This window comes from Limnohabitans sp. (assembly GCF_040401135.1).
In the GTDB taxonomy this organism is placed as follows: domain Bacteria; phylum Pseudomonadota; class Gammaproteobacteria; order Burkholderiales; family Burkholderiaceae_C; genus Limnohabitans.
Genome location: NZ_JBBAOV010000014.1, coordinates 1 through 49,213, shown reverse-complemented (window position 1 = coordinate 49,213; position 49,213 = coordinate 1). Strand labels below are relative to the sequence as shown.

At 56.1% G+C, this 49,213-nt stretch carries 51 protein-coding genes and 1 tRNA gene; 29 read left to right on the top strand and 23 right to left on the bottom strand.

All coding sequences use genetic code 11. From position 1 onward, the window contains the following. The 7 genes from ABWP81_RS05865 to lexA all read right to left on the bottom strand — a co-directional run. A partial coding sequence (locus tag ABWP81_RS05865; protein ID WP_353140238.1) for a glutathione binding-like protein occupies window positions 1-684 on the bottom strand: 684 nt, incomplete at its 3' end. 9 nt (window positions 685-693) lie between these two features. Continuing rightward, window positions 694-1,956 (bottom strand): acyl-CoA dehydrogenase family protein, encoded by a 1,263-nt coding sequence (locus ABWP81_RS05860; protein ID WP_353140236.1) that lies wholly within the window; start codon window positions 1,954-1,956, stop codon window positions 694-696. 23 nt (window positions 1,957-1,979) lie between these two features. Beyond that, window positions 1,980-3,062, bottom strand: coding sequence for a phosphotransferase (locus ABWP81_RS05855; protein ID WP_502905514.1), 1,083 nt, complete (start codon window positions 3,060-3,062; stop codon window positions 1,980-1,982). A 13-nt stretch (window positions 3,063-3,075) separates the two neighbouring features. Next, window positions 3,076-3,795, bottom strand: coding sequence for a Crp/Fnr family transcriptional regulator (locus ABWP81_RS05850; protein ID WP_353133546.1), 720 nt, complete (start codon window positions 3,793-3,795; stop codon window positions 3,076-3,078). 101 nt (window positions 3,796-3,896) lie between these two features. Beyond that, window positions 3,897-4,904 (bottom strand): D-2-hydroxyacid dehydrogenase family protein, encoded by a 1,008-nt coding sequence (locus ABWP81_RS05845; protein WP_353140234.1) that lies wholly within the window; start codon window positions 4,902-4,904, stop codon window positions 3,897-3,899. A 28-nt stretch (window positions 4,905-4,932) separates the two neighbouring features. Continuing rightward, window positions 4,933-5,169 carry a hypothetical protein gene (locus ABWP81_RS05840; RefSeq protein WP_353133552.1) on the bottom strand — a complete coding sequence of 79 codons (237 nt, stop codon included), beginning with the start codon at window positions 5,167-5,169 and terminating at the stop codon, window positions 4,933-4,935. Between the two features lie 14 nt (window positions 5,170-5,183). Next, window positions 5,184-5,840, bottom strand: coding sequence for a transcriptional repressor LexA (gene lexA / locus ABWP81_RS05835; RefSeq protein ID WP_353140232.1), 657 nt, complete (start codon window positions 5,838-5,840; stop codon window positions 5,184-5,186). 93 nt (window positions 5,841-5,933) lie between these two features. Between lexA and ABWP81_RS05830 the strand changes: the two genes are divergently transcribed. Beyond that, complete coding sequence (locus ABWP81_RS05830; RefSeq protein ID WP_353140230.1) at window positions 5,934-6,839, top strand: asparaginase; 906 nt, start codon at window positions 5,934-5,936, stop codon at window positions 6,837-6,839. Between the two features lie 81 nt (window positions 6,840-6,920). Here ABWP81_RS05830 and adk read toward each other — a convergent pair whose 3' ends face one another. The 6 genes from adk to ABWP81_RS05800 all read right to left on the bottom strand — a co-directional run bounded on the left by adk (window position 6,921) and on the right by ABWP81_RS05800 (window position 10,813). After that, window positions 6,921-7,577 (bottom strand): adenylate kinase, encoded by a 657-nt coding sequence (adk, locus tag ABWP81_RS05825; RefSeq protein ID WP_353133561.1) that lies wholly within the window; start codon window positions 7,575-7,577, stop codon window positions 6,921-6,923. 79 nt (window positions 7,578-7,656) lie between these two features. After that, entirely contained in the window at window positions 7,657-8,400 is a 744-nt protein-coding gene (gene kdsB / locus ABWP81_RS05820) for a 3-deoxy-manno-octulosonate cytidylyltransferase (protein ID WP_353140228.1), read from the bottom strand. Then, complete coding sequence (locus ABWP81_RS05815; RefSeq protein WP_353133567.1) at window positions 8,401-8,583, bottom strand: Trm112 family protein; 183 nt, start codon at window positions 8,581-8,583, stop codon at window positions 8,401-8,403. After that, window positions 8,564-9,736: a tetraacyldisaccharide 4'-kinase gene (gene lpxK, locus ABWP81_RS05810; protein ID WP_353140226.1), complete on the bottom strand. Its 1,173-nt coding sequence runs from the start codon at window positions 9,734-9,736 to the stop codon at window positions 8,564-8,566. The genes ABWP81_RS05815 and lpxK overlap by 20 nt, the downstream gene beginning before the upstream one ends. A gap of 5 nt (window positions 9,737-9,741) precedes the next feature. Continuing rightward, the gene (locus tag ABWP81_RS05805) at window positions 9,742-10,167 is read right to left on the bottom strand and encodes an ExbD/TolR family protein (protein WP_353140240.1); all 426 of its coding nucleotides are present in this window, start codon (window positions 10,165-10,167) and stop codon (window positions 9,742-9,744) included. Window positions 10,168-10,186: 19 nt separating this feature from the next. Next, window positions 10,187-10,813 (bottom strand): MotA/TolQ/ExbB proton channel family protein, encoded by a 627-nt coding sequence (locus tag ABWP81_RS05800; protein WP_353140224.1) that lies wholly within the window; start codon window positions 10,811-10,813, stop codon window positions 10,187-10,189. Between the two features lie 251 nt (window positions 10,814-11,064). Here ABWP81_RS05800 and xseA point away from each other — a divergent pair, with 251 nt between their 5' ends. Together xseA and ABWP81_RS05790 are read left to right on the top strand one after the other, a co-directional pair. Beyond that, window positions 11,065-12,348, top strand: coding sequence for an exodeoxyribonuclease VII large subunit (gene xseA, locus ABWP81_RS05795; RefSeq protein ID WP_353140222.1), 1,284 nt, complete (start codon window positions 11,065-11,067; stop codon window positions 12,346-12,348). A 35-nt stretch (window positions 12,349-12,383) separates the two neighbouring features. Then, complete coding sequence (locus ABWP81_RS05790) at window positions 12,384-12,965, top strand: superoxide dismutase (RefSeq protein WP_353133579.1); 582 nt, start codon at window positions 12,384-12,386, stop codon at window positions 12,963-12,965. Between the two features lie 82 nt (window positions 12,966-13,047). Here ABWP81_RS05790 and ABWP81_RS05785 read toward each other — a convergent pair whose 3' ends face one another. After that, on the bottom strand, window positions 13,048-13,491 hold the full coding sequence (locus ABWP81_RS05785) for a DUF192 domain-containing protein (protein ID WP_353140220.1): 444 nt from the start codon (window positions 13,489-13,491) through the stop codon (window positions 13,048-13,050). 60 nt (window positions 13,492-13,551) lie between these two features. Between ABWP81_RS05785 and clpS the strand changes: the two genes are divergently transcribed. Both clpS and clpA read left to right on the top strand, forming a co-directional pair. Beyond that, window positions 13,552-13,899, top strand: a complete 348-nt coding sequence (gene clpS / locus ABWP81_RS05780) for an ATP-dependent Clp protease adapter ClpS (protein WP_353133585.1) — start codon at window positions 13,552-13,554, stop codon at window positions 13,897-13,899. Between the two features lie 112 nt (window positions 13,900-14,011). Next, window positions 14,012-16,342, top strand: coding sequence for an ATP-dependent Clp protease ATP-binding subunit ClpA (clpA, locus tag ABWP81_RS05775; protein WP_353140218.1), 2,331 nt, complete (start codon window positions 14,012-14,014; stop codon window positions 16,340-16,342). 21 nt (window positions 16,343-16,363) lie between these two features. Here clpA and ABWP81_RS05770 read toward each other — a convergent pair whose 3' ends face one another. Continuing rightward, a complete protein-coding gene (locus ABWP81_RS05770; protein WP_353140216.1) occupies window positions 16,364-17,920 on the bottom strand; it encodes a helicase HerA-like domain-containing protein in 1,557 nt (518 codons plus the stop codon). Window positions 17,921-17,989: 69 nt separating this feature from the next. On the opposite strand from ABWP81_RS05770, the gene ABWP81_RS05765 reads away from it, so the two are divergent. The 9 genes from ABWP81_RS05765 to rng are packed head-to-tail and all read left to right on the top strand — an operon-like array spanning window position 17,990 to window position 25,661. Further along, a complete protein-coding gene (locus ABWP81_RS05765; RefSeq protein WP_353133594.1) occupies window positions 17,990-18,709 on the top strand; it encodes a YebC/PmpR family DNA-binding transcriptional regulator in 720 nt (239 codons plus the stop codon). Beyond that, window positions 18,706-20,013 (top strand): phosphoribosylamine--glycine ligase, encoded by a 1,308-nt coding sequence (gene purD, locus ABWP81_RS05760; RefSeq protein WP_353140214.1) that lies wholly within the window; start codon window positions 18,706-18,708, stop codon window positions 20,011-20,013. Before ABWP81_RS05765 ends, purD begins: the two co-directional genes overlap by 4 nt. Then, on the top strand, window positions 19,982-20,677 hold the full coding sequence (locus ABWP81_RS05755) for a 1-acyl-sn-glycerol-3-phosphate acyltransferase (protein ID WP_353140212.1): 696 nt from the start codon (window positions 19,982-19,984) through the stop codon (window positions 20,675-20,677). Before purD ends, ABWP81_RS05755 begins: the two co-directional genes overlap by 32 nt. A gap of 10 nt (window positions 20,678-20,687) precedes the next feature. Continuing rightward, a complete protein-coding gene (hemF, locus tag ABWP81_RS05750; RefSeq protein WP_353133603.1) occupies window positions 20,688-21,635 on the top strand; it encodes an oxygen-dependent coproporphyrinogen oxidase in 948 nt (315 codons plus the stop codon). A 10-nt stretch (window positions 21,636-21,645) separates the two neighbouring features. Then, complete coding sequence (gene nadD, locus ABWP81_RS05745) at window positions 21,646-22,257, top strand: nicotinate (nicotinamide) nucleotide adenylyltransferase (protein ID WP_353133606.1); 612 nt, start codon at window positions 21,646-21,648, stop codon at window positions 22,255-22,257. 5 nt (window positions 22,258-22,262) lie between these two features. Further along, window positions 22,263-23,060 (top strand): ribosome silencing factor, encoded by a 798-nt coding sequence (rsfS, locus tag ABWP81_RS05740; protein WP_353140210.1) that lies wholly within the window; start codon window positions 22,263-22,265, stop codon window positions 23,058-23,060. Continuing rightward, complete coding sequence (gene rlmH / locus ABWP81_RS05735; RefSeq protein WP_353133612.1) at window positions 23,057-23,524, top strand: 23S rRNA (pseudouridine(1915)-N(3))-methyltransferase RlmH; 468 nt, start codon at window positions 23,057-23,059, stop codon at window positions 23,522-23,524. Before rsfS ends, rlmH begins: the two co-directional genes overlap by 4 nt. 3 nt (window positions 23,525-23,527) lie before the next feature. After that, window positions 23,528-24,145, top strand: a complete 618-nt coding sequence (locus tag ABWP81_RS05730; protein WP_353140208.1) for a Maf family protein — start codon at window positions 23,528-23,530, stop codon at window positions 24,143-24,145. 13 nt (window positions 24,146-24,158) lie between these two features. Beyond that, window positions 24,159-25,661 carry a ribonuclease G gene (gene rng / locus ABWP81_RS05725; RefSeq protein WP_353140206.1) on the top strand — a complete coding sequence of 501 codons (1,503 nt, stop codon included), beginning with the start codon at window positions 24,159-24,161 and terminating at the stop codon, window positions 25,659-25,661. On the opposite strand, the gene ABWP81_RS05720 is transcribed toward rng, so the two are convergent. Next, window positions 25,662-26,534, bottom strand: a complete 873-nt coding sequence (locus ABWP81_RS05720) for a glycosyltransferase family protein (protein ID WP_353133621.1) — start codon at window positions 26,532-26,534, stop codon at window positions 25,662-25,664. It lies immediately after the preceding gene. Window positions 26,535-26,546: 12 nt separating this feature from the next. After that, a complete protein-coding gene (msbA, locus tag ABWP81_RS05715; protein WP_353140204.1) occupies window positions 26,547-28,343 on the bottom strand; it encodes a lipid A export permease/ATP-binding protein MsbA in 1,797 nt (598 codons plus the stop codon). 92 nt (window positions 28,344-28,435) lie between these two features. Between msbA and tolB the strand changes: the two genes are divergently transcribed. The 6 genes from tolB to ABWP81_RS05685 all read left to right on the top strand — a co-directional run bounded on the left by tolB (window position 28,436) and on the right by ABWP81_RS05685 (window position 33,020). After that, complete coding sequence (gene tolB, locus ABWP81_RS05710; RefSeq protein WP_353140202.1) at window positions 28,436-29,719, top strand: Tol-Pal system beta propeller repeat protein TolB; 1,284 nt, start codon at window positions 28,436-28,438, stop codon at window positions 29,717-29,719. A 26-nt stretch (window positions 29,720-29,745) separates the two neighbouring features. After that, window positions 29,746-30,267, top strand: a complete 522-nt coding sequence (pal, locus tag ABWP81_RS05705) for a peptidoglycan-associated lipoprotein Pal (protein WP_353140200.1) — start codon at window positions 29,746-29,748, stop codon at window positions 30,265-30,267. Continuing rightward, window positions 30,264-31,007, top strand: coding sequence for a tol-pal system protein YbgF (gene ybgF, locus ABWP81_RS05700; RefSeq protein WP_353140198.1), 744 nt, complete (start codon window positions 30,264-30,266; stop codon window positions 31,005-31,007). Before pal ends, ybgF begins: the two co-directional genes overlap by 4 nt. After that, the gene (locus ABWP81_RS05695) at window positions 31,004-32,086 is read left to right on the top strand and encodes a YeeE/YedE family protein (RefSeq protein ID WP_353140196.1); all 1,083 of its coding nucleotides are present in this window, start codon (window positions 31,004-31,006) and stop codon (window positions 32,084-32,086) included. Before ybgF ends, ABWP81_RS05695 begins: the two co-directional genes overlap by 4 nt. Further along, entirely contained in the window at window positions 32,064-32,882 is an 819-nt protein-coding gene (locus ABWP81_RS05690; RefSeq protein WP_353140194.1) for a tRNA threonylcarbamoyladenosine dehydratase, read from the top strand. The genes ABWP81_RS05695 and ABWP81_RS05690 overlap by 23 nt, the downstream gene beginning before the upstream one ends. 62 nt (window positions 32,883-32,944) lie before the next feature. After that, window positions 32,945-33,020, top strand: a tRNA-Lys gene (locus tag ABWP81_RS05685). Window positions 33,021-33,210: 190 nt separating this feature from the next. On the opposite strand, the gene ABWP81_RS05680 is transcribed toward ABWP81_RS05685, so the two are convergent. Continuing rightward, a complete protein-coding gene (locus tag ABWP81_RS05680; RefSeq protein WP_353140192.1) occupies window positions 33,211-33,492 on the bottom strand; it encodes a tetratricopeptide repeat protein in 282 nt (93 codons plus the stop codon). An 82-nt stretch (window positions 33,493-33,574) separates the two neighbouring features. Here ABWP81_RS05680 and ABWP81_RS05675 point away from each other — a divergent pair, with 82 nt between their 5' ends. From ABWP81_RS05675 to ABWP81_RS05655, 5 genes are all read left to right on the top strand, one after another. Next, the gene (locus tag ABWP81_RS05675) at window positions 33,575-34,054 is read left to right on the top strand and encodes a hypothetical protein (protein WP_353140190.1); all 480 of its coding nucleotides are present in this window, start codon (window positions 33,575-33,577) and stop codon (window positions 34,052-34,054) included. A 78-nt stretch (window positions 34,055-34,132) separates the two neighbouring features. Beyond that, window positions 34,133-34,336, top strand: coding sequence for a type II toxin-antitoxin system VapB family antitoxin (locus ABWP81_RS05670; protein WP_353133648.1), 204 nt, complete (start codon window positions 34,133-34,135; stop codon window positions 34,334-34,336). Beyond that, a complete protein-coding gene (locus ABWP81_RS05665; protein WP_353140188.1) occupies window positions 34,333-34,713 on the top strand; it encodes a type II toxin-antitoxin system VapC family toxin in 381 nt (126 codons plus the stop codon). Before ABWP81_RS05670 ends, ABWP81_RS05665 begins: the two co-directional genes overlap by 4 nt. 16 nt (window positions 34,714-34,729) lie before the next feature. Continuing rightward, window positions 34,730-35,173, top strand: coding sequence for a POTRA domain-containing protein (locus ABWP81_RS05660; protein ID WP_353140186.1), 444 nt, complete (start codon window positions 34,730-34,732; stop codon window positions 35,171-35,173). Window positions 35,174-35,386: 213 nt separating this feature from the next. Next, window positions 35,387-36,532: a ShlB/FhaC/HecB family hemolysin secretion/activation protein gene (locus ABWP81_RS05655; protein WP_353140184.1), complete on the top strand. Its 1,146-nt coding sequence runs from the start codon at window positions 35,387-35,389 to the stop codon at window positions 36,530-36,532. 14 nt (window positions 36,533-36,546) lie between these two features. Here the strand turns inward: ABWP81_RS05655 and ABWP81_RS05650 are convergent, their stop codons facing one another. Genes ABWP81_RS05650 through dapC form a run of 5 tightly spaced genes read right to left on the bottom strand, consistent with a single transcriptional unit; the run spans window position 36,547 to window position 42,688 of the window. Continuing rightward, the gene (locus ABWP81_RS05650; protein ID WP_353140182.1) at window positions 36,547-38,523 is read right to left on the bottom strand and encodes an ABC-F family ATP-binding cassette domain-containing protein; all 1,977 of its coding nucleotides are present in this window, start codon (window positions 38,521-38,523) and stop codon (window positions 36,547-36,549) included. After that, window positions 38,520-39,428: a 50S ribosomal protein L3 N(5)-glutamine methyltransferase gene (gene prmB / locus ABWP81_RS05645; protein WP_353140180.1), complete on the bottom strand. Its 909-nt coding sequence runs from the start codon at window positions 39,426-39,428 to the stop codon at window positions 38,520-38,522. Before prmB ends, ABWP81_RS05650 begins: the two co-directional genes overlap by 4 nt. Continuing rightward, window positions 39,425-40,603 (bottom strand): succinyl-diaminopimelate desuccinylase, encoded by a 1,179-nt coding sequence (gene dapE, locus ABWP81_RS05640; protein WP_353140178.1) that lies wholly within the window; start codon window positions 40,601-40,603, stop codon window positions 39,425-39,427. Before dapE ends, prmB begins: the two co-directional genes overlap by 4 nt. Then, the gene (gene dapD, locus ABWP81_RS05635; RefSeq protein WP_353135435.1) at window positions 40,604-41,440 is read right to left on the bottom strand and encodes a 2,3,4,5-tetrahydropyridine-2,6-dicarboxylate N-succinyltransferase; all 837 of its coding nucleotides are present in this window, start codon (window positions 41,438-41,440) and stop codon (window positions 40,604-40,606) included. Between the two features lie 36 nt (window positions 41,441-41,476). Continuing rightward, window positions 41,477-42,688, bottom strand: coding sequence for a succinyldiaminopimelate transaminase (gene dapC / locus ABWP81_RS05630; protein ID WP_353140176.1), 1,212 nt, complete (start codon window positions 42,686-42,688; stop codon window positions 41,477-41,479). A gap of 40 nt (window positions 42,689-42,728) precedes the next feature. Between dapC and ABWP81_RS05625 the strand changes: the two genes are divergently transcribed. The 4 genes from ABWP81_RS05625 to ligA form a co-directional block, all read left to right on the top strand. Next, window positions 42,729-43,076, top strand: coding sequence for a hypothetical protein (locus ABWP81_RS05625; protein WP_353135429.1), 348 nt, complete (start codon window positions 42,729-42,731; stop codon window positions 43,074-43,076). A 28-nt stretch (window positions 43,077-43,104) separates the two neighbouring features. Continuing rightward, on the top strand, window positions 43,105-46,641 hold the full coding sequence (smc, locus tag ABWP81_RS05620) for a chromosome segregation protein SMC (RefSeq protein ID WP_353140174.1): 3,537 nt from the start codon (window positions 43,105-43,107) through the stop codon (window positions 46,639-46,641). Window positions 46,642-46,656: 15 nt separating this feature from the next. Then, window positions 46,657-47,949 carry a cell division protein ZipA C-terminal FtsZ-binding domain-containing protein gene (locus tag ABWP81_RS05615; RefSeq protein ID WP_353135424.1) on the top strand — a complete coding sequence of 431 codons (1,293 nt, stop codon included), beginning with the start codon at window positions 46,657-46,659 and terminating at the stop codon, window positions 47,947-47,949. 17 nt (window positions 47,950-47,966) lie between these two features. Beyond that, on the top strand, window positions 47,967-49,213 hold a 1,247-nt coding region (gene ligA / locus ABWP81_RS05610), incomplete at its 3' end, for an NAD-dependent DNA ligase LigA (RefSeq protein WP_353140172.1).

The window sequence follows — 49,213 nt, the reverse complement described above, 5'->3', positions numbered from 1 at the left end:
TGCCCCAAACAAAACCTCTTTCGCCTTGTCGTCATACAAAGGCTTACGCAAATCAGCCAACACCTGAACCCCACGCTGAACGGCGGGTCGAGCGGAAATCAAATCAAACCAAGCCTTGAGGTGAGGGTAGTCGGCCCAATCAATGCCCTGGTTTTGCCAGCTGCGTAGCCACGGAAAGATGGCGATATCTGCAATGCTGTAGCTGTTGCCTGCAATGAACTTGGTTGTTTGCAGTTGCTTGTCCATCACGCCGTACAAACGTTTGGCTTCGTTGGTGTAGCGGTTGTAAGCGTATTCCACTTTCTCTGGCGCGTAGATGCGAAAGTGGTGCGCCTGACCCAACATCGGGCCAACGCCACCCATTTGAAACATCAACCATTGCAGCACTTCAAATTTGGCGCGGTCGCTCTTGGGCAAGAACTTGCCCGTCTTGGAGGCGAGGTACAACAAAATGGCGCCCGACTCAAAAAGGCTGATGGGTTTGCCATCTGGGCCGTGCGGATCGACGAGAGCCGGTATTTTGTTGTTAGGGCTGATCTTCAAAAAATCGGGCGTGAACTGGTCACCCTTGCCAATGTTGATGGGGTGTGCAAGCCAGTCGCGGCCTAAGCGCAAGCCACATTCCTCCAGCATGATGTGGACTTTGTGGCCATTGGGCGTGGCCCATGAATAAACGTCAATCATTGTTGCTCCTTAGCTGCCGCGGGTGATGGGCATTTCTATGTCTTGTGGCACTGTGGCGATGTGCCTTGCCAACTCGAGTTTAGCGATGGATTGGCGGTGCACTTCGTCAGGTCCATCCGCCAAGCGCAGCCAACGTTGCGTACAGTAAGCGTAGGCCAGAGGAAAGTCGTCCGAAATGCCCGCTGCACCATGGGCTTGGATGGCCCAGTCGATCACTTGGCTGGCCATGTTGGGTGCAATCACCTTGATCATGGCAATCTCCGCGCGAGCGTCTTTGTTGCCTACAGTGTCCATCATGTAGGCAGCTTTGAGGGTTAGCAAACGGGCTTGTTCAATCATGATGCGTGCATTGGCAATGCGCTCGTGCCACACGCCTTGGGCCGACAAAGGTTTGCCAAAGGCCACACGGCTGTTGAGGCGCTGGCACATCAGTTCTAACGCCCGTTCTGCCGCGCCAATCGAGCGCATGCAGTGGTGGATGCGGCCTGGTCCTAAACGGCCTTGGGCAATCTCAAAGCCTCGGCCTTCGCCCAGCAGCAGGTTTTCAGCAGGCACACGCACGTTGGTGAGGGTGATTTCCATGTGGCCGTGAGGCGCGTCGTCGTAGCCAAATACGCTCAAGGCGCGAACCACTTTCACGCCTGGGGTGTTGGCAGGCACAACCACCATGCTTTGTTGAGCATGCTTAGGCGCGCTGGGGTCTGTCTTGCCCATCACGATGTAGACCGCACAGCGTGGGTCGCCCGCACCAGAGCTCCACCATTTGGTCCCATTGATCACATAGTCGTTGCCCTCTCGGACGATGCTGCATTGGATGTTGGTGGCGTCTGAGGAAGCCACAGCAGGCTCGGTCATCAAAAACGCAGAGCGAATGTCGCCGCGCAACAACGGCTCAAGCCATTGCACTTTCAGTGCTTCGCTGGCATAGCGCTCAAAGGTTTCCATGTTGCCTGTGTCGGGGGCAGAAGAGTTAAATACCTCTGCAGCAAACGGTACGCGACCCATGATTTCGCAAAGAGGTGCGTATTCCAAATTGCTCAACCCATCGGGCACGCGTGGGCTGTGAGGAATGAATAAATTCCACAAACCTGCGGCGCGGGCCTTGGGTTTGAGTTCTTCCACAAGCGCTGTGGGCACCCATGCATTGCCCTTTGCGCGGTTGGCTGCAATCTCTTCAAAGAAGCGCGTTTCGTTAGGGTAAATGTGCGCGTCCATGAAGGCAAGCAGTCGAGATTGCAAGCCTTTGACTTTGTCGCTGTAATCGAAGTTCATGTGGTGTTTTCCTTGTTTTTCTTTTAGGCTTGTTGCGCAAATTTCCATGCCAGCTCTGCCATAGGGCGCGCACCTGCACCGTTGACTTTGGCTTCGTCGCTCGATGCTGTTCCGGCTTCCACGCGTTTGGCAATGCCTTGCAAAATGGCCGCGATGCGAAACATGTTGTAGGCCAGATAAAAGTTCCAGTCGGTTTTGAGGTCGGCTGGTGTGGCCAACCCTGTGCGGTCGCAATAGCGGTGGATGTTTTCGCTCTCGCTGGGGATGCCGAGTGCGGCAACGTCCACGCCGCCAATGCCCCGAAACGTGCCGGGTGGAATGTGCCAGCTCATGCACAAGTAGCTGAAGTCAGCCAGTGGGTGGCCCAGCGTTGAGAGCTCCCAATCGAGCACGGCCAACACGCGGGGTTCGGTGGGGTGAAACATCAGGTTGTCAAGGCGATAGTCACCGTGCACGATGCTTACCTTGCTGGCATCCAGTGCACTGGATGGCATGTTGGCCGGGAGCCATGCCATGAGGTGGTCCATCTCTGGAATGGGCTGTGTGACGGAGGCCACGTATTGCTTGCTCCAGCGTCCAATTTGGCGTTCAAAGTAATTGCCAGGGCGACCGTAGCTTTCGAGCCCACGTTCGACAAACTTCACCGTGTGCAGCGCGGCCATCACGCGGTTCATTTCATCGTAGATCGCAGTTCGTTCTGTGTTTGTCATGCCAGGCAAAGTTTGGTCCCACAAAACACGACCTTGCACAAATTCCATCACATAAAAAGCGCGCCCAATGATGGACTCATCTTCACACAGCACATGCATCTGGGGCACGGGCACATCGGTGCCTTGCAGGCCTTGCATGACCCTGAACTCGCGTTCAATCGCATGGGCTGATGGGAGCAGATTGGCCACAGGGCCTGGTTTGGTCCGCAGCACATAACTGCGCTTGGGCGTGATGAGTTGGTAAGTAGGGTTAGATTGCCCACCTTTGAAGGCCTCAATGGACAGTGGGCCTTCAAAGCCACGCAGATTGGCGAGCAGCCATGTGGTGAGCGCCTCCGTGTCCACGGTATGCGACGTTTGCATGAGCTGGGATGTTGTTGTCTCGTCCCGGCTCATGCGTGAGCTCCTGTCAGTGGTCGGCTTCGCTGATTTGAAGCAAAGCGTTGCGATTGCGAATGACCAAACCGCCTTGTTCGATGCGAATGGCTTGCTCGCGCTCCATGGATTTGAGTTCTTGGTTCACACGTTGACGTGAAGCTCCCAAGAGTTGGGCTAACTCTTCTTGCGCCAGGTGCAACCCAATGCGAATTTCTTGCCCATTGGCCAAGCAAGGGACGCCATAACTGCGGGCCAAGTGCAGAAGCTGCTTGGCCAAGCGCGAACGCAAGGGCAGGGTGTTGAGGTCTTCCACCAAACCGAACAGTTGGCGAATGCGACGCGCTTGTAAGCGCAACATGGCTTCGTAAAACTCCACATGTTGGCTGAGAATTTTTTGGAAGTCTGCTTTGGCAACGCAAAGAATGGTGGTCTCGCCATGTGCGTATACATCGTGTGTGCGACGGTCTCCATCCAGAATCGCCACGTCGCCAAACCAAATGCCCGGCTCCACATACGTGAAGGTGATTTGTTTGCCCGACAAAGACGTGGAGCTCACACGCACTGCGCCACGCGCACACGCCATCCACTCTTCGGCAGGGTCGCCCCGGGCGGCGATCAAGTCGCTGTCTTTGCATCGTTTGACGTAAGCGCATCGAAGAATGTCGTGTCTTAGTGAGGGTGAAAGGGTAGAGAACCAACGACCTGCGTTGATAGCCTCGCGTTCTTCGATGTTAAGAATTGGATCGTCCATAGCCTGTCTTTTGTGTGACCTGAAATTGAAAGTTTGTCACGCGCGAGACCCAATAAAAAGCGTCTTGCGCATTAAAACCATGAATGGTTTGAATTTAAATCTCAGCGCCGTACTTGTAATGCACCTGGATTCACGATATTGGTCGGTGTGCCCTTGATGAAGTTCACAACGTTTTCAAAGGCGGTACCGAAATACAGCTCGTAGCTGTCTCGCTCAACATAACCGATGTGGGGTGTGCAAATGCAGTTTTCTAAACGCAGCAGCGAATGGCCTTGCATGATGGGCTCGCTTTCAAACACATCAATGGCAGCCATGCCAGGGCGGCCACGGTTCAGTCCTGTAATCAGCGCATCTGGTTCAATTAGCTCGGCACGAGAGGTGTTCACCAGCAGCGATGTTGGTTTCATACGAGCCAAGTCAGCTTGTTTGACAATACCGCGTGTCGCATCCACCAAGCGAAGGTGCAAAGTTAGCACGTCAGACTCTTCAAAGAACGCTTCTCGAGAAGTTGCTATGTTTAAGCCATCTTTAGCGGCGCGTTCACGCGAGGCTTCGCTGCCCCACATCATCACATGCATGCCAAACGCTTTGCCGTAGCCAGCCAGCAACTCACCGGTTTTGCCATAACCCCAAATGCCCAATGTCTTGCCACGCAAGACTTGTCCCAAACCAAAGTTGGTCGGCATCGAGCCAGATTTGAGTCCCGATTGTTGCCAAGCGCCGTGCTTGAGGTTGCTAATGTATTGAGGCAGGCGACGCATGGCCGCCATGATCAATGCCCATGTCAATTCGGCGGGCGCCACAGGCGAACCAAAGCCTTCTGCCACAGCGATGCCGCGTTCAGTGCAAGTAGCCATATCAATGTGACTGCCTACCTTGCCGGTTTGAGAGATGAGTTTGAGTTTCGGTAGTTTTTCAAGCAACTGACGGTTGAGTTGCGTGCGTTCACGAATGAGAACCAGCACTTCTGCATCTTTAAGCCTAACGGACAACTGACCAACACCTTTGATGGTGTTGGTGTAAACCTTGGCGGGAAAAGCTTCTAATTTGGAGGCGCAATTGAGTTTTCGAACGACATCTTGGTAGTCGTCAAGGATGACAATATTCATCCCCCAATTGTGCCTTGTGAAATACAGGTCAGTGGCGGTTTTCGAGCTCGGCCATACGGTCGAGCTCGGCGCATACGTCCGCCATGCGGCCAGAGATGACCATGCGACCCGCATGGCTGCGGTTGTGATGTGCTTCCATGACACGCGCGACGCGCAAAGGCAGGGGGCGGCGGGTGCTTTGCAGGGCTTGCGCGGGCATGAAGCTGCGGGCCACGTTTTGCAGAGGGTTCAAGATGCGGTAGGCGCTAAAAAGTGCGAGGCTCATGGTTGTGACTTTCTTTACATCATCATGGTGTTACGGATCAGGCCGACGGCCAAACCTTCAATTTCAAAGGGCTCGCCTGGCTCGACCACGATGGTTTTGAAGTCGGGGTTTTCGGCAAGCAGCTCAATGTGGCTGGCGGTTTTGCGAAAGCGCTTGACGGTCACCTCTTCGCCCAAACGGGCCACCACGATTTGGCCGTTTTTGGCATCGCGGGAGGACTGCACTGCCAGCAAGTCTCCGTCCATGATGCCGGCGTCCCGCATGGACATGCCGCGCACACGCAGCAGGTAGTCGGGCTTGCGTTGGAACAAGCTGCTTTCGATAAAATAGGTTTGGTCCACATGCTCTTGCGCCAAGATTGGCGATCCAGCTGCCACGCGACCCACCAGTGGCAAAGAAAAACCAGAGGGCGACGCGCTGAAGATGCTTTCTTGGTAGTTGCGTTGGTTGGCACCTTTTAGGCGAATGCCGCGTGAGGTGCCGCTGACCAATTCGATGGCGCCTTTGCGAGCTAAAGCTTGCAGATGTTCCTCAGCTGCGTTGGCTGATTTGAAGCCGAGCTCGGTAGCGATTTCTGCCCGTGTAGGGGGTGAGCCGGTGTTGGCAATAGCAGTTTGGATAAGCTCCAAAATCTGCTGTTGACGGGCGGTGAGCTTTGGCATTTCGTTCATCGGTTTAACTCCTGCACAATGTGTTTTGGGAATTGCAACTGTTTGCGCATCCAGTAACTGTATTTTTAACCAGCTTTTTAAGTTTGGCAAGCTATGAATGCAAATAAAACTAAAAAAATCGTTGTTTTAGCCACAGGAGGCACGATTGCGGGGCTAGCAATTAACGCTACCAGGCCTCATGAGTACGCATCGGCCCAAGTGAGCGTGGAAAATTTGTTAAAAAACATTCATCAAAATGGCATTGAGCTGTTGAACGAGCAAGTGGCTCAAATTGACAGCAAAGACATGACGTTTGCCATTTGGCAAAGCCTATTGGGGCGTGTGGCGTTTTGGTTGGCGCAAGATGATGTGCAGGGCGTGGTCATTACCCACGGTACGGACACACTAGAGGAAACCTCCTTTTTCTTACAAACCGTTTTGCAACCGATCAAGCCCTTGGCTTTGACCTGCGCCATGCTGCCCGCCAACGTGCCAGGCAGTGACGGGCCCAGCAATCTCAATGACGCACTGTCTTGGGTGCAACAGCCAGATGCAACGGGTGTGTCGGTGGTGTGTGCAAACCAAGTGCATGCAGGCCAGGCTGTGCAAAAAAGCCATAGTCAACAGCGTAACCCGTTCACCTCGCAAATCGGCATCACTTACCCCCAAGCCTTGCGTGTGCCATCTGTAGCGCAAGTATTAGCTTGTCAGCATTGGCCACGCGTTGATGTTGTGCAAAACCATACTGGCGCTGATGGCCGCCTGGTGCGTAGTTTGATGGCACACGATGCCCCGCAGGGCTGGGTGGTATCAGGCACCGGCAACGGCACTTTGCATCACGACCTTGAAGCCGCTTTGCTTGAAGCTCAAAAGCAGGGCGCACACGTCTTACGTGCGTCGCGCTGCGCACAAGGTGGAGTGCAGTCGCGTGGGGCTGATGTGCTGCCACATGCGGGGGCATTAACGGCGGTGCAGGCACGCGTGGCTTTGTTGTTGCACTTGATTGCCCAGCAAAGATAGCCAAGATAAGCTCAAACATGAACCCAACAAAAAAGCCGCTCTACAGAGCGGCTTTTCATGGCAAAAAACGCTTGAAGCGGTTTATGCCGAGAGTGCTTGAAACGCGCGCTCTTTGATTTCTTCCACAGAACCAGTGCCGCTGATGGCGCGGTACTTGGGGGCTGCGGCGGCGTCGGTCTTGGCCCATCCCGAGTAGTAGTCCACCAGTGGGCGGGTTTGTGCGCTGTAAACGTCCAAACGCTTCTTGACGGTTTCTTCTTGGTCATCGGCGCGTTGAACCAGGGGCTCGCCTGTGACGTCATCAATGCCATCCACCTTGGGTGCGTTGAACTTGACGTGGTAGGTGCGGCCTGAGGCGGGGTGTGAACGGCGACCGCTCATGCGTTCGATGATGGCGTCAAATGGCACATCGATTTCCAACACGTACTCCAGTTTCACGCCAGCTGCTTTCATGGCATCAGCTTGAGGAATGGTGCGAGGAAAACCGTCAAACAAGAAACCTTTGGCGCAATCGTCTTGTGTGATGCGTTCTTTGACTAAGTTGATGATCAGGTCATCGCTCACCAAGCCGCCAGCATCCATTACCTTTTTGGCTTCAATGCCCAAAGGCGTGCCTGCCTTCACAGCCGCGCGCAACATATCACCGGTGGAAATTTGGGGAATGCCGTACTTTTGGCAAATGAAGGTGGCTTGTGTGCCTTTACCAGCACCGGGTGCGCCTAGCAAAATTAGTCTCATTCTTGTTCCTACTTAAATTTATACGTTTTATTACTTACGCGAGGATATCACGCGTTCGCTATCAAAAGCCTTACGCGGCCTAGCTCAGCAGAGCCCTTACCCTAGCCAAATCTTCGGGTGTGTCCACACCAGGACCGGGCGAAACCTGTGTGACATGCACCGCAATGCGGTGACCGTGCCACAGGGCTCGCAATTGTTCGAGCGACTCGGTCAGTTCCATAGGCGCTTGCGCCAACTTTGGGAATTCTCGCAAAAAGCCCACGCGGTAGCCATACAAGCCTACATGGCGCAGCGGTGCAGGAATGGGTAAGGCGGTGATGCCGCCATCGCGCCACCAAGCAATAGGTGCGCGGCTGAAATACATCGCCGTGTTACGGGCATCCAGCACCACTTTGACAACGTTGGGGTTAGTAAAGTCTTGCACACTCTCAATGGCGTGGGCGAGGGTGCTCATGCTGCAATCGCTGCGGGTTCGCAACAGGTGGGCTGCGGCGTCAATCGAAGCGGGATCAATCAGGGGCTCGTCACCTTGCACGTTGACCACTACGTCGCTGTCTTTCAGGCCGAGCAAATCACAGGCTTCGGCCAACCGGTCGCTGCCTGAGGGGTGATCGGTGCGGGTGAGCACCGCATCAATCCCGTGCGCTTGGCAGGCAACCACGACACGAGCGTCGTCGGCGGCAACCACCACGCGTGATGCAGCAGACAACTTGGCGCGTTGCGCAACGCGCACCACCATAGGTAATCCAGCAATGTCGGCCAAGGGTTTGTCGGGCAGTCGCGACGAGGCCATGCGTGCAGGAATAAGAACGCAGAACGACATTTATGCTTCTAGCTCGGCGTCGGTCAGGGGTCGGGCTTCGTTTTCAAGGAGCACGGGAATGCCGTCGCGAACGGGGTAAGCCAAGCGCGCGCTGCGTGAGACAAGCTCTTGCGTGTCGCGATTCATTTCGAGTGGGCCTTTGGTGACGGGGCAGACCAAGAGTTCAAGCAGTTTGGTATCCATGAGGAGATGATAACTTTGCGTGTTGTGCGGCTGCTAGATGCAAATCAATCGCGTCCAGCAGTTCGGTGGTTAAGGTGATTTGAAGAGGCACAGCCCATGCCTGAGGGTGGTAAGCCCAGAGCTTGACAGCGTCTTTTTCGGTACAAAACACATCGCCTTGTGAAGCGTCGATGTTCAGATGCTCGAAATCAGCGTGGTCAGCCAGTGCTAGGGTGTTGGGCACATTCATGCCTTGCTCAAGCAGCATGGCAAAGAATTTTTCGGGTTTGGCAATGCCCGCTAAAGCTTGCACGGGGGTCTGGCCCCAACTGCGAAGGGGGCGTTGTGTGCCATTGGCCTGCATGGCAAAGTCGGCTAAGTTGCGTTGCACGGCAAACTCATGGGGGCCTGAAAGGCCCGCAGTCTTCAGGACCAAACAAGGCACGTCTTGGCCACTTGTCGTGCGGCGCAAAGCCTTACGTGGCCATTCTTCACGCAGCGGGCCTGCGGGCAGTAGGTGACCGTTACCCAAACCGCGTTCGTCAAACACGCACAGATCTAGGTCGCGAGCCAGTTGCCAATGTTGCAGGCCATCGTCACACACCAGCACTTGCACATCGGGGTGCAGGGCAAGAAGCGCATGTCCTGCATCCACACGACTAGAACCCACAAATACAGGCACTTGGCAGCTTCGAAAAATCAGCAAAGGCTCATCACCCACGTCACTTGATTGGCTGTTGGTGGACACCGCCAGCGTGCGGCTAGTCTTACGCCCATAGCCGCGTGACAGCACACCCACGCTGAAGCCTTGCGCTTTTAAGTGGTTCACCAAGGCCATGGTGATGGGCGTTTTACCTACGCCACCCACCATCACATTGCCCACCACGATCACAGGCACGGGCAATGTTTCTTGTTTGTAAAACCCGCGTTGGTAGAGGGCGCGGCGAATTGCTACAAGTCCAGCAAACACCCAGCTAAGGGGTAACAAGGCGAGGGCTAAGAGTTGACCCAGTTTATTTTGGCCCCAACCGCCTTGGCCATTCCAAGCGCTCAACAAAGCGAGTGCAAATACCTCGGTCAGCCATGGGCGCAGGCCCCGCTTGCTGCTTGTATCCTGGGCGCGTATATCGCCACTGGTGCCACTGGTGCCGCAATTACCGCTGTTGCCAGTCATGCGCGTCAGTCAGCTTTGCCGACGGGCGATTGGGCAGCGAAGGTCAGTTGGTTCAAACCGTTGCGGCGGGCCGCTTCCATCACCATCATCACCGATTGATGGCTGGCCTGTGCATCTGCACTGATGATGATCATGGGGCTGTCAATGCTTTGCGTGGCTTTTGCCAGCGCTTGGCTCAGGCCCTGCACGTCACGCGTGTTGACCAAATTACGATTCACGCTGAATTGGCCTTCACTGCTGATGGACACAATCACTTCATGCGGGTGTTCTTTGGGCGCTGGGGCATCGGCCACGGGCAGGTTGAGCTGTAGCTCCGTAAACTTGCTGTAGGTGGTGGAAAGCATCAAAAAGATCACCACCACCAACAAAATGTCGATGAACGGAATCAGGTTGATCTCGGGCTCTTGGCTCTTCTCGCGGTGAAATTTCATAGCCATGGAGTTGCGCCAGTTATTTCAATCGTGCGCGCATGGCCAGCAGATGGCGCACAAAGCGCTCAGCATCCAGCTCAAAGCCAAGCACATACGCATCCACGCAGCCACGCAGGTAGCGCCAAAACATCAGGGCGGGGATGGCGATGATCAAACCAAATGCTGTGTTGTAAAGCGCAATCGAAATACCTTGTGCCAACTGCACAGGGTTGCTAGTGCCTGGTGCTTGAGAGCCAAAAATATCGATCATGCCAATGACCGTGCCGAGCAAACCCAGTAGTGGTGCGGCTGATGCAATGGTGGCCAAGGCGACCAAATACTTCTCCAGCTCATGCGCAGCTTTGCGTCCAGCAGACTCCATGCTGGAGCGCAAGTCTTCAGCGCTGATGAGCGGCTCGGCGTTTATGGCGTGTAAGCCAGAAGCCAAGATGCGACCCAGCACAGAGTGGTCGTGCAACTGCTGCATGGCCTCTTCAGAAGGCAAGTTGTCGCGCGAGGCTTTGATCGCTTGTTCCAGCAAGCCCTCTGGCGCCACCAAATGGCTGCGCAAACTCATCATGCGCTCAATGACCAAGGCCAAGGCCACGACAGAGCAGATTAAAAGGGGCCAAATCGGCCATCCAGCCGCTTGTATGATGGTGATCAAAGACAACACTCCAAAGAATTTTGTATGTCCAATTATGGCCTAGCCTTCCATCCACATAATCTGTGGATAACTTTGGGGATAAGCTTCTCTGCACCCCCGCTCAAGCCGCATGAATGGGCGGATTCATCAAATTGACTCAAAAATGAGCGCTAAAAATCTATTTAAAATCAATGACTTACTACGCCAATTGGTGATTTTGTTGATTTACAAATTTAAATGAGAGATTAAATTTTTTTGTGGATGAGTCTTTCATGCCAACCCAAGAATCGCTAGGTTTGACGCCCCGTATTTGGGCAGTTGGAGCTCTTTGCCGCGCCGTTGCTGAGGTCTTAGACAGCCGCTTTAACCCCGTGGCCGTGCGAGGGGAGATTTCAGGCTTCACGCGTGCGGCCAGCGGTCATTGCTACTTCACCCTCAAGGACGAAAGCGGGCAGCTGCGCTGCGCCATGTTCAAACGTGCCGCCCAAATGCTCGACTTTCGCCCTGTGGACGGTGAGGCGGTCGAAATTCGCGGCCGCTTGGGTGTATATGAGCCGCGAGGCGAACTGCAATTGATTGTGGAAAACATGCGTCGAGCAGGTCAGGGTGCTTGGTTTGAACAGTTTTTAAAACTCAAAGCTAGGCTTGAAGCCGAAGGTCTGTTTGACGCTGACCGCAAACGCCCCCTCAAAACCATGCCGCGCAGCATCGGCGTAGTTACCTCGCTCGGTGCAGCCGCGTTGCACGACGTGGCCACTGCCTTGCAGCGTCGTGTGCCGCACATTCCCGTGGTGCTGGCCCCGTCGCTGGTGCAAGGGCCAGACGCACCGCCTACCTTGGTGCAAGCTTTGCAGCAACTTTGCCAACTGCCCAACATGGATGTCATTTTGCTGGTGCGTGGAGGCGGTTCCATGGAAGACCTGTGGGCTTTCAATGATGAAAACTTGGCCCGTGCCATCGTCCTGAGCCCTGTGCCCATCATCAGCGGCGTGGGCCACGAGACCGACTTCACCATTGCCGACTTTTGCGCCGACCTGCGTGCACCCACCCCCACGGCTGCCGCTGAAATGTGCGCTTTGCCGCAAGCCGAGTTGTTCTCAAACCTGCAGTTGTGGGGCGCCGCAATGCAAACCATCGCGCACCGCCAACTCGACACCCAAGAGCAGCGCCTTGACCGCGCCCAAGCCCGACTGGGGCGCCCCTCAGAAAATCTGAGTCATGAAAAACTGCAACTCTTACGCCTGCAACAACGTCTGGGCCAAGCGGTACAAACCCGCAATCAGCGCTGCCAAAACGAGCTAGCCACACTTGCCAGCGGTCTTGCCCGTGGCGTGCAGCAAATCCCCGCCACGGCCCGAGAACGACTGCACCGCGCCGCATTACGTCTAGGGTTACTTGATCCGAAACTCGTCCTGCAGCGTGGTTTTGCCTGGCTCAGTGACGCCGATGGTCAAGCTGTTACTTCGGTGGCCCAAACTGCTGAAGGCCAAGCCCTCCAAGCAACCCTTGCCGACGGCGTGGTTGATTTAACCGTCGCTGCCAACCGACACATTTAGTTTTTACAATCACGTTTTTTACATAAGAGGACTTCATGGAACACACGCTCCCCGCACTGCCTTACGCCATCGACGCATTGGCCCCTCACTACAGCCAAGAAACTCTTGAGTTTCACCACGGCAAACACCACAACGCTTATGTAGTCAACTTGAACAACCTGCAAAAAGGTACCGAGTTTGAAGGCATGGCCCTCGAAGAAATCATCAAGAAGTCCAGCGGCGGCGTCTACAACAACTCAGCGCAAATCTGGAACCACACTTTCTTCTGGAACTGCATGAAGCCCCAAGGTGGCGGTGAGCCTACAGGTGCGTTGGCTACTGCCATCAACGCCAAATTCGGCAGCTACGCCGCCTTCAAAGAAGCCTTCGTCAAAAGCGCCGTGGGTAACTTTGGCTCTGGCTGGACATGGTTGGTCAAAAAGGCAGACGGCTCGGTGGACATCGTCAACATGGGCGCTGCCGGCACACCGTTGACCACAGGCGACACAGCCTTGTTGACCGTGGACGTGTGGGAACACGCTTACTACATTGACTACCGCAACATGCGTCCTAAGTTTGTTGAGACTTTCCTCGACCAACTGGTTAACTGGTCTTTCGCTGAAAGCAACTTCGCTTAATTCAGCCGGCTTTGGCGGGCTTGATGCCTGTTCAAACGTGAAAAAGCCGCCTCCTTGGGCGGCTTTTTTGTGGGTGAAAGCCTTAGGGCTTAAAAACAACGCCGATCAAGCGGCTGCCGGCCTTCAACCCTTTTTTAGCAAACCATCCTTGGTTCATTTCAAGCACAAAACGCACGGGCTTTTCAGAGCAATGCGAGTCGGTAGTTTGCGGTTTCATGTCCACCAAGTTCACAATGGTGCCGTCATCACCCACAAATGCCGCAGTTAGTGGAAGCAAGGTGTTTTTCATCCAAAAGCACTGCTTTGCTGGCTGTTCAAACACAAACAACATGCCTTCGTGAAGCGGCATCTCTTTGCGAAACATCAAGCCCATGCTGCGCTGGTCTGGCGTTTGTGCCACTTGGGTGTCAATTTGGTGCATGCCCGCTTGCAGCTTGATGCGGGGCAGGTTGGCTTGGGGTGTCTCTTGGGCCAAGGCCGAAAAAACCAAGCCAGAAAAAAATAAGGTGTGCAAAACGCGTTTCATACTTGTCACTGTATCGCAAGGGGCTGTTTCAGGTTATTCCACGCCCGATAGAATGATCCAATGTCAACGAAAAAACCAACTCCAAAAGTCCAATTACCCGACCGTGATGATGGCGGATCGGTCGTTTTAGAGCGCTTGACGCAGCGCACCAAGCCGCCGCAAATGTTTCGGGTCCTGATGCTCAACGACGATTTCACGCCCATGGAGTTTGTGGTGATGGTGTTGCAGGAGTTTTTCAGCAAAGACCGCGAACAAGCCACGCAAATCATGTTGCAAATTCACCTAGACGGAAAAGGGGTTTGCGGCATTTACAGCAAAGATGTGGCCGCTACCAAGGTGGACCAAGTGCTCGATGCCGCCCGTAAAGCTGGCCACCCGCTGCAGTGTGTGGCTGAGCCCATTGATTAAGCCTCAGCGCAAACAATACCTATCGTTTGCACTAAACAAACACACCTATTGAATAAACGGCTTTTGTTTCCATATACATTTGTATCTCAGTTGCAAGCCAGAAGGAAAACACATGATTGCCCAAGAACTTGAAGTCAGCTTGCACATGGCCTTTGTCGAGGCCCGTCAACAACGACACGAATTCATCACCGTCGAGCATTTGCTGCTCGCTTTGCTGGACAACCCCAGCGCAGCCGAAGTGCTTCGCGCTTGTTCAGCCAATATCGACGACTTGCGCAAGTCGCTCTCCAACTTCATCGCTGACAACACGCCTCAAGTGTCGGGCATTGAAGAGGTGGACACACAGCCCACGCTTGGTTTTCAGCGTGTGATCCAGCGCGCCATCATGCATGTGCAGTCCACAGGCAATGGCAAAAAAGAGGTGACCGGTGCCAATGTACTGGTGGCCATCTTTGGTGAGAAAGATTCGCATGCGGTGTATTACCTCCACCAGCAAGGCGTGACGCGCTTGGATGTGGTGAACTTCATTGCCCACGGCATCAAAAAGAGCGATCCACCTGAAGCCGTCAAAGGCAACGAAGCCACCCATACCGAGCAAGAAGAGGGCGCGACGTCTGAGAAGAACGAAAAAGCTTCGCCGCTCGAGCAGTTCACCCAAAACCTGAACCAAGCCGCCAAAGAAGGCAAGATCGATCCGCTGATTGGCCGTGAGTACGAGGTTGAACGCACGATTCAAATTTTGTGTCGTCGCCGCAAAAACAACCCACTTCTGGTAGGCGAGGCTGGCGTGGGTAAAACTGCGATTGCCGAAGGTCTGGCTTGGCGTATTACCCAAGGCGATGTGCCTGAAATTTTGGCTGAGGCTATCGTTTACTCGCTGGATATGGGCGCTTTGTTGGCGGGTACCAAATATCGTGGTGACTTTGAGCAACGCTTGAAAGGCGTGATTAAAAACCTGCAAAGCAAGCCCAATGCGATTTTGTTCATCGACGAAATTCACACGCTGATTGGTGCAGGCGCGGCTTCGGGCGGCACGTTGGATGCGTCCAACTTGCTCAAGCCTGCTTTATCCAGCGGCCAGCTCAAGTGCATTGGCGCCACTACCTTCACCGAATACCGTGGCATCTTTGAGAAAGACGCGGCGCTGAGCCGTCGTTTCCAAAAGGTGGACGTGGTCGAGCCCACAGTTCAAGAAACTGTGGACATTCTCAAAGGCCTCAAGTCGCGCTTTGAAGAGCACCACAACGTCAAGTACGCCGTGGCTGCGCTGCAAGCAGCAGCGGAGTTGAGCGCCAAATTTATCAACGACCGCCACTTGCCCGACAAGGCGATTGATGTGATTGACGAAGCCGGCGCTGCACAACGCATCATGGTGGCGTCCAAGCGTAAGAAAATTATTGGCAAGGCCGAGATTGAAGACATCGTGGCCAAGATTGCGCGCATCCCACCCGCCAACGTATCCAACGACGACCGCGGCAAGCTACAAACTCTTGAGCGCGATTTGAAGAGCGTGGTGTTCGGCCAAGACAAAGCCCTCGAGGTATTGGCCTCATCGGTCAAGATGGCCCGCTCAGGCCTCGGCAAAGCCGACAAGCCAATTGGTGCTTTCTTGTTCAGCGGCCCCACAGGCGTGGGCAAGACCGAAGCGGCCAAGCAGTTGGCCTACATCATGGGCATTGACCTGATTCGCTTTGATATGTCTGAGTACATGGAGCGCCACGCGGTGAGCCGCCTCATTGGCGCACCTCCTGGCTATGTGGGCTTTGACCAAGGCGGCTTGCTGACCGAAGCTGTGACCAAGAAGCCGCATTGCGTGTTGTTGCTAGACGAGATTGAAAAAGCCCATCCCGACATCTTCAACGTGTTGTTGCAGGTGATGGACCACGGCACGCTGACCGACAACAACGGCCGCAAGGCAGACTTCCGCAACGTCATTCTTATCATGACGACCAACGCGGGCGCCGAGACCATGAACAAGGCCACCATTGGCTTTACCAACCCGCGAGCGGCGGGCGATGAAATGGGCGATATCAAGCGCTTGTTCACGCCAGAGTTCCGCAACCGTTTGGATGCCATTGTGGGCTTCAAGGCTTTGGACGAGAACGTCATCATGCGCGTGGTCGACAAGTTCTTGTTGCAACTAGAAGGCCAGTTGACCGAGAAGAAAGTCGACGTCACCTTCAGCGATGCGCTGCGCAAGCACTTGGCCAAAAAGGGTTTCGATCCGCTCATGGGCGCACGTCCGATGCAACGCCTTATTCAAGACACGATTCGCAAGGCCTTGGCCGACGAGCTGCTGTTTGGTCGCCTCATCGACGGTGGCCGCTTGAGCGTGGACATCGACGACAAGGACGAAGTGTTGCTCGACATCACACCTTTGCCTAAGAAGGAAAAGGCCGCGAAGGGCGAGCAAGCGGCTTCAGAAGAGTCTGCAGCGAGCTAAGGTTGCTCTGCTTAGCTTAGCTTAGCGCCTGCGCCCACCCAAAATACTGCCCATCACGCCGCGCACAATTTCGCGACCCACGGTTGATCCGATGTTGCGCACGGCAGACTTGACCATCATTTGTGCCAAGCCTTGTCGCTGACCACCACGCGGGCCGGTGGAGCCAAACAGGGCCTCGCCTAAGCCCGACAACACTTGGTCAGTGACGGTGGTTTGCGCGGGCGATTGTCCAGCAGCATCTGGGGATGAATTGGCAGGAGATGTACCAGTCGCACTGTTAGCCACCGAATTGCCGGCTGCAGCGGCAGAACCTTTGAGGCGCTCATAAGCCGACTCACGGTCTAGCGTCTGTTCGTACACCCCCGCCACGAGCGAATTGGCCAACAACGCTTGGCGTTGCTCTGGCGTGATGGGCCCGAGTTGGCTGCCGGGCAGTAACACATACACCTGTTCGGTCTCGCTTGGCCGGCCTTTGGCGTCTAGCAAGCTAACCAAGGCTTCGCCTACCCCCAACTCGGTGATGGCTTTTTCAATATCCAGTCCGGCCTTGCCACGCATGGTTTGGGCAGTGGCTTTGACGGCTTTTTGATCGCGTGGGGTAAAAGCACGCAAGGCATGTTGCACGCGGTTGCCCAGCTGGCCCAGCACGGTTTCTGGCACGTCCAGTGGGTTTTGGGTGACAAAGTACACGCCCACCCCTTTAGAACGGATCAGGCGCACCAGCAGCTCAATGCGCTCAATTAACACTTTGGGCGCCTCGTTGAACAGCAAGTGCGCTTCATCAAAGAAGAACACCATCTTAGGTTTGTCGACGTCGCCAACTTCAGGCAGTTGCTCAAATAGCTCCGAGAGCATCCACAGCAAGAACGTACCGTACAAGCGGGGGGCGTTCATGAGTTTGTCTGCGGCCAATAAATTGATGACGCCCATGCCTTTGGCATCGGTTTGCATAAAGTCTTGGATGTTGAGCATGGGCTCGCCAAAAAACGAGTCGCCGCCTTGTGACTCAATTTCTAGCAAGGCACGTTGAATCGCGCCAATGCTGGCGGCGCTGACGTTGCCGTATTGGGTGGTGAAGTCGCGGGCGTGTTCGCCCACATGTTGCAGCATGGCGCGCAGGTCTTTGAGGTCCAGCAGCAGCAAGCCTTGATCGTCTGCAATTTTGAAGACCATGTTGAGCACGCCGGCTTGGGTGTCGTTCAAATTGAGCATGCGGCCCAGCAACAGCGGCCCCATGTCGGTGATAGTGGCGCGCACGGGGTGCCCTGTTTTACCAAACACGTCCCACAAGGTGGTGGGGCAAGCGAGTGGGGTTGGCATGGGTACACCCCGCTCTTGCAGCGATGCAGCCAGCTTTGGGGGCACGGCTCCGTGCTGGCTGATACCAGCCAAGTCGCCTTTGACGTCGGCCATGAACACGGGAACACCGATTTTGGAAAAGCCTTCGGCCAGTGTTTGCAGCGTTACGGTCTTGCCCGTGCCGGTTGCGCCTGTGATGAGCCCATGACGGTTGGCCAAGGCTGGCAACATGTGGCATTCGGTAGTCTTATGCAGCGCAATCAGCATTGGTTCAGCCATAAAAAGTTCTCCATCACTTGAAAAAGTAAAATAACCAGATAAGGTTAATTCAAATCACGAGGATTTTTGATGGCAGGCCACAGTAAATGGGCAAATATTCAGCACCGCAAAGGGCGGCAAGACGAGAAACGCGGCAAGATTTGGACGCGCATCACGCGTGAAATCATTGTCTCTGCCCGCTTGGGCGGCGGCGACCTGAGCCTCAACCCCCGCCTGCGCTTGGCCATTGAAAAAGCCAAGGCGGCCAACATGCCCGCCGACAACATCAAGCGCAACGTCGACAAAGCCACAGGCAACCTTGACGGTGTGGTGTACGAAGAAATTCGCTATGAAGGCTACGGTGTTGGCGGAGCCGCCATCATCGTGGACACCATGACCGACAACCGCGTGCGCACCGTGGCAGAGGTACGCTTTGCCTTCAGCAAAAACGGCGGCAACATGGGCACTGAAGGCTCGGTTGCGTTTCAATTTAAGCATTGCGGGCAACTGGTGTTTGCACCGGGCAGCCATGAAGACCAAATTATGGAAATCGCTCTGGAAGCGGGCGCGGACGATGTGATGACCGATGACGACGGCGCGATTGAAGTGCTGACACCACCTGCCAGCTTTGAGGCTGTCAAAAACGCTTTGGACGCAGCGGGCCTCAAGCCCGAAGTGGCCGAGGTGACTTACCGTGCAGACAACACCATCGAAGTCGAGGGTGATGACGCTGCGAAGATGCAAAAACTTTTGGACGCCCTAGAAGACCTTGACGATGTGCAAGAGGTCTTTCACAACGCAGCACTATGAACGTATTAATTATTGGCGGCGGTGGCCGTGAGCACGCTTTGGCGTGGAAGATTGCCCAATCCAACAAGGTGCAAAAAGTGTTTGTGGCTCCCGGTAACGGCGGCACAGCTCGCGACAAGCGATTGGACAACATGGACATCACCGATGTCAAAGCCCTGCGTGAATTTGCGCAAAGCCAGGGTGTGGAGCTAACCGTGGTTGGCCCCGAAACCCCATTGGCAGCCGGTGTGGTGGACGAGTTCCGAGCACACGGCCTACGCATTTTTGGCCCGACCCAAGCAGCGGCGCAACTGGAAAGCTCCAAGGCCTTCAGCAAGGCCTTCATGAAGCGCCACAACATTCCAACCGCCGATTACGACACCTTCACCGACGCACAGGCCGCGCACGACTACGTGAACGCCAAAGGTGCACCGATTGTGGTGAAGGCCGATGGTTTGGCTGCAGGCAAGGGCGTGGTGGTGGCGATGACTGCTGCCGAGGCGCACGAAGCGATTGACTTCATGTTGCAGGGCAACACCTTCGGTGTGAGCCACAACGAGGGTGAGGATGGACAGGCTTTGCCGCGCGTGGTGATTGAAGAGTTTTTGCAAGGCGAAGAAGCCAGCTTCATTGTGATGTGCGACGGCAAAACCGTGTTGCCATTGGCCACCAGTCAAGACCACAAACGCTTGCTCGATGCAGACCTAGGCCCCAACACCGGTGGCATGGGCGCGTATTCGCCAGCCCCCGTGGTGACGCCCGAGGTTCACGCTCGCGCCATGCGCGAAATCATCTTGCCCACGATCAAGGGCATGGAAAAAGACGGTATTCCTTTTACTGGCTTTTTGTACGCGGGCTTGATGATTGACCGCCAAGGCCAAGTCAAAACTCTCGAGTTCAACTGCCGCATGGGCGACCCCGAAACCCAGCCCATCATGGCGCGTCTAAAAACTGATTTGGTCGATGTGTTGCTGGCGGCGACGGCCACCAACGCCGAAGCCCGTTTTGACGACTTCGAGCTCGAGTGGGACCGCCGCACCGCCATTGGCGTGGTGTTGGCCGCGCATGGCTATCCCATGAACCCACGCAAGGGAGATGTCATTTCTGGTTTGCCACAAGACACCGACGATGTGGTGGTGTTCCACGCGGGCACACAAATGAAAGACGGTCATGTTTGCACCAGCGGTGGCCGCGTGTTTTGCGTAACAGCTTTGGGCGGCACCTTGAAGTTGGCGCAGCAGCAGGCGTATGACGCCATCAAGGGCATTCACTTTGATGGCATGCAGTACCGCAATGACATTGGCCATCGCGCGTTGTCACGCTGAGATGAGCGCCGAATTCACCACCCCCATGCCCGTGCCTTGCAAGCCTCAAGCTTGGGCGGCATGGCTCGTTAAGTTAATGGGCTGGAAAATAGAGTTTGATGGCCTACCCACTAAGCAAGGTGTGCTGATTGGCTACCCACACACCAGCAACTGGGACTTCATCACCATGATGCCTGTCAAATGGGCGGTGGGGTTGCCCATACAGTTTTTTGCCAAAGATAGCCTGTTTCGCATTCCGCTATTTGGCCGCTGGATTCGCTTTATTGGTGCAGTGCCGATTGACCGCTCATCCGCCAAAGGCGTCGTGGGCGAGATGGTCGATGCGCTTAAAACGCACAAACAAAACGACGAAATGCTATGGATCGCTCTGTCGCCCGAAGGGACGCGCAAGCTGACAGATGGCTGGCGCAGCGGCTTTTACCAATTGGCTTTAGGCGCCGACGTGCCCTTGTGCATGTTGCGGATTGACTACGGTAAAAAAGTGGCAAAGATCACCGACTTCATGCGTTTGACAGGCGATGTACAAGCCGACTACGCTCACATCGTCAAAGTGTATAAGGGCGTGCAGGGTTTCCACGTGAACCAAGCTTCACCCATTCGGCCTCTGCCCACTAGAAAGTCGTTGGCGAGCGACACAATGCAGTCCCACCAGCACATACCTTGACAAGAACGCGATGACCCACACCCACAACGAATCCAGCCATACACACTTGGTCGACGCTGTGCGCGGCTATCTCATGGGCTTGCAAAGCCGTATTACCAGCGCGATTGAAGCCAAAGACGGCCAAGCCAAGTTTTTGGTGGACGCCTGGGAGAAGGGCCCCAGTGAGCAACTGCAGGGCAATGGCATCACCCAAATCTTAGAAAACGGTCCTGTGTTTGAGCGTGCGGGCTGCGGTTTTTCGCATGTGCGTGGCCCCAAGTTGCCACCCTCAGCCACGCAGCACCGCCCAGAATTGGCAGGCGCACCGTTTGAAGCCATGGGCATGTCTCTGGTGTTTCACCCCCGCAACCCCTACGTGCCCACCGTTCACATGAATGTGCGCATGATTGCTGCCACGCCTGCCAATGGCCAAACCGTGGCTTGGTTTGGCGGCGGCATGGATCTGACGCCTTATTACGGCTTTGAGGAAGATGCCAAGCATTTTCATCAGGTCTGCCATGACGCGTTACAGCCCTTTGGCGAGGGCTTATACCCGCGCTTTAAAACTTGGTGTGACGATTATTTCTGCAACAAGCACCGCAACGAACAACGCGGCATTGGCGGTATCTTTTTTGACGACTTTTCTGAGTTGGGTTTTGAGCGTAGTTTTGAAATGCTGCAAAGCGTAGGCGATGCCTTGCTCGACGCCTATTTACCCATCGTCGATCGCCGCGTGAACACACCCTATGGCGAGCGTGAGCGCAACCATCAGCTTTACCGCCGTGGCCGCTATGTGGAGTTCAATCTCGTGTGGGACCGTGGCACGCACTTTGGCTTGCAGTCGGGGGGACGCACCGAGTCAATTTTGTTGTCCATGCCGCCCTTGGTGAGCTGGTCGTATCAGCACCAGCCCGAAGCGGGCACACCCGAGCATGCGTTGTTGCATGATTTTTTGGTGCCTCGCGATTGGTTGAAGTGAGCCAGGCCCGATGAACCAAGCCAAGCGCCTGGGAATTTTTGGCGGTTCGTTTGATCCGCCTCATACAGCGCATATCGCACTGGCCAAGCATGCGGTGGATCAATTTGATTTGGATGAGCTGCGCATCATTCCCACGGGTGACGCTTGGCACAAAGACCGTTCGCTTACCGCTTCACCGCATCGACTGGCAATGACGCGATTGGCCTTTGCCGGAGTGTCGCAAGCGTTGGTGGATCCGCGCGAAATCGACCGCCAAGGTGCCACCTACACCGTGGACACGCTTGAACAACTCAAAACCGAGCAGCCCGAGGCTCATCTTTACTTGTTCATGGGGGCAGACCAAGCCAATGCTTTTAAAACATGGCACCGTTGGCAAGACATTTTGCGTCTCGCCACGGTGGTGGTGGCCGACCGGCGGCAAAGCGACCCGAGCGGCCGAGTCAGTCAGTGGCACAATGCGGTATCCCCCGACGTACAACGCTTGGACATGCCAAGCCTGAATGTGAGTGCCACCGAGATACGTGCGCACCTTGCAAAAGGCCCACATCCAGCTGCCGATATGCTCGCGTGGTTGCCTGCCGCTGTGCAGCACTACATTGAAAAACACAGCCTTTACCGATAAAACAGATGACCGAAACCTCCGCCAAAAAAGATGTCCAAAAACTGCAACGTATCGTTGTGGATGCGCTGGAGGATGTCAAAGCTCAAGAGCTCGTGGTGTTTGACACCGAGCACTTGTCATCGCTGTTTGAGCGTGTCATCGTGGCCTCGGGCACGTCTAACCGTCAAACCAAAGCCTTGGCTGCCAGCGTGCGCGACAAAGTTCGCGATGCTGGGTTTGGCAAGCCCCGCATTGAAGGCGAAGACAACGGCGAATGGATCATTGTGGATTGCGGCGCCGTGGTGGTCCACGTCATGCAGCCTACCATCCGCAGCTACTACAACCTTGAAGAAATTTGGGGCGACAAGCCTGTGCGCTTGAAGTTTGGTGCACCCAAGCCAGCCAAAGCGTTTGAGCCTGAAGAGGCGCCCGCCAAGAAGTCGGCCGCTAAAAAACCAGCCGCCAAGAAAACAGCAGCCGGTGACAAAAAGCCAGCAGCTCGCGCAAACCTTGGCTCACGAAGTGATTCGGGCTCACACAGAGATGCAGCAAAGCCCGCCACGCGCAGCACCTCGACTCGCGGCCCAGTCAAGGCAGCGCCTGCTAAAACTCCAGCAAAAACCGCAGTCAAGAGCACACCTGCCAAAACCGCAGCAGCCAAAAGGCCAGCCGCAGCACCCGCCAAGTTGCCCGTCAAGACAGTGGGCCTCAAAGGTGCCAAGTCAACAGCCAAAGCCGCAGCGCGTAGCGCTTCGACCACAGCAGGCAAACCAACGGGCAAGCGTCCTCCTGCTGCTAAAAAGACCAACGCCCGCAACGCATGAGGCTGTGGGTCGTCGCAGTCGGCCAACGTGTGCCCGACTGGGCGCAAACCGCTTGGGACGATTACGCCAAGCGGTTTCCGCCTGAGCTCAAGGTTGAGCTCAAGGCCGTCAAAACCGAGCCGCGCAGCTCTAAAACTCTAGACACCATTTACGCCGCCGAACGCGAGCGCATTGAAGCCGCCATCCCGCGCGGCTGCCGCATCGTGGCCCTGGACGAGCGCGGCACGCACCTCACCACCGTGGCTTTGGCCGCCAAGCTCAAACACTGGCAGCTCGAAGCCGACGATGTGGCTTTGGTCATTGGTGGGCCCGATGGCCTCTGTCCAGAGTTCAAACAACAAGCGCACGAGCGCATCCGCATTTCTGATCTGACCCTGCCGCACGCCATGGTGCGCGTGCTGTTGGTCGAGCAGCTCTACCGTGCATGGTCGATCAACGCCAACCATCCTTATCACCGCGAGTGATTTATGAAATTCGTCTACCTTGCCTCCCAAAGTCCACGCCGCCGTCAACTACTTGATCAGTTGGGCGTGCGCTACGAGCTTTTGTTGGCCGACGACACAGAAGATGCCGAAGCGCTAGAAGTTGAGCTACCCAAAGAAGCCCCGCGCGCCTACGTGCAACGCGTGACTTTGCTAAAGCTAGAAGCGGCCTTGGCCCGCATGAAACGCCGTGGTTTGCCAACCGCGCCCGTGCTGTGCAGCGACACCACCGTGGCTTTGGGCCAAACTATTTTGGGTAAGCCGGATGATGCCAAGCATGCCGCGCACATCCTCGGCGCTTTGAGCGGTCAAACCCATCGCGTGCTGACCTCGGTGGCCATGGGCACGCTGACTAAAGCGGGCAAGCCGCTCAAAACTGAACAAGCGCTGAGCGTGTCCCATGTGCGTTTTGCATCATTGACCCGCACACAAATTCAAGCCTACGTCGCCAGCGGTGAGCCCATGGGCAAAGCCGGCGCTTATGCGGTGCAGGGCAGGGCTGCTGCGTACATCGAGCACATCAGCGGCAGCTACTCTGGCATCATGGGCCTTCCGATGTTTGAAACCGCGCAGCTGTTGCGTGCGTTTGGATTCAAGGTTTAAGCTGGGCTTGCACATGCAACAAGACATCCTCATCAACTGGTCGCCCCAAGAAACCCGCGTCGCGGTGGTGGAGTTTGGCGCGGTGCAAGAGTTGCATGTCGAACGCACGCTAGAGCGCGGCTTGGTAGGCAATGTGTACTTGGGCAAAGTGGCCCGTGTCCTGCCCGGCATGCAGTCGGCTTTCATCGACATTGGACTTGAGCGTGCCGCGTTTTTGCATGTGGCCGACCTCATGAGCAGCGTGGCCGCCCGTCATACCGACAACGACAAGGGCGAGCCAGCCCCCGTCGTGCCGATTGAAAAGCAAGTGTTTGAAGGCCAGGCGCTGCTGGTACAGGTCATCAAAGACCCCATTGGTACCAAGGGGGCGCGCTTGTCGTCTCAAATCAGCATCGCAGGGCGCTTGCTGGTGTTTTTGCCGCAAGACCAGCACATCGGCGTTTCGCAAAAAATCCCGTTTGAGCAACGCGAGGCTTTACGCCAGCGCTTGCTGGCTTTGGCAGAAGCTGCCGTGCAAGACGGCAAAACGGGTGGTCAAACCGGTGGTTTTATTTTGCGCACCAATGGCGAAGATGCCAGCGATGCCGAGCTGGGCGAGGACATTGCCTACCTGCGCAAGACCTGGACACGCATCAAAGAAGCGGCTGCCCGCTTGCCCCCCAAATCGTTGCTGCACCAAGACTTGAGTCTGCTGCAACGCGTGCTGCGCGATTTGGTGAGCGAAACCACACAAACCATCCGCATCGACTCGGCCGAGCAATTCAAAAAATTGCAAACCTTCGGCCAAGAGTTCACGCCCGGCGCGGTGGACAAGCTTCAGCAGTACAAAGGCGAGCGGCCCATTTTTGATTTGTTTAACATCGACGAAGAAGTGGGCAAGGCCCTAGGCCGCCGCGTGGAACTAAAGTCTGGCGGCTACCTCATCGTGGACCAAACCGAGGCACTCACCACAGTCGACGTGAACACCGGCGGTTTTGTGGGCGCACGCAACTTTGACGAAACCATTTTTAAAACCAACCTTGAAGCCGCAGGTGCCATTGCCCGCCAACTGCGCTTGCGCAACCTAGGCGGCATCGTCATTGCCGACTTCATCGACATGACGCGTGAAGACCACCGCGAAGCGGTGCTGGCCGAGTTCCGCAAGCAACTCGCCCGTGACCGAGTGAAGACCATGGTGAGCGGCTATTCGGCCTTGGGTTTGGTCGAGATGACGCGCAAGCGCACCCGTGAATCGTTGGCCCACATGCTGTGCGAGCCTTGTCCCGTGTGCGAAGGTAAAGGCAGCGTGAAAACCGCACGCACGGTGACGTATGACATCTTGCGCGAGATCTTGCGCGAAGCCCGTCAGTTCAACCCACGCGAATTCCGCGTGATTGCGTCACCCGATGTGATTGATGTGTTGCTGGATGAAGAAAGCCAGCACTTGGCTGGCTTGAGCGACTTCATTGGCAAGCCTATTTCATTGCAGGCTGAAGGGGCGATGTCGCAAGAGCAATACGACATCGTCCTTATGTAATTACGCCACCAGTTTGAAGTGCTTGCGACTGAAGTCCAAGCCAAACGCTTTTTCAAGCTTCATCAGCCAACGGTGTCGTTTCTCGCGCTTGGTCAGTTGGTAATCAGGGTCAATCGAGAAGCTCTTTTCGGCAGAGCTTTCTAGCCAAGGCTTGATCAGCTCAGGGTGCGTGCCCGTGAACGGTTGCAACACCTGGGCATCAAACTGGCTGTAGCGAATGGTGGGTGCGCCGTGTGACCAAAACTTGCTGACTTGCGCCATCTTCTTTTGCATGGCCTCGTTGCTGCGCACCCAGCCGTAGTGGTAAATGTGCGCATTGGCCAAGGCGGCTTGCGGGTTACGGCCTTTTTTGTGATCAGCCGTGATCAGCCAATACTGGCCATCAGGCGCATACGAGCGGATGGTGTTGCGAATCAGGCGGCACTCACGGCGGTACCACGCGGGGCTGTTGGCCACAAAGTCGGGCGTGCCGTAAAAGTGAAAGTAGTCAAACACCAAGGCTTCTACCGCGGGGTTGGCATGGTGTTGGTCCACGCTGGCGCGGATGTTGGCCAGCTCGGCCTGATGAACCAGCTCGTCGCCCTCAAGGTAGAAAGCCCAGTCACCGGTGCAAGCGAATTGCGCCATCATTTTTTGCTGGGCGTAAACAAAGCCACGGTCAGCCATGCGTTCGTTCCAAATGGTTTCGATGACGCGAATTTTGGGTGAGCCGATGGCGTGGATACGCGCCAAGGTGTCGTCGTTGCTTTTGCCCACCACCACCACAAACTCGTCCACCAAAGGCAAGAGTGAACGAATAGACGCTTCGAACGGGAAGCCTAGCTCCACGCCATTGCGAATGAAGGTGAAACCGCTGATGGATGCTTGGCTCATAGGGTGAATACGTTAGGTAGGAGAGGTTTCAGCAAATTGTTGGTCATGGCTTTGTGCGGCCACTTGGTACAACACGGCATACGCGCCACCTTTGGCCATGAGCTGGCTGTGTGTTCCCGTCTCCACAATGCATCCAGCCTGCATCACCACAATCAAGTCGGCGTGCTCGATGGTGGACAAACGGTGCGCGATGACCAGCGATGTGCGGCCTTGCATCAGCACCTGCAGCGCGTCTTTTACTGCTCTCTCCGAGGAGGTGTCTAACGCCGATGTGGCTTCGTCCAAGATCAGGATCGGCGCGTCTTTGTAGATGGCGCGGGCAATGGCTAAACGCTGGCGCTGTCCGCCAGAGAGCTGGGTGGCGTTGTGGCCCACCAACGTGTTTTCTTGGGCTGGCAGGCTTCGTACAAACTCGCTCAAGTTTGCGGCATCGAGGGCGTTCCACACGCGGGCGGTGTCCACGCTGTCGCCCAAGGCGATGTTTTGCGCCACCGTGTCGTTGAACATCACCACGTCTTGGCTGACATAGGCCACTTGGCTGCGCAGGCTGGCCAGTGACCATTCTTTGAGCGGCACACCGTCTAAGCGCACTTGGCCCGACGTGGGTTCAAGAAAGCGTGGCAGCAAGTTGGCCAATGTAGTTTTGCCAGAGCCCGAGGCGCCAACCAAGGCCACCGTTTGCCCGGGCTGGATGGTCAGGCTCACGCCGTTCAAAGCGGGTGATGTGGCCGAAGGGTATTGCAGCGTGACGTGGTCAAAGCTAATTTCGCCCTTGGCATGCGCTGAGGTGTGGGTGCCTTGGGTTTCATCGGCCACCAGGTCAAGCAGGTTGAGACCGCGCTCTAAGGAGGTCACGCCGCGCGTGAGCGTGCCCACCACTTCAGACAAATGTTTAATCGGTGAAATCAGCATCAACATGGCCGTCATAAAAGCGGCGAAGCTACCCACGGTCACATTTTGCGTGGCGCCTAACCCCGAGCTCTGGTAGAGCGCCATCACGATGACGGCGGACAAGGCCAGCGCGGCTAGCATTTGAATCAACGGGGTCATGACCGAGTTGGCCACCACGGCTTTGAGGGCTAATTGGCGCAGCTTGAGGTTGGACTTGGCAAACTTTTGCGTTTGGCTGCCTTGCGCGTTGTGCAAACGCACCATGCGGTAGGCCAGCACGTTTTCTTCCACCACATAGGCCAGCTCGTCTGTCGCGTCTTGGCTGGCCCGTGTCAAGTTGTCTAGGCGACGCGACAGGATTTTGACCACCCACGCGATGGGCGGGAAGATGGCAAACACAATCAAGGTGAGCTTCCAGTTGAGCACCAACAAATAGCCCAGCAAGGCGAACACAGTCACCAAGTCTTTGGCAAATGCCAACATGGTGGACACCAGCACAGACGCACCGTTGTTGACCTCATACACCATGGTGTTGGTCAAGCCACTGGTGTGTTTGTCGCTGAACAGCTTGGGGTCTGCATGCAACAGCTTTTCAAACAAGCGCTTGCGCAAGACCTCCATGGCGTTGTTGGAGACGCGAGCCAAGCAATAAGCGGCCACAAAGCCTGCCAAGCCGCGCACACCAAACAACAGCAACAAAACCACAGGAATCATCCAAAGGTCTAGGGTGCCGCGGTCAAAGCCGTTGTCCAGCAGTGGCTTCATCAGCGCAGGTATTGCAGGCTCGGTAGCTGCGCCCACAAAAATACCCACAATTCCCAGCGCCAAGGCAGCCGGTTGACCCGCAAACCACGGGACCACGCGTTTGAGCCTTTGGTACAAGGAATCAGACGACGCGGAGGGGGTGGTGGAGGTCATAAATGATGAGAGTGGCAAGAAACACAATACCGGTCATTATCGCCACTCGTTCGCCATTAAAATCTGCACAATATTTGGCTACCCCTCTCTGTATGACACATCACCTTTTGCGCTTCCCACTTGGGTTATTGATCGCCGGTTTGTTGGCCTTGCCCACTTGGGCGCAGTTCCGTGTAGAAGTGTCGGGTGTGGGCCTCACCCAAGTGCCCATTGCCTTTTCCCCCTTGCGAGGTGAAGAGGCCTCGCCCCAAAAAATCTCCACCATCGTGCAGGCCGACCTCGAGCGCAGCGGCCAGTTCCGTGGCGTCAGCGCTGGTGTGGTGTTGGACGAGACCCAGCGCCCCGACATCAGCGTCATGCGTCAAAAGGGCGCAGATGCCCTGTTGACGGGCAGCATCAGCCGCATGGCTGATGGCCGCTTTGATGTGCGTGTGCGCTTGTGGGACGTGGTGCGTGGTCAAGACCTAGGTGCCATGAGCTACACCGTGGTCACCGGCGATTTGCGCCTGGCCTCACACCGTATTTCTGACTTTGTGTACGAAAAACTCACGGGTGAAAAGGGGGTCTTCTCCACCCGCATTGCCTACGTCACCAAGGCCGGTGCCCGCTTCAACCTTTGGGTGGCTGACTCTGACGGCGAAAACTCACAGTCTGCTTTAGCCAGCCCTGAGCCCATCATTTCACCCAGCTGGTCACCTTCTGGCGGTCAGTTGGCCTACGTGTCATTTGAATCGCGAAAGCCTGTGGTGTACGTGCACGACGTGTCCACCGGCAAGCGCCGAGTGGTGGCCAACTTTCGTGGCTCCAACAGCGCCCCCAGCTGGTCGCCCGATGGCCGCAGCCTAGCGGTAACGCTTAGTCGCGATGGCGGGTCCCAGCTGTTTGTGATCGACCCTAGCGGCGGTGAACCTCGTCGTTTAACCCAGTCCTCGGGCATTGACACAGAGCCCGTGTTCTCCTCCGACGGCACCGCCATTTACTTTGTCAGCGACCGCGGCGGTGCACCTCAGATTTACCGCATGCCCGCCATGGGCGGCCCCGCCAACCGCGTGACCTTCAACGGCAATTACAACATTTCGCCCGCTCTCAGCCCAGACGGCCGTTGGCTTGCCTACATTTCTCGCATCGGTGGCGCATTCAAGCTGCATGTGATGGACATTGCCAGCGGCAACGTGGCCGCCATCACCGACTCAAGCCGCGACGAGCGCCCCAGCTTTGCCCCCAACAGCCGTCTGATTGTTTACGCGACACAACAAGATGGCCGCGAAGCGTTGATGACCACCACCTTAGACGGCCGCATCAAAGCCCGTTTGTCCGGTCAAAACGGTGATTTGCGTGAACCCCATTGGGGCCCGTTCATCAAAGCGCAACCTTAATTTCTTCTCTTTTTTAAAGCGTACTTATGAAAAAACTTCTTTTACTCCTTTCCATTGCGGCCGTGCTCTCTGGCTGCGCCTCTGGCGTCAAGCTGGATGATGTGCAGGTCGAAGACCGCTCAGGCAGCAACAACGCCAACGCCAGTGGTCAAAGCGCCGTGGCTGGCCTGAACTCTCGCAACCTCGGCGCCATGCAAGGCATCAAGGTAGGCCCTGTGGGCGTTGATCACATCATTTACTTTGAGCTCGACAGCTACAGCGTCAAGTCTGAATACCAACCCGTGTTGGACGCACACGCCCGCTACCTGCGTGCCGACCGCAACCGCCGTGTCAACCTAGAAGGTCACACCGACGAGCGCGGTGGCAGCGAATACAACTTGGCGCTGGGTCAAAAGCGCTCAGACGCAGTGCGTCGCGCTTTGACCGCTTTGGGTGTTCCAGAAAGTCAAATGGAAGCGGTGAGCTTTGGCAAAGAAAAGCCCGTGGCCCAAGGTTCTGATGAGTCGGCCTACACACAAAACCGTCGTGCGGCGCTGAACTACCAATGACACGTCAGTCTTCTTTTTCCCTCCGCGCTGTGGCCTTGGCCGCAAGTGTGTTGTTAAGCGCGAGTGCCAATGCAGCCTTGTTTGAAGACACCGACGCACGTCGAGCAATTTTGGATTTGCGCCAACGCATGGAACGTCAAGGCGAAGAAATTCAAAACTTCCAACGCAACTTGCTTGAGCAGCAAAACCAGCTTGAAGCCTTGCGTGCTGAAACAGCCCGCTTACGTGGTGAAAAAGAAGAGCTTAGCCAAGAGTTAAGCAAAGAGTTGCGCCGCGCCAAAGAACAGTCCCAAGGCGTGGATGACCGCTTGAAAAAGTTTGAACCCACCGCCGTCAAAGTGGACGGGGTGGAGTTTATGGCTGACCCCACAGAAACCAAAGCCTACGAAGAGGCGCTTTCCGCCTTTCGCAAAGGCGAGTTTGTGGCGGCTGCCAACTCTTTCACTGATTTCATCAAGCGTCATCCCAGCAGTGGGTATGTGGTGCCCTCGCTGTTCTGGCTAGGCAACGCCCAATATGCCAACCGCGCCTATGCCAACGCCATTGGCCACTTCAACGCTTTATTGGCCAAAGCTCCGCAACATCTGCGTGCGCCCGAGTCCATGCTGTCGGTGGCTAACTGTCAATTGGAACTAAAAGATAACAAGGCCGCCCGCAAAACCTTGGCCGATGTGTCCAAAACTTATCCACAAACTGAGGCCGCTGTGGCTGCTTCTGAACGCTTGGCCAAACTTAAATGACAGAGTTAGCCACGCTTACCCAAGAGGTCCTGGTGGCCTTTTTTTTAGGCGGCTTGCTGTTGGGGGCGATCAGCCAGCGCACTCACTTTTGCACCATGGGCGCCATCTCGGATGTGGTGCACATGGGCGATTGGACCCGCGCCCGTCAGTGGGTCTGCGCCATCGGCGTTGCCATGTTGGGCTTTAGCGCTTTGTCTGACTTTGGTCTCATTGACCCAAGCAAAACCTTGTACGCCAGCACCCGGCTGATGTGGCTGTCCACCCTGGTGGGCGGTGCGATGTTTGGCTACGGTATGGTCATCGCTTCGGGCTGCGGCAACAAAACCTTGGTGCGCATCGGTGGCGGCAACCTCAAATCGTTGGTGGTCATGGTGGTCATGGGCGTCAGCGCCTTTGCCACGCTCAAAGGCATCACCGCTGTATTACGTGTCAGCACAGTGGATACCGTGTTTGTCGACATGCCCTTGGGGGCCAACCTCAATGCCTTGGGTGTTCCACACTTGGGCTATATCTTGGGTGCGCTGCTGCTGGTGTTTGTACTGCGCCACAAAGACTTTTGGACCTTCGACAACCTGTTGGCTGGCCTAGGCGTGGGCGCCTTGGTGGTGGCCATGTGGTGGGTCAGCGGTCATTTGGGCTTTGTGCCCGAACACCCCGAAACTTTAGATGCGGTTTACCTGGCCACCAACTCAGGCCGCATGGAAGCCCTCAACTTTGTCGCCCCCGTGGCCTACACCCTGGACTGGTTGATGTTTTACAGCGACGCGTCCAAAGTGCTGAGCGTCGGCATTGCGGCTGTGGCCGGCGTCTTGGTGGGCTCTGCCGCCTCGGCCTTGCTAAGCAAAAGCTTTCGTTGGGAAGGCTTTGCCGACCCCCGCGACTTAGGTCAACACCTGCTGGGCAGCGTGCTCATGGGTGTGGGCGGCGTAACCGCCATGGGTTGCACCTTTGGCCAAGGCCTGAGCGGCATTTCTACCCTGAGCCTTAACGCGTGCGTGGCCTTGGCCGCCATCGTGCTGGGCGCGGTGGTGGCTCTGCGCCTGCAGGCCGCACGCCATGAGCGCACCTCTTGTGCTTGAAGCTGGCTTCCAAGCCCCCTCGTTAACCCAGCGACGTTTTGGCGGCCTAGAGCGGTTGTACGGCGTTAGCGGCGCTGCCCGCATACGCGCTTCCCATGTGGTGGTAGTGGGCGTGGGTGGCGTAGGTTCGTGGACGGTTGAGGCCTTGGCGCGCAGCGGGGTGGGGCGCCTGACATTGATCGACCTTGACCACGTGTCCGAGTCCAACATCAACCGACAAATCCATGCGCTGGACAACACCTTAGGTATGGCCAAAGTTGAAGCCATGCGCCAGCGCATTGCCCACATCAACCCTGACTGCGTGGTGACCTGCATCGAAGACTTTGTCGAACCCAACAACTGGCCCAGAATCTTGAACGGCGCTGATGTGGATGCCGTGATTGATGCGTGCGACCAAATCAAAGCCAAAACTGCCATGGCTGCGTGGGCCATTCAGCAGCGCGTGGTTTTTATCTCCGTGGGCGCAGCCGGTGGCAAGCGACAAGCGCACAAAGTGGACGTTGACGACCTGTGCCACACCAGCCACGACCCCCTCTTGGCCAAGTTGCGCTACAACCTGCGCCGCGAACACGGCGCAGCCCGTGAGGGCAAAATAATAGGGGTCGCCTGTGTGTTCAGCCGCGAGGCTGTGGCACCTCCAGATGCAAGTTGCGACATGACAAACAATGAGCAAGGCGATGGCTCGTTGAACTGCAGTGGCTATGGCTCGGTGGTCAGTGTCACGGCCACGTTTGGGCAGTGCGCAGCAGGCTGGGTGATTGACCAAATTTCTTCAAGTCCATTGCCAAAGCTGTAAAAAATACGCTATACTTTTAGGCTTCGCAGGGTACGTAACAATCGTTAAATACGCTGCGTGATGGGACCATAGCTCAGTTGGTAGAGCAGCGGACTTTTAATCCGTTTGTCGTGGGTTCGACCCCCGCTGGTCCCACCAAAAATCTTAAAAAGGACTTAGAGAAATCTAAGTCCTTTTTTATTTGCCCATTTACTTTCGATTTGTCATTTTTAACAAAAATACGATTAATCTTATGTAAATATAAAAATCAACAAAAAATAGACGCAAAAAAGCAGGGCCTAGCTTTCACTAGGTCCTGACAATTGAATCTTGTTTGGGTACTAGGCGGTTAAGCCATTGCGTTGTTGCCGGACAAATAACTGGCATAGTTATTAGTCAGCTCGTCATAGGCGCTGGCGGCTTCGTCAAACTTGTTTTGCTTTTGCAGCAGCCAGCCGTAGTTGAACCAGGCCACGTGTTTGAGTTCGTCTTTGCCATGCTTAAGCCACTGACGGTACAACTCAATCGCTTCTTGGTGCTGACCCGCGGCTTGCAACATTTCTGCTGCTTGCGTGAGTTCGCCCAGGGTGAAGCTGGTGAGCTTGGCGCCTGATAGGTGTTGGTTTGTCATGTCGTACTCCTAAATTCAAAAATTTAGTTAAGTGGAATGCATAATCTGTGCCAACATAATATTGACAGTGGTACTTTCAAAAATGAAAAGTTCAATCTTGCTTGTTGTGGCATTCATGGCATTTGCGCCGCAGGCTCAAGCTCAGGCGGCTAAGCTGTCCACGTTTGACGAGGTTCGCACCCAGTACAAAAACTACCGCGACCCAACGCGGCTGTCCTACCTTTACAACCGCTGCGCCGCACTGCAGCTTAATGTGTCGGCGCTTTTACAGCGCAAAGGACAAAACCAAGGCGCAAAAGACTTTGAAAACCTGGCCCAGCACTTCATGGTGTTGTCTGAAGCCAATGAACGCGAGATCGACAAAAAACGCGGCCTCAAAAGCAAAGACACCATGAAAACCGTGCAGCGCAACGTGGCCAACGTGTCCGAGGTCTACAGCAAGCGCCTGAAAGACAACTATGCCAAGCGCGGCGAGTTTATTGTGGGTGACGCCCAACTAGAAGCTGAACTGGCTGAATGCAACTTGCCTGAAGTGTTTAAGAAGAAGGCGTTGGCTGAATAAGCCTCAGTTGAAACGCACTTCTTGCGTCTGCATCATATTTGATGCAGAATCGATTCAATTTTAGTGATGCGAGGTTCTATGCGAACAACTGTAACGATCGATGACGCCCTCTACGAGCGGGCGATTGAGGTGGCTGAGCCCATGATGGACAAGGCCGACCTGTTTCGCGAAGCCATCAAAACCTTTGTGCGCGTTCAAGCCGCCAAGCGGCTGGCCGCTTTGGGTGGTGCCATGCCGGATATGCCAGAAGTCACGCGTCAACGAGGCGATGCGCAGGCATGAAGGGTGTTCTCGTTGATACATCGGTCTGGGTTGCCCACTTTCGGCAACGCAACGATGTGTTGGCAAACCTTTTAGACCTTGACTTGGTGATGGTGCACCCACTCATTTTGGGGGAACTAGCATGTGGTACGCCCCCCAATCGGCTCCAGACATTGGGCGACTTGGGTAGCTTGCAGCAGGTGCAACAAGCCAGCGTTCGTGAAGTGATCGACTTTATCGAGCGTGAGCGCCTGTTTGGCTTGGGTTGTGGCTTGTTTGACCTTCAGCTGTTGGCCTCCACCTTGCTGACGCAGGGGGTTGCGTTATGGTCAATGGACAAGCGGCTTTGCACACTGGCTGAACGTTTTGGTGTGATGCATCAACCCATAACTCATTGATTTAAAAGGAATATTTATGCGTCCAACCCCACTCACCTTAGCCGCCTTGGCCTTGCTTTTGGGCGCCAATCTTTGGGCGCAAACCATGCCTGATGCGGGTGCTTTGATGCGTCAAAGCGAGCAAATGTTCAAGCAAAGCCAGCAGCAGCGCATTCAGCCGCAGCGGGCTTCGTTGCCGCCCGAGATGGCGGTGAACGACACCACCGTGGTCACCGCGCAGCGCTTTAAATTCAACGGCAATCAGCTGTTGACCACCGGTCAGCTGCAAGCGGTGGCCCTGCCTTTTGCCAATCGGCCGTTGAAACAGCAGGATTTGCAGCAACTGACGCATGCCGTGTCTGAAGCCTATCGCCAAGCTGGCTGGCTGGTGCAGGCCTACATTCCGCGTCAAACCCTCACGGGCGTGGAGCTGACCCTGCAAGTGATTGAAAGTATTCCACCTAGCAAACCCGGCCAGTAACCAGTCCAGTAACGAGGCCAGCAAAGCCAAACGCTAGCCCCCCAAATCCCCCAGAAAAACCGTCAATAAAGCGGCAAGGCACAAATCTTGCACTGATACAGCCCTTATGGTTGTTTTAATGCTCATTTTGTGAAGTTAAGCCGATCGCGAATCATTGCCGCAATTGCCTTCCTGTGCCTTTTGGCCTGGTCGTGGGATACCTACGACCCTGTGATGCCAAAAACCGCAGGCACTGTGCTGCGCGCGATTGAGGACACTACCGATCTGCCCGTCACCCGTTGGGCTGAGGCCATCACTGGCAAAACCATCGCCAAAACCATCGCTAAACCCGCGCCGCGCAAGGCCGAACCCAAAACCATGGTCGACGCCGCCATGGACAAAATGGTCGAGCAGCAAGAGGTCGAAGAAGCCGCCAAAGCGCTCATGACCCTCAAAAACATCAAGTTCACAGGCGTCACCATCTTGGGCGACATGGAGCTTAGAGGCATCGTCGAGCCCTTCCTCAACACCCCCATGACCTACGAGCAAATGCTTGAAATCGGCATGGTGGTGGAGCAGTACTACCGCAAAAACAACTACCTTGCCCGCGCCATTTTGCCGCCGCAAGACCTGACAGACGGGGTTTTGACAGTCGATGTGATCGAGTCGGTGTTCTCCAAAGTCGAGATCGAGAAAGAACTGGAAGACCTGCCCAACACCCAAGCCCACGTGGAGGCCATCATTGAGGCCCAGCAAAAAACTGGCACGCCTTTGAACACCCAATCGCTTGACCGCGCCTTGGCCTTGGCCAACGACTTGCCAGGCCTGAGCGTGCAAGGCTCACTGCGCCAAGGCCGCGAGGCGGGCGAGACCGAACTATTGCTTAAGTTGTACCAAGGCCGCACTCGCCAAGCCGAGCTGACCGTGGACAACGCGGGCTCCCGCGCCACGGGCTTTATGCGCGTCATGGCCAGCCTGACATGGTTTAACCCCAACGACTTGGCCGACATGCTGAACGTGGTGGCCGTGCACACCCGTGGCAGCGACTACGCCCGCTTGGCCTACAGCCTGCCCGTGGGCACCGACGGCTGGCGCATGGGCCTGAACGCTTCAGCCATGAGCTACGAAGTGGTGGTGGGCGAACAGGGCATGGTGGGCGCCGTGGGCCGCGCACTGACCAAGGGCATGGAATGGATCTACCCACTGGTGCGTGCGGATGACCGCAGCGCCACCGTCACCCTGGCGGCGGACTCCAAACAGTTTCAAAACACCTCGGCTCAAGACCTGGTGATGTCCGACTACAAAGCTCAAGTTATGTCTGCGCAAGTGGCGGGCTTTTATCGTGACCCGAGCCCAAACCTTTCCATCTTCTATGACTAGCGACAAACCTAGATTTAGGCAGTGGCGCTTTCTATAGAGTCCATCGCCTCAGTCAGTTCCAGCCACCGCAGCTCTAACGAAGCCAGTTCGTCTTCCACCGCTTTGAGGCGTTTGCCGGTTTCAGCAATGTCGGCAGGGGGCAAGGGCTTGGCGAGTTTGTCATGCAATGCGGTTTTTTCAGACTCTAGGGTGGCCATGGTTTTTTCCACACCATCCATCTCTTTTTTCAACGGGCGTTTTTTCTCGTTGATGTCTTTGCGCTGCTGGCTGTTGTCTTTGGCCAGCACGACCGGCGCAACAACCACTGGTTTCAGAACAGCTGCATTGGCCTCTGCCACGGCTTCGGCACGCAATCGCTTACCTTCGTCGAGCAGGTAGCGTTGGTAGTCGTCCAAGTCACCATCAAACGGCTCGATGCCGCCGCGAGAGACCATCCAGAACTCGTCACACACGGCGCGCAACAAGGCGCGGTCATGGCTGACCAGCATCACGGTGCCTTCAAACTCGTTGAGCGCCATGCTCAGTGCTTCGCGGGTGGCGAGATCCAAGTGGTTGGTTGGCTCGTCCATCAGCAAGAGGTTGGGGCGCTGCCACACCAGCATGCACAACACTAGACGGGCCTTTTCGCCACCGCTCATGCTGCCCACGGCTTGCTTGACCATGTCGCCACCAAAGTTGAATTGGCCCAAAAAGCTGCGCAAATCTTGTTCGCGTGTGGCTTGGCCAGCGAGCTTGCCATCGGCTGTGAGTTTTCGCGCCAAGGCGATCATGTGCTCCAACGGGTTGTCGGCTGGGCGTAACACGTCGAGTTCTTGTTGCGCAAAGTAGCCAATGTTGAGGCCCTTGCCTTCTGTCACTTCACCGCCCAAGGCGCCTAGGTCACGGGCAATGGTTTTCACCACGGTCGATTTACCTTGGCCGTTGGCTCCCAAGATGCCAATGCGTTGACCGGCCAACACAGAGCGGCTGACATTTTTCACGATCACCGTGGGCGGTGTGCCCGCGGGTGCGTCGGCTGGGGGAGGGTAGCCAAAGCTCACGCCCTGCATTGAGAGCATGGGGTTGGGCAAGTTGGCGGGTTCTTTGAACTCGAAGCTGAAGTCGGCTTCGGCCAACAGGGGCGCGATCTTTTCCATGCGGTCGAGTGCTTTGACGCGACTCTGCGCTTGCTTGGCTTTGCTGGCCTTGGCCTTGAAGCGGGCAATGAACTTTTGCAAGTGTTCAATCTTGTCTTGCTGTTTGGAGAAAGCGTTTTGTTGGAGCTCCATTTGCTCGGCACGCATGTCTTCAAACTTGCTGTAGTTGCCGCCGTAGCGCATCAGTTTGCCGGCGTCGATGTGCAGGGTGACGTTGGTCACCGCATCCAAGAACTCACGGTCATGGCTGATCACAACCATCGTGCCTTCGTAGCGCTTGAGCCAGGCTTCGAGCCAGACCAAGGCGTCCAAGTCCAAGTGGTTGGTGGGTTCGTCCAGCAGCAGCAAATCTGACGGGCACATCAAAGCGCGTGCCAATTGCAAGCGCATGCGCCAACCGCCCGAGAAGCTGTTCACGGGGTTGTCGAGCTCGGTCGTTTTAAAGCCAAGGCCCAAGATGAGCGCCTGTGCGCGTGACTGCGCATCGTGCTCACCCGCGTCGTACAGCGCCATGTAGGCGTTGCCCAAGCGTTCGCCATCTTCCGTGGTTTCTGCGGCTTTGACTTCGGCGCGTGCGTCAAAGAGGATGGTGTCACCCTCAATCACAAACTCGGTTGCGCTTTGGTCGGTCTCTGGCATGTCCTGAGAAACCTGGCCCATGCGCCATTGCGAAGGGATGTAGAACTCGCCCGAGTCCTCATGCAAGTTGCCGTTGAGCAGGGCGAACAGCGACGATTTACCCGCGCCGTTGCGACCGACAAGGCCTACTTTTTCCGTGGGGTTGAGCGTGACCGTTGCCCCTTCGAGCAAGACTTTGGCGCTGCGGCGCAAGGTGACATTTTTAATCGTGATCATTTTGTAAAAGCGCTTTCAGCGATAGCTTGGCGAGTAAGGAGTAAGACCTGGTCGTCACCAGCACTGGTCGATAGCCACACGACATCTAAGTTAGGAAAGGCTGTTTCAAAATAGTCGCGTTCATGGCCAATCTCAAGCACCAAAACCGCGTTTTCGCTCATGTGTGCTGGGGCGTCGCGCAGCATTTGGCGAATGAAATGCATGCCGTCGTCACCACCCGCCAAAGCGAGCGCAGGCTCGGCTTTGAATTCGGCGGGAAGTTCGTACATGCTTTGTGCGTTCACATAGGGTGGGTTGCACAAGATGAGGTCAAACACACCGTCGGCCTTGGCCAAGCCATCCGATTCGGTGAGCGTCATGCGGGCTTCAAGGCCGTGACGTTCGATGTTGATATGGGCCACTGCCAAGGCGTCTGTGGACAAGTCCAAACCCTGCACCGTGATGTCGGGGAAGGCAAGTGCCGCCAAGATGCCCAGGCTGCCGTTACCTGTGCACAGGTCGAGCACGCGGGTGGTGTTGGGGTCTAGCCAAGGGTCAATATTGCCTTCGGCCAAAACCTCTGCAATGAGCGAGCGCGGCACGATGGCACGTTCGTCGATGAAGAACGACACCCCTTGCAACCACGCCTCTTGCGTGAGGTAAGCCGCGGGCTTGCGGCTGCTGATGCGCTGGGCGATGAGCGCTTGCGCTTCGGCCACTTGCTCTGACGTGAGTTCGACATTGAATGCGTCATCTGACACATCGGTGTCGAGTGGCAAACCCAATGCCCACAGCACCAACCATGCAGCTTCGTCGGCGGCATTGGTGGTGCCTTGGCCAAAGCTAAGGCTGCCTGCGGTATGCGCAGCGTCAAGCTGCTGCGCGCTCTGCGCAATGAGCGTGCTGAGATTCAAAGAAGGGTTCATTGTGCGGACGAGTTGGCCTGTGAGGCCAAGCCGTGTAGCTTTTCCAGCACACGGCGATAAATGTTTTTCAAAGGGTCTAAATCAGCCACGGCCACACACTCGTTAATTTTGTGGATGGTGGCGTTGGGTGGGCCAAGCTCGATGACTTGTGTGCAAATTTGCGCAATAAAGCGCCCGTCGCTAGTGCCACCGGTGGTGGACAGCACGGTGTCAATGCCAGTTTCGTCGTGAATAGCGACTTGAACGGCATCGACCAAATCACCAGGGGTGGTCAGAAAGGGCAGGCCGCCAATGGTCCATTTGAGGTCAAAGTCGAAGCTGTGTTTTTGCAGCACAGCGGTCAGGCGTTGTTGCAATTGCTCGGGCGTGGATTCGGTACAGAAACGGAAATTAAAGTCCACCACGCATTCGCCTGGAATGACGTTGCTCACACCCGTGCCCGAATGAATGTTGCTCACTTGCCAGCTGGTGGGTTGGAAGAAATCGTTGCCTTTGTCCCATTCAATTGCCACCAACTCGGCCAATGCAGGGCTGAGCAAATGGATGGGGTTTTTGGCGAGTTGCGGGTAGGCGATGTGCCCTTGCACGCCTTTGACAACGAGCTTGCCGCTCATGGTGCCGCGACGGCCGTTTTTGATCATGTCGCCGGTGCGCTCTACCGAGGTGGGCTCACCCACAATGCACCAGTCGATTTTTTCGCCACGTGCGGTGAGGGCTTGACACACTTTGACGGTGCCGTCTAACGCCGGGCCTTCTTCGTCGCTGGTGAGCAAGAAGGCGATGTTGATGGCTGGATCTTTGCAGGCGGCAGCAAACTCTTCACACGCCACCACCATCGCTGCCAACGACGCTTTCATGTCGCTGGAACCACGGCCAAACAGCTTGCCGTCGCGGTGAGTGGGGGTGAAGGGGTCACTGGTCCACTTGTCAATAGGGCCAGTGGGCACCACATCGGTATGGCCTGCAAACACCAAAGTTTTGGCATGGGCGCGTGAGCTGCGCAGAACAGCCCACAGGTTGCTCACGCGGAAGGCGTCAGGGCCGCTGTCGATGCGCTCGCACTCAAAACCGATGGGCGTGAGCCGAGCGGTGATGATGTCCAAACAGCCCGCGTCATCGGGGGTGACCGAAGGGCGCGATAAAAGCTGCTCGGTGAGCTGGAGGGTGCGAGACATTTAATCGCGTAACAAGTCGTTGATGCTGGTTTTAGAGCGGGTTTGTGCATCCACGCGCTTGACCACGATGGCCGCATACATGCTGAACGGCGCGCCGTTGGCAGCCACTTTAGGAATGTTGCCGCTCACGACCACAGAGCCAGAGGCCACGCGACCGTAGCTGATTTCGCCTGTGGCGCGGTCAAAGATGGGGGTCGATTGGCCGATGAACACACCCATGCCAAGCACAGAGTTTTCTTCGATGATGACGCCTTCCACCACCTCAGAGCGAGCGCCTATGAAGCAGTTGTCTTCAATGATGGTGGGGTTGGCTTGCAAGGGCTCCAACACACCGCCAATGCCCACGCCGCCTGACAAGTGAACGTTCTTGCCGATTTGTGCGCATGAACCCACAGTGGCCCAAGTGTCGACCATGGTGCCGCTGTCCACATACGCGCCGATGTTCACATAAGAAGGCATCAAGATCGCGCCCGATGCGATGAAGCTGCCACGACGCGCCACGGCAGGTGGCACTACGCGCACGCCAGCGGCTTTCATTTCTTCTTCACTCAGGTGTGCAAATTTTGTTTTGACTTTGTCGTAAAAACCCAAGTCGCCCGCTTTCATGATTTCGTTGTCGTTCAAACGAAAACTCAATAACACGGCTTTTTTCAGCCATTGGTGCGTGGTCCATTGACCCACGCCATCACGGGTGGCCACGCGCAAGCGGCCTGCGTTCAATTCAGCAATGACGTGGTCAACCGCTTCACGCACGTCGTGTGTGGCGTTCGCACCGTTGATGTTGGCGCGGTTGTCCCAAGCGTTGTCGATCACGTGCTGGAGTTGATGTTGAGTCATGGTTGTCTTCTCTGCGTTGAAATGAATGAAATAAATTTAGACGGGGCTGTTTTTGATGAACGCCATGATGCGTTGCGCGGCTTCTAAGCACTCGGCGGTTTCGGCCACCAAGGCCATGCGAATTCGACCAGCGCCAGGGTTAAAGCCTTTGGTATCGCCAATGCCGTGACCCTCTCGGGCCAAATAGCTACCTGGCAACACCGTGACATTGTATTGAGCCAGCAAGTCTCGGGCAAAGGCCACGTCATCCCCACCGGGAACTGCAGCCCACAGGTAAAAACCAGCGTCAGGCAAGCGCACATCCATCACGGCTTCGAGCAGTGGGGTCACAGCGGCAAACTTTTTTCGGTACTGCTCACGGTTGGCCACCACATGCGCTTCGTCGTCCCAAGCCGCAATGCTGGCCGCTTGCACCATGCCGCTCATGGCGGAGCCGTGGTAGGTGCGGTAGAGCAAGAACTGCTTGAGGATGTGGGCGTCACCGGCCACAAAACCACTGCGCATGCCCGGCACATTGCTGCGTTTGGACAAGCTGGTGAAAGCGACCAAGTTTTTAAAATCGCTACGGCCCAACTTGGCTGCGGCTTCAAGCCCTCCCAAAGGCGCTTCTTCTCGAAAATAGATTTCGCTGTAGCACTCGTCGCTTGCAATGACGAAGCCGTATTTGTCGCTCAAGGCAAACAACTTTTCCCAATCGCTCAAGGGCATCACGGCGCCTGTTGGGTTGCCGGGCGAGCAGACAAACAGCAGCTGGGTTTTGGCCCACACATCGGCCGGCACGATGCCCCAATTGACGTTGAAGTTCAACGCTGGATCGCTAGCGGCGTAATAGGGCTTGGCACCGGCCAACAACGCGGCGCCCTCGTAGATTTGATAGAACGGATTGGGGCACACCACCACGGCTTCACGACTGGGGTCAATCACTGTTTGGGCAAAGGCAAACAAAGCTTCGCGTGAGCCGTTGACAGGCAGCACTTGTGTGGCAGCGTCTAGCTTCAAGCCATAACGGCGTTGCACCCAATTCACGCAAGAATCGCGCAACGCAGGCAACCCGGCTGTGGCTGGGTAGGCAGACAACTGCGCCGTGGCATTGGCTAAAGCATCCAGCACCAACTGCGGCGTCGCATGGCGCGGCTCACCAATACCGAGGCTGATGGGCGCATATGCGGCGTTGGGGGTGACGGTAGAGAAAAGATGCTTCAGCCTCTCGAAAGGATAGGGCTGTAAATTCGAAAGAAGGGGGTTCATGGCTGATATTATCCCTGCGCTAACTTGAGAACTGATCGCAATGCCCACTAATCCCCTGCTTGACCTGACCCGTGCCAAACAATTTGCTTTCGAAGCCGACCAACTCAATGAGTTGATGGTGACCTTTGAACAAAGCTTGACCCAAGAAATGGCCATCATCCAAGCGGGTTTGGCCACTGGTGATGCTTTGAAAGTGGAGCATTCGCTGCATGCCCTGAAAGGCTTCATGCCTTTGTTTGCTCATGAGTCTTTGGCCCAAGCTATGACCGATCTTTACCAAACCAGCCGCGACAAGCCGCTGCAAGTCACGGGTCCTATCTTTACTTCATTAGTACCTAGTTTGTCGGGCTTGTTGGTCGAAGTTCGCGAGAGCCTCAGCGCTTTATGATTCAAGCTGTGTCTAGAGAGGCTTTTCAGTGCGTCTGAATTCAATCAAGTTATCGGGTTTCAAGTCCTTTGCGGAGCCCACCAATTTCCTGCTTCCTGGCCAATTGGTTGGCGTGGTGGGGCCCAATGGTTGCGGCAAATCCAACATCATGGATGCCGTACGTTGGGTGTTGGGCGAAAGTAAAGCGTCCGAGCTGCGTGGCGAGTCCATGCAAGACGTCATTTTCAATGGCACCAACACCCGTAAAGCGGCCAGCCGAGCCAGTGTGGAGCTGGTGTTTGACAATGCTGACCACCGTGCGGGTGGCCAGTGGAGCCAGTTTCCAGAGATCGCGGTCAAGCGTGTGTTGACGCGTGATGGCGGCTCTAGCTATTACATCAACAACCAACCTGTACGTCGCCGAGACGTGCAAGACGTGTTCTTGGGAACAGGCCTTGGCCCACGTGCCTACGCCATCATTGGCCAAGGCACGATCAGCCGCATCATTGAATCCAAGCCCGAAGAGCTGCGTTTGTTCCTCGAAGAAGCGGCGGGTGTTTCCAAATATAAAGAGCGCCGCCGCGAAACCGAAAACCGCCTGAGCGACACCCGCGAAAACCTCACCCGCGTAGAAGATATCTTGCGTGAGTTGAACGCCAACCTGGAAAAGTTGGAGAAGCAGGCTGTTGTGGCCCAGCACTACCACGCGCTCAATGCCGATGTGACCTTGAAGCAGCAACAGCTTTGGTTCTTGCGACGCGCAGAGGCTGAAGCCGACCAAGTGGGCATCAAAACCCAAGCAGACAAAGCGGTGAACGACCTTGAGTCACGGATTGCCGACCTGCGTCACATCGAAGCTGACCTTGAGACTGTTCGCCAAGCCCACTATGCGGCGGGCGACCAGGTTAACCAAGCGCAAGGCGCTTTGTACGAAGCCAGTGCCGAAGTGGGCCGCTTAGAAGCCGAAATCCGTTTTGTGGTGGAAGGACGCCAACGCGCTGAAGCCCGTCTGTTGCAAATCAAAGAACAAACCGAGCATTGGGCCACTCAGAGCGAGCAAGCGCAGCAAGAGATTGAAAACTTGGCCTCCATGGCCATGGACGGCGAAGAAAAAACCATCATGCTCGCCGCGCAAGTGGAAGAGCAAGCCATGCAGCTGCCCGAGTTGGAAGAAGTCCTGCGCGTCGCCCAACAGCGCAGTAACGAACAACGTGGCAGCGTGGTGCAAGTGCAGCAGCAAATTCAGGTCTTGGCCGCTGACCAGCGCAACATCGAAGAGCAAAGCCGCAACCTCAACGCCCGCCAAGAGCGCCTAAGCGCCGACAAAAATGCCTTGGCCGCACCTGATGAGCTGCGACTAAACAAGCTCAATGAGCAGCTCCAAGAAGCGCAAGCCCAAGCGGAAGTGACAGCGGCTCAGCTTGAAGAGCTTCAAGCCCAAGTGCCCGTGCTGGAAGATGCACGCCGCACCGCACAGCAAGCGGTGAATGCCGAACAAACCAAGCAGGCCGATTTGTCGGCCCGTTTGGAAGCTCTCAAAGCCCTGCAAGAAAAAGTGCAAACCGACGACAAGCTCAAGCCTTGGTTGGTCAAGCACGGCTTGGATGGTCTGCAAGCTTTGTGGAGCCGTATTCATATCGAAGCAGGCTGGGAAAACGCACTTGAAGCCGCATTGCGCGAGCGCATGGCTTCGCTCGAAGTGTCTCGTTTGGACATCGTGCGTGCTTTCCAAACGGACGCGCCGCCTGCCAAGCTAGCGTTTTATACGCCACCCAGCGCTGCAGCTCCCGCGCCACAAGTTGCCTCCAATGACTCGCAAATTCCATTGCCAAGGCTTTCAGACCTTTTGCGTATCAATGATGCCGGTCAAAAAGCGCTGTTGACCGACTGGCTGCATGGCTGCTTGACTGCGCCCAATCTCGATGAGGCCATGGCCAATCGCAGCAGCTTGCAACCCAGTCAAGTGATTTATGTGCCAAGTGGCCACGCCATCAGCGCACACAGCGTGAGCTTTTATGCACAAGACAACGCGCAGTCGGGCTTGTTGGCCCGTGCCCAAGAGATTGAAAACCTCGACAAAAGCAGCAAAGCGCAAATCTTCATCGCGGATGAAGCCCGTAACACCTTGATCCGCGCCGAGGCTGCCTACAGCGAATCTTCTCAGCGCTTGGTCAGCATCCGCGCTGAAGCCACTGCAGCCCAAGCTTCAGCCCATGTGTTGCAAGTGGAGACCTTGCGCCTAAGCCAATTGGCAGAGCAAACCCGCGCTCGCAGCGAGCAAATCAGCGGTGATTTGTCTGAGGTCGAAGCCCAATTGGCTGACTTGCAAGAGCGCCGCGCCACTGCAGAAGCCCGTTTTGAAGAGCTGGACATGCAACTGGCCGACAGCCAAGAGCGCCACGCCCAGTTGGACGATGCTGTCATCAATTCCCAGCGCCGTTTGAACGACAGCCGCGAGCAACAGCGCAGCTTGGAGCGCCAAGCCCAAGAGGCGCAGTTTGCCCAACGCAGCTTGGCCACCCGTGAAGCCGAGCTCAAACGCATCATCGACACCGCTACGCAACAAGCTGCCTCAGTCGCCACCGAAGAACAACGTGTGCAAGAAGACCTCACACGTTTGACCGATGCTGCCGCGCAAGCCGGCTTGCAAAGCGCCTTGAACGTCAAGATGGAGCGCGAAGCCGCCTTGGGTGCCAAGCGCAGCGAGTACGACGACCTCACCACCAAACTACGTGCCAGCGACGAACGCCGCTTGAAGCTCGAGCGTGAGCTTGAGCCTTTGCGTCAACGCATCACCGACTTCCAACTTAAAGAGCAAGCCGCTCGACTGGGTTTGGAGCAATACACACAAATGCTCACGGATGCCCAAGCCGACTTGGAAGCCGTGTCAGCCTCTGTCCTTGCCAACAACGTGCGCTTGGGTGGTTTGCAAGGCGAGATTGACCGCTTGCACCGCGAGATTACCGCCTTGGGAGCCGTCAATTTGGCTGCTTTGGAAGAGCTGACCAGTGCCAGCGAACGCAAGCACTTCTTAGACGCGCAAACCAAAGACTTGACCGATGCAATGAACACGCTGGAAGACGCCATTCGCAAGATTGACGGCGAAACGCGCGAGTTGTTGGGGGGCACCTTCAAGGTCGTCAACGAACACTTTGGCCGCATGTTCCCCGAGCTGTTCGGTGGCGGTAATGCCCGTCTGGTAATGACCGGTGACGAAATTCTGGATGCTGGCGTGCAAGTGCTGGCCCAGCCGCCTGGCAAGAAAAACCAGACCATCCATTTGCTGTCTGGCGGCGAAAAAGCGCTGACTGCGATTGCCTTGGTGTTTGCGATTTTCCAACTCAACCCAGCGCCCTTTTGTTTGCTGGATGAGGTGGACGCGCCCCTGGATGATGCCAACACCGAGCGTTATGCCAAGCTGGTGTCGAGCATGTCCAAAGAAACACAATTCCTTTTCATCTCGCACAACAAGATTGCCATGGAAATGGCCGAGCAACTCATTGGTGTGACGATGCAAGAACAAGGTGTTTCCCGCATCGTTGCAGTGGACATGGAGTCCGCAGTGACCATGGCAGATACCGTTTGATAGCAAAATAAAAACATGAGCACTCTTCAAATCGGTTTAGCAATTGCAGGTGGCGTTGTCCTTGCAGCCGTTGTCGCGCACAGCGCTTGGACATCACGCAAAAACAAACCGCGCCAGGCCGAGCCCCAGCCACAAGAAACGCTGTCTGCACCTGCGTCTTTTTTGCCTAATCACGACCAGCCTCAAGAGCCGTCGTTTGATACAGCGCCTACCTCAGAAGTACAACATGGGTTTGTAGTGTCTGGCAGCCTAGATCCTGTCACTGACATTGCACGTAGCATGATGGAAGAAGCCACAGCACACGCCCAACGCGTGCCTGATGAAGCTGAATTGGCACGCATTGCTGAGACCAAAGCCGCTGCCGCCAAAGTCGCCGCCGAGCGTTCTGCGCATCACGCTGCCCATGACATCAATTCGCCCGCCATGTCGCCCGCGGCAGCCAAAGTTATGGGCACGGTGGGGGTTGACCTGCCGCAACCTGAAAAACGTCCCGCCCTAGACGCGTTGATTGACGTGATTGCTGCGGTTGAGATTGATGCGCCTATTTCTGGTGACGCTGCTATTTCAGGGTTGCCCGCCACACGTCGTGTCGGCAGTAAGCTGTTCAGCGTAGAAGGCCTCAACGCAGACACCGGCCTGTGGGAGCAACCCCGCCAAGGTTTGCGTTACAGCGCATTTCAATCGGGCGTGCAGTTGGCCAACCGCATGGGGCCATTGAACGAAATTGAGTTCTCTGAGTTTGTTACCAAAACACAGCATTTTGCAGACGCCATCAACGGCGCGCCCGAGTTTCCAGACATGCTTGAAGAAGTGGCCCGCGCTCGCGAGCTTGACAGCTTTGCCAGTGCCCACGACGCACAACTGAGCTTCACCCTCAAAGCTATCAAGGCTGCTTGGAGCCCTGGCTACGTGCAACAAAACGCTTCACGTTTGGGCTTCATCGCGGGTGTTTTGCCAGGCCGCATGGTGGTGCCAGCGCCCGTGCATGGTTTGCCGCCCATCTTGCTTTTGACCTTTGACTCACAGGCTGCGATGTCCGAAGACCCCACGCAATCGGCCATTTACGAACTTGCCTTGTCACTTGATGTGCCACAGGTGGACCGCAAAGAAGAGCCTTACGCCCGCATGATTCAAACCGCCTACGAACTGGCGCGTGTCATGGACGGCGCCATTTCCGATGACAACGGTCAGCCTTTGTCTGAGGCCGCCATTGGGGGGATTGCCCGCGACTTGCTAGCCTTGTACGACACACTCGATGCCCGCGACTTGGCGGCTGGGTCGCCGCAAGCGCGTCGCTTGTTTAGCTAATTTCAAGGTCACGCTGCATGAGTACCGCTGACTTATTTGGCAGCGATGCCACTGCCCATAAAGCTGTGGTCACACGCGTAGCCGAATTGCACAAACAGCTACATCACCATGGCCACCAGTACTACGTGCTGGATGCGCCCACCATTCCTGACGCCGAATACGACCGCTTGTTCAAAGAGCTGCAAGCGATCGAAGCTGCGCACCCCGATCTCATCTCGCCCGATTCACCCACGCAGCGCGTGGGCGGTAAGCCGCTCGATAGCTTTACCAGCGTCAAACACGTGGTGCCCATGCTCAGCATCCGTACCGAGACAGATACCGAAGCCAGCGGCGCTGAAGCCTTTGACACGCGCATCCGCAAAGAGCGGGGCCTGACCGAAGCCGACCCGCTGATGGACTACGTGGCCGAACTGAAGTTTGACGGCCTGGCCATGAGCTTGCGCTACGAGAACGGCGTGTTGGTGCAAGCCGCGACACGCGGTGACGGCGAAATGGGTGAAGAGGTGACACAAAACATCCGCACCATTGGTCAAATTCCTTTGCGCTTGCCAAGCGACGCACCCAAGGTGCTGGAAGTGCGCGGCGAGGTCTACATGGCCCGTGGCGACTTTGAAGCCTTGAACGAGCGCCAACGCGCCCGCATAGCTGCAGGCGAGAAGGGCGAGAAAACCTTTGTGAACCCGCGCAACGCCGCAGCGGGTGCCGTGCGTCAGCTGGACCCCACGATTGCTGCCCAACGTCCTTTGAGCTTCTTTGCTTATGGTTTGGGCGATATCACGCCTGCAGAAGACGGTGGCCCCGTTTTCAACATGCACTTCGAGTTGTTGATGGCGCTTAAAAAATGGGGCTTCCCTGTGGCCGAGCAAACAGCTTGTGTGCAAGGCTCTATGGGCTTGGTGGACTTTCACCAACGCATGGGTCAAGCGCGTGATGCGCTACCTTTTGACATTGATGGGGTCGTCTACAAAGTCAACAGTTTGACCGCGCAGCGTCAGTTGGGCTTCGTGACCCGCGAACCCCGCTGGGCCGTGGCACACAAATACCCAGCGCAAGAACAACTCACCACCGTGCAAGCCATTGAAGTGCAAGTAGGCCGCACGGGCAAACTGACACCCGTGGCCAAACTTGCGCCCGTGTTTGTGGGCGGTGTGACCGTGACCAACGCCACGCTGCACAACGAAGACGAAGCCCGCCGCAAAGACGTGCGTGTGGGCGACACCGTGGTGGTGCGCCGCGCAGGTGATGTGATTCCAGAAGTGGTGTC

What these genes read in the sequence shown, in the direction of transcription:
- ABWP81_RS05860 (WP_353140236.1), bottom strand. Translation starts at nt 1,956, where the DNA reads ATGAACTTCGATTACAGCGACAAAGTCAAAGGCTTGCAATCTCGACTG.
- ABWP81_RS05855 (WP_502905514.1), bottom strand. Translation starts at nt 3,062, where the DNA reads ATGAGCCGGGACGAGACAACAACATCCCAGCTCATGCAAACGTCGCAT.
- ABWP81_RS05850 (WP_353133546.1), bottom strand. Translation starts at nt 3,795, where the DNA reads ATGGACGATCCAATTCTTAACATCGAAGAACGCGAGGCTATCAACGCA.
- ABWP81_RS05845 (WP_353140234.1), bottom strand. Translation starts at nt 4,904, where the DNA reads ATGAATATTGTCATCCTTGACGACTACCAAGATGTCGTTCGAAAACTC.
- ABWP81_RS05840 (WP_353133552.1), bottom strand. Translation starts at nt 5,169, where the DNA reads ATGAGCCTCGCACTTTTTAGCGCCTACCGCATCTTGAACCCTCTGCAA.
- lexA (WP_353140232.1), bottom strand. Translation starts at nt 5,840, where the DNA reads ATGAACGAAATGCCAAAGCTCACCGCCCGTCAACAGCAGATTTTGGAG.
- ABWP81_RS05830 (WP_353140230.1), top strand. Translation starts at nt 5,934, where the DNA reads ATGAATGCAAATAAAACTAAAAAAATCGTTGTTTTAGCCACAGGAGGC.
- adk (WP_353133561.1), bottom strand. Translation starts at nt 7,577, where the DNA reads ATGAGACTAATTTTGCTAGGCGCACCCGGTGCTGGTAAAGGCACACAA.
- kdsB (WP_353140228.1), bottom strand. Translation starts at nt 8,400, where the DNA reads ATGTCGTTCTGCGTTCTTATTCCTGCACGCATGGCCTCGTCGCGACTG.
- ABWP81_RS05815 (WP_353133567.1), bottom strand. Translation starts at nt 8,583, where the DNA reads ATGGATACCAAACTGCTTGAACTCTTGGTCTGCCCCGTCACCAAAGGC.
- lpxK (WP_353140226.1), bottom strand. Translation starts at nt 9,736, where the DNA reads ATGACTGGCAACAGCGGTAATTGCGGCACCAGTGGCACCAGTGGCGAT.
- ABWP81_RS05805 (WP_353140240.1), bottom strand. Translation starts at nt 10,167, where the DNA reads ATGAAATTTCACCGCGAGAAGAGCCAAGAGCCCGAGATCAACCTGATT.
- xseA (WP_353140222.1), top strand. Translation starts at nt 11,065, where the DNA reads ATGCCAACCCAAGAATCGCTAGGTTTGACGCCCCGTATTTGGGCAGTT.
- ABWP81_RS05790 (WP_353133579.1), top strand. Translation starts at nt 12,384, where the DNA reads ATGGAACACACGCTCCCCGCACTGCCTTACGCCATCGACGCATTGGCC.
- ABWP81_RS05785 (WP_353140220.1), bottom strand. Translation starts at nt 13,491, where the DNA reads ATGAAACGCGTTTTGCACACCTTATTTTTTTCTGGCTTGGTTTTTTCG.
- clpS (WP_353133585.1), top strand. Translation starts at nt 13,552, where the DNA reads ATGTCAACGAAAAAACCAACTCCAAAAGTCCAATTACCCGACCGTGAT.
- clpA (WP_353140218.1), top strand. Translation starts at nt 14,012, where the DNA reads ATGATTGCCCAAGAACTTGAAGTCAGCTTGCACATGGCCTTTGTCGAG.
- ABWP81_RS05770 (WP_353140216.1), bottom strand. Translation starts at nt 17,920, where the DNA reads ATGGCTGAACCAATGCTGATTGCGCTGCATAAGACTACCGAATGCCAC.
- ABWP81_RS05765 (WP_353133594.1), top strand. Translation starts at nt 17,990, where the DNA reads ATGGCAGGCCACAGTAAATGGGCAAATATTCAGCACCGCAAAGGGCGG.
- purD (WP_353140214.1), top strand. Translation starts at nt 18,706, where the DNA reads ATGAACGTATTAATTATTGGCGGCGGTGGCCGTGAGCACGCTTTGGCG.
- ABWP81_RS05755 (WP_353140212.1), top strand. Translation starts at nt 19,982, where the DNA reads ATGACATTGGCCATCGCGCGTTGTCACGCTGAGATGAGCGCCGAATTC.
- hemF (WP_353133603.1), top strand. Translation starts at nt 20,688, where the DNA reads ATGACCCACACCCACAACGAATCCAGCCATACACACTTGGTCGACGCT.
- nadD (WP_353133606.1), top strand. Translation starts at nt 21,646, where the DNA reads ATGAACCAAGCCAAGCGCCTGGGAATTTTTGGCGGTTCGTTTGATCCG.
- rsfS (WP_353140210.1), top strand. Translation starts at nt 22,263, where the DNA reads ATGACCGAAACCTCCGCCAAAAAAGATGTCCAAAAACTGCAACGTATC.
- rlmH (WP_353133612.1), top strand. Translation starts at nt 23,057, where the DNA reads ATGAGGCTGTGGGTCGTCGCAGTCGGCCAACGTGTGCCCGACTGGGCG.
- ABWP81_RS05730 (WP_353140208.1), top strand. Translation starts at nt 23,528, where the DNA reads ATGAAATTCGTCTACCTTGCCTCCCAAAGTCCACGCCGCCGTCAACTA.
- rng (WP_353140206.1), top strand. Translation starts at nt 24,159, where the DNA reads ATGCAACAAGACATCCTCATCAACTGGTCGCCCCAAGAAACCCGCGTC.
- ABWP81_RS05720 (WP_353133621.1), bottom strand. Translation starts at nt 26,534, where the DNA reads ATGAGCCAAGCATCCATCAGCGGTTTCACCTTCATTCGCAATGGCGTG.
- msbA (WP_353140204.1), bottom strand. Translation starts at nt 28,343, where the DNA reads ATGACCTCCACCACCCCCTCCGCGTCGTCTGATTCCTTGTACCAAAGG.
- tolB (WP_353140202.1), top strand. Translation starts at nt 28,436, where the DNA reads ATGACACATCACCTTTTGCGCTTCCCACTTGGGTTATTGATCGCCGGT.
- pal (WP_353140200.1), top strand. Translation starts at nt 29,746, where the DNA reads ATGAAAAAACTTCTTTTACTCCTTTCCATTGCGGCCGTGCTCTCTGGC.
- ybgF (WP_353140198.1), top strand. Translation starts at nt 30,264, where the DNA reads ATGACACGTCAGTCTTCTTTTTCCCTCCGCGCTGTGGCCTTGGCCGCA.
- ABWP81_RS05695 (WP_353140196.1), top strand. Translation starts at nt 31,004, where the DNA reads ATGACAGAGTTAGCCACGCTTACCCAAGAGGTCCTGGTGGCCTTTTTT.
- ABWP81_RS05690 (WP_353140194.1), top strand. Translation starts at nt 32,064, where the DNA reads ATGAGCGCACCTCTTGTGCTTGAAGCTGGCTTCCAAGCCCCCTCGTTA.
- ABWP81_RS05680 (WP_353140192.1), bottom strand. Translation starts at nt 33,492, where the DNA reads ATGACAAACCAACACCTATCAGGCGCCAAGCTCACCAGCTTCACCCTG.
- ABWP81_RS05675 (WP_353140190.1), top strand. Translation starts at nt 33,575, where the DNA reads ATGAAAAGTTCAATCTTGCTTGTTGTGGCATTCATGGCATTTGCGCCG.
- ABWP81_RS05670 (WP_353133648.1), top strand. Translation starts at nt 34,133, where the DNA reads ATGCGAACAACTGTAACGATCGATGACGCCCTCTACGAGCGGGCGATT.
- ABWP81_RS05665 (WP_353140188.1), top strand. Translation starts at nt 34,333, where the DNA reads ATGAAGGGTGTTCTCGTTGATACATCGGTCTGGGTTGCCCACTTTCGG.
- ABWP81_RS05660 (WP_353140186.1), top strand. Translation starts at nt 34,730, where the DNA reads ATGCGTCCAACCCCACTCACCTTAGCCGCCTTGGCCTTGCTTTTGGGC.
- ABWP81_RS05655 (WP_353140184.1), top strand. Translation starts at nt 35,387, where the DNA reads ATGCCAAAAACCGCAGGCACTGTGCTGCGCGCGATTGAGGACACTACC.
- ABWP81_RS05650 (WP_353140182.1), bottom strand. Translation starts at nt 38,523, where the DNA reads ATGATCACGATTAAAAATGTCACCTTGCGCCGCAGCGCCAAAGTCTTG.
- prmB (WP_353140180.1), bottom strand. Translation starts at nt 39,428, where the DNA reads ATGAACCCTTCTTTGAATCTCAGCACGCTCATTGCGCAGAGCGCGCAG.
- dapE (WP_353140178.1), bottom strand. Translation starts at nt 40,603, where the DNA reads ATGTCTCGCACCCTCCAGCTCACCGAGCAGCTTTTATCGCGCCCTTCG.
- dapD (WP_353135435.1), bottom strand. Translation starts at nt 41,440, where the DNA reads ATGACTCAACATCAACTCCAGCACGTGATCGACAACGCTTGGGACAAC.
- dapC (WP_353140176.1), bottom strand. Translation starts at nt 42,688, where the DNA reads ATGAACCCCCTTCTTTCGAATTTACAGCCCTATCCTTTCGAGAGGCTG.
- ABWP81_RS05625 (WP_353135429.1), top strand. Translation starts at nt 42,729, where the DNA reads ATGCCCACTAATCCCCTGCTTGACCTGACCCGTGCCAAACAATTTGCT.
- ABWP81_RS05615 (WP_353135424.1), top strand. Translation starts at nt 46,657, where the DNA reads ATGAGCACTCTTCAAATCGGTTTAGCAATTGCAGGTGGCGTTGTCCTT.